Annotated in this window: 49 protein-coding genes and 1 riboswitch (2 of these 50 cut by a window edge); of the genes, 36 read left to right on the top strand and 13 right to left on the bottom strand. The window is 49.0% G+C overall.

Translation table 11 applies throughout. The annotated features are described in order from the left end of the window. A protein-coding gene (pflB, locus tag KJS69_RS16575; protein ID WP_213584893.1) for a formate C-acetyltransferase crosses the window boundary here: on the bottom strand, positions 1–1,892 show its 5' portion. It extends 337 nt beyond the left edge of the window; 1,892 of the gene's 2,229 nt are visible here — the first part of the coding sequence; the start codon lies at positions 1,890–1,892; the stop codon falls past the left edge of the window. Positions 1,893–2,290: 398 nt separating this feature from the next. Between pflB and KJS69_RS16570 the strand changes: the two genes are divergently transcribed. Next, positions 2,291–3,157: a formate/nitrite transporter family protein gene (locus KJS69_RS16570; protein ID WP_213584892.1), complete on the top strand. Its 867-nt coding sequence runs from the start codon at positions 2,291–2,293 to the stop codon at positions 3,155–3,157. 287 nt (positions 3,158–3,444) lie between these two features. Further along, entirely contained in the window at positions 3,445–4,704 is a 1,260-nt protein-coding gene (locus tag KJS69_RS16565) for a sensor histidine kinase (RefSeq protein WP_213584891.1), read from the top strand. Positions 4,705–4,767: 63 nt separating this feature from the next. Here KJS69_RS16565 and KJS69_RS16560 read toward each other — a convergent pair whose 3' ends face one another. Together KJS69_RS16560 and KJS69_RS16555 are read right to left on the bottom strand one after the other, a co-directional pair. Beyond that, positions 4,768–5,952: a MalY/PatB family protein gene (locus KJS69_RS16560; RefSeq protein WP_306434414.1), complete on the bottom strand. Its 1,185-nt coding sequence runs from the start codon at positions 5,950–5,952 to the stop codon at positions 4,768–4,770. Positions 5,953–6,136: 184 nt separating this feature from the next. Further along, positions 6,137–7,258 carry a stalk domain-containing protein gene (locus tag KJS69_RS16555; protein WP_213584890.1) on the bottom strand — a complete coding sequence of 374 codons (1,122 nt, stop codon included), beginning with the start codon at positions 7,256–7,258 and terminating at the stop codon, positions 6,137–6,139. 148 nt (positions 7,259–7,406) lie between these two features. Between KJS69_RS16555 and KJS69_RS16550 the strand changes: the two genes are divergently transcribed. After that, positions 7,407–7,889, top strand: a complete 483-nt coding sequence (locus KJS69_RS16550) for a thermonuclease family protein (protein ID WP_213585015.1) — start codon at positions 7,407–7,409, stop codon at positions 7,887–7,889. Positions 7,890–7,977: 88 nt separating this feature from the next. Here the strand turns inward: KJS69_RS16550 and KJS69_RS16545 are convergent, their stop codons facing one another. From KJS69_RS16545 to KJS69_RS16535, 3 genes are all read right to left on the bottom strand, one after another. Further along, positions 7,978–8,754: an HAD-IIB family hydrolase gene (locus KJS69_RS16545; RefSeq protein WP_213584889.1), complete on the bottom strand. Its 777-nt coding sequence runs from the start codon at positions 8,752–8,754 to the stop codon at positions 7,978–7,980. A gap of 229 nt (positions 8,755–8,983) precedes the next feature. After that, positions 8,984–9,136 (bottom strand): hypothetical protein, encoded by a 153-nt coding sequence (locus KJS69_RS16540; protein WP_213584888.1) that lies wholly within the window; start codon positions 9,134–9,136, stop codon positions 8,984–8,986. 2 nt (positions 9,137–9,138) lie between these two features. Then, entirely contained in the window at positions 9,139–9,519 is a 381-nt protein-coding gene (locus tag KJS69_RS16535; protein ID WP_213584887.1) for a GntR family transcriptional regulator, read from the bottom strand. A gap of 1,027 nt (positions 9,520–10,546) precedes the next feature. Between KJS69_RS16535 and KJS69_RS16530 the strand changes: the two genes are divergently transcribed. From KJS69_RS16530 to KJS69_RS16485, 10 genes are all read left to right on the top strand, one after another. Continuing rightward, a complete protein-coding gene (locus tag KJS69_RS16530; protein WP_213584886.1) occupies positions 10,547–11,095 on the top strand; it encodes a helix-turn-helix domain-containing protein in 549 nt (182 codons plus the stop codon). Between the two features lie 211 nt (positions 11,096–11,306). Further along, positions 11,307–13,043 carry a sensor histidine kinase gene (locus KJS69_RS16525; protein ID WP_213584885.1) on the top strand — a complete coding sequence of 579 codons (1,737 nt, stop codon included), beginning with the start codon at positions 11,307–11,309 and terminating at the stop codon, positions 13,041–13,043. 139 nt (positions 13,044–13,182) lie between these two features. Continuing rightward, the gene (locus tag KJS69_RS16520) at positions 13,183–14,802 is read left to right on the top strand and encodes a response regulator transcription factor (protein ID WP_213584884.1); all 1,620 of its coding nucleotides are present in this window, start codon (positions 13,183–13,185) and stop codon (positions 14,800–14,802) included. A 556-nt stretch (positions 14,803–15,358) separates the two neighbouring features. Next, positions 15,359–16,327, top strand: coding sequence for an ABC transporter permease (locus tag KJS69_RS16515; RefSeq protein ID WP_213584883.1), 969 nt, complete (start codon positions 15,359–15,361; stop codon positions 16,325–16,327). 12 nt (positions 16,328–16,339) lie between these two features. Then, the gene (locus KJS69_RS16510) at positions 16,340–17,227 is read left to right on the top strand and encodes a carbohydrate ABC transporter permease (protein WP_213584882.1); all 888 of its coding nucleotides are present in this window, start codon (positions 16,340–16,342) and stop codon (positions 17,225–17,227) included. A gap of 72 nt (positions 17,228–17,299) precedes the next feature. After that, positions 17,300–18,934: an extracellular solute-binding protein gene (locus KJS69_RS16505; protein ID WP_213584881.1), complete on the top strand. Its 1,635-nt coding sequence runs from the start codon at positions 17,300–17,302 to the stop codon at positions 18,932–18,934. 143 nt (positions 18,935–19,077) lie between these two features. Next, positions 19,078–19,179: riboswitch (TPP riboswitch) on the top strand. Between the two features lie 83 nt (positions 19,180–19,262). Continuing rightward, positions 19,263–19,865: a YkoF family thiamine/hydroxymethylpyrimidine-binding protein gene (locus tag KJS69_RS16500; protein WP_213584880.1), complete on the top strand. Its 603-nt coding sequence runs from the start codon at positions 19,263–19,265 to the stop codon at positions 19,863–19,865. 14 nt (positions 19,866–19,879) lie between these two features. Then, on the top strand, positions 19,880–20,470 hold the full coding sequence (locus tag KJS69_RS16495; RefSeq protein ID WP_213584879.1) for an ECF transporter S component: 591 nt from the start codon (positions 19,880–19,882) through the stop codon (positions 20,468–20,470). Then, entirely contained in the window at positions 20,454–22,250 is a 1,797-nt protein-coding gene (locus KJS69_RS16490; protein ID WP_213584878.1) for an ABC transporter ATP-binding protein, read from the top strand. Before KJS69_RS16495 ends, KJS69_RS16490 begins: the two co-directional genes overlap by 17 nt. Next, entirely contained in the window at positions 22,231–23,016 is a 786-nt protein-coding gene (locus KJS69_RS16485) for an energy-coupling factor transporter transmembrane component T family protein (protein ID WP_213584877.1), read from the top strand. The genes KJS69_RS16490 and KJS69_RS16485 overlap by 20 nt, the downstream gene beginning before the upstream one ends. A 12-nt stretch (positions 23,017–23,028) precedes the next feature. Here the strand turns inward: KJS69_RS16485 and KJS69_RS16480 are convergent, their stop codons facing one another. Continuing rightward, positions 23,029–23,613 (bottom strand): GNAT family N-acetyltransferase, encoded by a 585-nt coding sequence (locus KJS69_RS16480; RefSeq protein ID WP_213584876.1) that lies wholly within the window; start codon positions 23,611–23,613, stop codon positions 23,029–23,031. Between the two features lie 188 nt (positions 23,614–23,801). Between KJS69_RS16480 and KJS69_RS16475 the strand changes: the two genes are divergently transcribed. From KJS69_RS16475 to KJS69_RS16465, 3 genes are all read left to right on the top strand, one after another. Then, entirely contained in the window at positions 23,802–26,372 is a 2,571-nt protein-coding gene (locus KJS69_RS16475; RefSeq protein ID WP_249730573.1) for a TPM domain-containing protein, read from the top strand. Between the two features lie 281 nt (positions 26,373–26,653). Continuing rightward, complete coding sequence (locus tag KJS69_RS16470) at positions 26,654–27,082, top strand: ferritin family protein (protein WP_213584874.1); 429 nt, start codon at positions 26,654–26,656, stop codon at positions 27,080–27,082. Positions 27,083–27,404: 322 nt separating this feature from the next. Beyond that, entirely contained in the window at positions 27,405–28,079 is a 675-nt protein-coding gene (locus KJS69_RS16465) for a hypothetical protein (RefSeq protein WP_213584873.1), read from the top strand. A 111-nt stretch (positions 28,080–28,190) separates the two neighbouring features. Here KJS69_RS16465 and msrA read toward each other — a convergent pair whose 3' ends face one another. Both msrA and KJS69_RS16455 read right to left on the bottom strand, forming a co-directional pair. Then, positions 28,191–29,171, bottom strand: a complete 981-nt coding sequence (gene msrA / locus KJS69_RS16460; RefSeq protein ID WP_213584872.1) for a peptide-methionine (S)-S-oxide reductase MsrA — start codon at positions 29,169–29,171, stop codon at positions 28,191–28,193. A 165-nt stretch (positions 29,172–29,336) separates the two neighbouring features. Continuing rightward, positions 29,337–30,047 (bottom strand): gamma-glutamyl-gamma-aminobutyrate hydrolase family protein, encoded by a 711-nt coding sequence (locus KJS69_RS16455; RefSeq protein ID WP_283777468.1) that lies wholly within the window; start codon positions 30,045–30,047, stop codon positions 29,337–29,339. A gap of 503 nt (positions 30,048–30,550) precedes the next feature. Between KJS69_RS16455 and KJS69_RS16450 the strand changes: the two genes are divergently transcribed. The 13 genes from KJS69_RS16450 (at position 30,551) to KJS69_RS16390 (ending at position 47,758) form a co-directional block, all read left to right on the top strand. Next, positions 30,551–31,318, top strand: a complete 768-nt coding sequence (locus KJS69_RS16450) for a YwmB family TATA-box binding protein (protein WP_213584871.1) — start codon at positions 30,551–30,553, stop codon at positions 31,316–31,318. Between the two features lie 181 nt (positions 31,319–31,499). After that, entirely contained in the window at positions 31,500–32,330 is an 831-nt protein-coding gene (locus tag KJS69_RS16445) for a DUF4097 family beta strand repeat-containing protein (RefSeq protein WP_213584870.1), read from the top strand. Between the two features lie 98 nt (positions 32,331–32,428). Next, positions 32,429–32,731: a hypothetical protein gene (locus KJS69_RS16440; protein WP_213584869.1), complete on the top strand. Its 303-nt coding sequence runs from the start codon at positions 32,429–32,431 to the stop codon at positions 32,729–32,731. Positions 32,732–32,977: 246 nt separating this feature from the next. Then, positions 32,978–33,571: a uracil-DNA glycosylase gene (locus KJS69_RS16435; RefSeq protein ID WP_213584868.1), complete on the top strand. Its 594-nt coding sequence runs from the start codon at positions 32,978–32,980 to the stop codon at positions 33,569–33,571. Positions 33,572–33,705: 134 nt separating this feature from the next. Beyond that, complete coding sequence (locus KJS69_RS16430) at positions 33,706–34,809, top strand: PRK06851 family protein (RefSeq protein WP_213584867.1); 1,104 nt, start codon at positions 33,706–33,708, stop codon at positions 34,807–34,809. A 173-nt stretch (positions 34,810–34,982) separates the two neighbouring features. Beyond that, on the top strand, positions 34,983–35,999 hold the full coding sequence (locus tag KJS69_RS16425) for a globin-coupled sensor protein (RefSeq protein ID WP_213584866.1): 1,017 nt from the start codon (positions 34,983–34,985) through the stop codon (positions 35,997–35,999). 410 nt (positions 36,000–36,409) lie between these two features. After that, positions 36,410–38,071, top strand: a complete 1,662-nt coding sequence (locus KJS69_RS16420) for an extracellular solute-binding protein (RefSeq protein WP_213584865.1) — start codon at positions 36,410–36,412, stop codon at positions 38,069–38,071. Between the two features lie 87 nt (positions 38,072–38,158). Continuing rightward, positions 38,159–39,043 (top strand): ABC transporter permease, encoded by an 885-nt coding sequence (locus tag KJS69_RS16415; RefSeq protein WP_213585013.1) that lies wholly within the window; start codon positions 38,159–38,161, stop codon positions 39,041–39,043. 15 nt (positions 39,044–39,058) lie between these two features. Beyond that, a complete protein-coding gene (locus KJS69_RS16410) occupies positions 39,059–39,949 on the top strand; it encodes a carbohydrate ABC transporter permease (protein ID WP_374706651.1) in 891 nt (296 codons plus the stop codon). A 30-nt stretch (positions 39,950–39,979) separates the two neighbouring features. Further along, entirely contained in the window at positions 39,980–42,961 is a 2,982-nt protein-coding gene (locus tag KJS69_RS16405) for a family 78 glycoside hydrolase catalytic domain (RefSeq protein WP_213584864.1), read from the top strand. Positions 42,962–43,049: 88 nt separating this feature from the next. Continuing rightward, positions 43,050–44,789 carry a sensor histidine kinase gene (locus tag KJS69_RS16400; protein ID WP_213584863.1) on the top strand — a complete coding sequence of 580 codons (1,740 nt, stop codon included), beginning with the start codon at positions 43,050–43,052 and terminating at the stop codon, positions 44,787–44,789. Between the two features lie 9 nt (positions 44,790–44,798). Next, positions 44,799–46,502 carry a response regulator transcription factor gene (locus tag KJS69_RS16395; protein WP_213584862.1) on the top strand — a complete coding sequence of 568 codons (1,704 nt, stop codon included), beginning with the start codon at positions 44,799–44,801 and terminating at the stop codon, positions 46,500–46,502. A 278-nt stretch (positions 46,503–46,780) separates the two neighbouring features. Next, positions 46,781–47,758, top strand: coding sequence for a diaminopimelate dehydrogenase (locus tag KJS69_RS16390; RefSeq protein ID WP_213584861.1), 978 nt, complete (start codon positions 46,781–46,783; stop codon positions 47,756–47,758). Between the two features lie 33 nt (positions 47,759–47,791). Here the strand turns inward: KJS69_RS16390 and KJS69_RS16385 are convergent, their stop codons facing one another. Next, positions 47,792–48,136: a hypothetical protein gene (locus KJS69_RS16385; protein WP_213584860.1), complete on the bottom strand. Its 345-nt coding sequence runs from the start codon at positions 48,134–48,136 to the stop codon at positions 47,792–47,794. Between the two features lie 272 nt (positions 48,137–48,408). On the opposite strand from KJS69_RS16385, the gene KJS69_RS16380 reads away from it, so the two are divergent. Together KJS69_RS16380 and KJS69_RS16375 are read left to right on the top strand one after the other, a co-directional pair. Continuing rightward, complete coding sequence (locus KJS69_RS16380) at positions 48,409–48,552, top strand: hypothetical protein (protein WP_213584859.1); 144 nt, start codon at positions 48,409–48,411, stop codon at positions 48,550–48,552. Between the two features lie 681 nt (positions 48,553–49,233). Beyond that, the gene (locus tag KJS69_RS16375) at positions 49,234–49,908 is read left to right on the top strand and encodes a uracil-DNA glycosylase (RefSeq protein WP_213584858.1); all 675 of its coding nucleotides are present in this window, start codon (positions 49,234–49,236) and stop codon (positions 49,906–49,908) included. A gap of 51 nt (positions 49,909–49,959) precedes the next feature. Here the strand turns inward: KJS69_RS16375 and KJS69_RS16370 are convergent, their stop codons facing one another. Continuing rightward, entirely contained in the window at positions 49,960–50,916 is a 957-nt protein-coding gene (locus KJS69_RS16370; protein WP_213584857.1) for an SPL family radical SAM protein, read from the bottom strand. A 481-nt stretch (positions 50,917–51,397) separates the two neighbouring features. Continuing rightward, a complete protein-coding gene (locus KJS69_RS16365) occupies positions 51,398–52,642 on the bottom strand; it encodes a hypothetical protein (protein ID WP_213584856.1) in 1,245 nt (414 codons plus the stop codon). 397 nt (positions 52,643–53,039) lie between these two features. Between KJS69_RS16365 and KJS69_RS16360 the strand changes: the two genes are divergently transcribed. The 4 genes from KJS69_RS16360 (at position 53,040) to KJS69_RS16345 (ending at position 56,854) form a co-directional block, all read left to right on the top strand. Then, a complete protein-coding gene (locus KJS69_RS16360; RefSeq protein WP_213584855.1) occupies positions 53,040–53,351 on the top strand; it encodes a putative signal transducing protein in 312 nt (103 codons plus the stop codon). Positions 53,352–53,722: 371 nt separating this feature from the next. Then, positions 53,723–54,889, top strand: a complete 1,167-nt coding sequence (locus tag KJS69_RS16355; protein WP_213584854.1) for an HD-GYP domain-containing protein — start codon at positions 53,723–53,725, stop codon at positions 54,887–54,889. Positions 54,890–55,074: 185 nt separating this feature from the next. Next, the gene (locus KJS69_RS16350; protein ID WP_213584853.1) at positions 55,075–56,292 is read left to right on the top strand and encodes a hypothetical protein; all 1,218 of its coding nucleotides are present in this window, start codon (positions 55,075–55,077) and stop codon (positions 56,290–56,292) included. A 154-nt stretch (positions 56,293–56,446) separates the two neighbouring features. Continuing rightward, positions 56,447–56,854, top strand: a complete 408-nt coding sequence (locus KJS69_RS16345; protein ID WP_213584852.1) for a hypothetical protein — start codon at positions 56,447–56,449, stop codon at positions 56,852–56,854. A gap of 178 nt (positions 56,855–57,032) precedes the next feature. Here KJS69_RS16345 and KJS69_RS16340 read toward each other — a convergent pair whose 3' ends face one another. Continuing rightward, positions 57,033–57,254, bottom strand: a complete 222-nt coding sequence (locus KJS69_RS16340) for a DUF378 domain-containing protein (RefSeq protein ID WP_213584851.1) — start codon at positions 57,252–57,254, stop codon at positions 57,033–57,035. Positions 57,255–57,652: 398 nt separating this feature from the next. Here KJS69_RS16340 and KJS69_RS16335 point away from each other — a divergent pair, with 398 nt between their 5' ends. Beyond that, positions 57,653–57,671, top strand: partial view of an ABC transporter ATP-binding protein gene (locus tag KJS69_RS16335; RefSeq protein ID WP_213584850.1) — the beginning only. The gene runs 1,748 nt beyond the window's last position; only the first 19 of its 1,767 coding nucleotides appear in the window; the start codon lies at positions 57,653–57,655; the stop codon falls past the right edge of the window.

Genomic DNA, 57,671 nt, shown 5'->3' with positions numbered 1-57,671 from the left:
CCTTTGGAATCCCGGCCGTGCATAGGGTTGGCGCCTGGAGCGAACGGTTCGCCGGCCCGTCTGCCATCGGGAGTGTTTCCTGTTTTTTGTCCGTAGACGACGTTCGATGTAATCGTCAGGATAGACATCGTCTGGACGGAGTCGCGGTAGGGCTTATGCTTTTTCAGCTTAGTCATGAACGCTTTGACGATTTGAACGGCGATCTGGTCAACCCGGTCGTCGTTATTCCCGTATTTAGGGAAATCACCTTCGATGGCAAAGTCTACGACCAGCCCGCTTTCATCGCGAATCGTCGTTACTTTCGCATATTTGATCGCACTGAGCGAGTCGGCTACGACGGATAAACCGGCAATTCCGGTCGCCATCGTTCTCAGAATCTGCGTATCGTGAAGCGCCATTTCAATTCGTTCGTAGCAATATTTATCATGCATATAATGAATGACGTTAAGCGTATTGAGATACAGCTCCGCCAGCCATTCCATGACCTGATCGAATTTGCGGGTGACTTCTTCATAGTCCAGCACTTCCGACGTGATCGGTGCGAACTCCGGTCCGACCTGCATCTTGGATTTCTCGTCTATCCCGCCGTTAATAGCGTAGAGCAGCGCCTTAGCCAGGTTGGCCCTCGCTCCGAAGAATTGCATCTGCTTGCCGATTCGCATAGCGGATACACAGCAAGCGATGCCGTAATCGTCTCCGAATTCGGGGCGCATCAAGTCGTCGTTCTCATATTGAATGGAGCTCGACTTGATCGACATGGCGGCGCAATAACGCTTGAACGCCACCGGCAGCTGCTCAGACCATAGCACCGTCAGGTTAGGCTCGGGGGCCGGTCCCAAATTGTCCAGCGTGTGGAGAAAGCGGAAGGAGTTTTTGGTGACCAGCGGTCTGCCGTCCAAAGCGATGCCGCCGATCGATTCCGTCACCCAGGTTGGGTCGCCGCTGAATAGCTCGTTATAATCCGGCGTTCTGGCGAATTTCACCAGACGAAGCTTCATAACGAAATGGTCGACCAACTCTTGAGCTTGCTGCTCGGTCAGCACTCCTTGCTGTAAATCCCGTTCCACGTAAATATCCAAGAAGGTGGAGGTGCGCCCGAGGCTCATCGCCGCGCCGTTCTGTTCTTTAATGGCCGCCAGGAAGCCGAAATAGAGCCATTGGAAGGCTTCCCGCGCATTGGCCGCCGGTTCGGAAAGGTCAAATCCGTGAGCCGCCGCCATTTGCTTCAGCTCCTGCAAGGCCCGAATCTGCTCGGACACCTCTTCCCGCAGGCGAATGATGTCTTCGGACATCGTTCTGGCGCCAGTTTGCGACAGGTCCTTCTTCTTGTCGGCAATGAGCCGGTGGACTCCATACAAGGCCACACGGCGGTAGTCGCCAATAATCCTTCCGCGGCCGTAGGCATCGGGCAGCCCGGTAATAATTCCCGCTCTACGGGCGGCCATCATCTCTTCGGTATAGGCATCGAAGACTCCCTGGTTATGGGTTTTCCGGTAATCTCTAAAAATAGCAGAGAGCTCCGGACGGACCTTGTAACCATAGGATTCACAGGCCTGCTCTGCCATCCGGATGCCGCCGAACGGCTGCAAGGAACGCTTGAAAGGCTTATCGGTTTGGAAGCCGACAATCGTTTCCAGCTCTGCATTCAAATATCCGGGTTCGTGAGACGTAATGGTGGAGACGATCTCGGTGTCCATATCGAGGATGCCGCCTTGCTCTCTTTCCTGCTTGGAAAGCTCCATGACCTGATCCCACAACTTCCCCGTATTTTCGGTGGCCGGGGCCAAAAAGGATTCATCTCCCGTATAGACCGTCACATTGCGCAAAATAAAATCTCTCACATCGATTTCCTGCTGCCAATTGCCGTTATGAAATCCCATCCATTGCTTCATGATAGAACCCTCCTTAAATGAAACATAATAATTACTTGGATATATAACAGTTCTTAATTTAACCATAATATGTTTTCTGCAAGAAGAAAAGGGGGTGTCGGTGAAGAATTTGTGAAAAAAATAACAATGTGCCCAGGGACATTGAAAGTATTGGGTTTTAGTGCTTATTCGATAAATGTTTCGCTCATAGAATGGCTTCTTTGACAACGGAAATGCAGCTTTCTATTTCTGATTAGTACAGTTAATTCATAATTATGTAACAGTAAAGTCGCAGCAGAATGGAGAGCCGTATAAAATTTTGAAAAATGTCCACTTTGAAAACGTCCGAATGCTAAGTATAATGAGATCAAGCTATGTTGTTCCTTTTTTCACAATAAGGTGGGGTGGAGGGGATTCATATGACGCATCGGACGCCCCGGGAAATCGCGGAATATGCCGTGCAAAGCGGTGTGGCCAAAGCCAGGCTGCCTCTATTAAGCCTGCTTGCTCTAGGATTCGGAGCAGGGGCTTTTATCGCCTTAGGATATTTATTGAGTATTCGGGTGACGGCATCGGTTCCGGCGGAGTGGGGGAGCTTTGCATCGCTGTTGGGGGCTTCCGTATTTCCGCTTGGTTTGATCCTCGTAATAATTGGCGGAGGAGAGCTTCTCACCGGAAACATGATGACGCTGGCTATCGCCAGAATGAGCCGGCAAATAACAACTTGGCAAGTGGCTGGTAACTGGTTATGGATAACGATCAGCAATTTTGCCGGGGCTTTATTCGTCGCCTATTTCTTCGGCCATGTCGTCGGTTTGACGGAAAGCGGTCCGTATTTGGAGAAGACGATCGGTGCCGCCGCCCAGAAGCTGGACGAATCTTTCCTGCAGGCCTTCATATCGGGGATCGGCTGCAACTGGCTCGTCTCGCTGGCGGTATGGCTTGCTTATGCTTCCAACAGCACGGGCGGAAAAATTGCCGGCATATGGTTTCCTACGATGGCCTTCGTCGCTATCGGATTCCAGCACGTAGTCGCCAACATGTTCGTCATTCCGGCGGCGATCTTTGCCGGACAGTTTACATGGATGGAGTATGCAGCTAATTTTGTGCCTGTATTTCTCGGTAATGCAGTGGGAGGCTCTCTCTTTGTGGGAGGCATCTATTGGATGGCTTATCTAAGAAATGAGCCGCAGCGGGCGGTGCCCGGGATGAGGGCGGGGCATCAGACCGTTGGACCAAAGCCGAAGACTGGAAATCGGGAAGAGTACGAGCTTCAAGTGAAATGACTTTATTGTTGTATTTTCTATACCGTTTTGTAAAACGCTTCTTCCTCCGACAGGGAACAGATCGGGAAAGAGGCGTTTTTGGATGGATTGACAGCAGCGGACCCTCTTCATGCCTAAGCACCCAATTGGATTTAGCCACATCAACCTTTACTTAGCCTTCGCTTATCGTCGAAATCCGTTTTTCTTTGTCCCTAGGAAGACAGAATCAGTGCGCTGAGGGATAATATTGGTAAAATGGAGATAATCTCCATATTGGCTAAACTGGATAAGGGAGGCAGATTAATAGGATGAAGGATTTGCTGTTGGACGTCCTGGTCTTGTTATTTCCGATGTTGATCTATCAGATACTGGGACTTAGCATTGCCGGAAGCAGCCGGGAGAAATGGTTGAAGCCGTGCCTGGGGATTTTGTGCGGAATCTCGATCGTGTGCTCCTTAAACCTGCCCTTCCTCATTGAGGATGAATTGTTTGGCGATATGCGCTTTATTCCTCTTATTATTGCTGTCTTATATGGTGGATACCGGGCGGGCTGGATCGCTTCTGCCTTTTATCTGATCTGTCTCATTTTTATGGGTTGGGGGGGACTGTTTTTGGCTTATGTCTCCTTCTTTCTTATGTTTTTACTCTCTTGGGTTTGCAGCTTGTCCATTCAGGGGCGGAGTCCACGGATACGTATAGCGATAGCATCAGGCCTGGCTTTGGTAGGTTTCTTTGCCACCTTGGCTGCTCACATGTTTCATCATCAGGTCGGAATAACCTGGATATATGGGCTTGGGGTCTATATAGGAGTGGCTGGCGTTCATCTTGCTTCCGCGGCCGGGATTGCTTTCCTGATAGAGCTCAGCAACGGTTTCTCCAGAATGAGGGAACAGCTTCACCGTACCGAAAAATTGAACTTGCTAGGTCAACTGGCAGCAAGCGTAGCGCATGAAATCCGTTCGCCATTAACGGTTATTCGGGGATTTACGCAGTTAATGGAACGGAATCTCGATTATCGGAACGGAGCCTACATGAAGCAGGTGAAGCTTGAGCTGAACCGAATGGAGTTTATTATCAACGATTTTTTGAACTATGCCAAACCCCAGTTAGGCCGGATAGAAATATTGCAACTGTCCCGACTGGTCAGGGAGATCGGTGAAGAGCTATGCTCGGTTGAGGAGAATGGCCGGGTTCCGCTTATCGTTAATCCGATCCGGGAAGATCTGTATGTTCGGGGGGACGGATTCAAGCTGAAGCAGGCTTGTATTCATCTGATTCACAACGGGCTGGAGGCGCTTCACTTGAAAGGCGGAACGGTATCCGTATCAGTCACCAGAGCGAATGATGGCATTATGATCCGCATTGCGGACACGGGCAAGGGGATGACCCAAGAAGAGTTGGGGCGACTGGGGCAACCGTTCTATACGACGAAAAGCAAAGGGACTGGACTCGGCCTGATGATTACTTTTCGAATTGTGGAAGCGATGGATGGACAATTGGAGTTTACCAGCAAGGAAGGACAAGGGACGGAAGCCGTCATTCGCTTGCCGGCGCATGAAGGAGCTTGAAACAGGAAGGTTGGGCGCACCAGATATTGCAGGCCAAAGCAGAAGGGGGCCGAAGCCCCCTGCTTAGCTTGTACGCCCACGCACGGCGCGGGTAAATCGCTCCAGACCTTCGAGCATTAGTGAGCGGGGACAAGCGATATTGACCCGCAAATATCCTTCCCCTTCCGCTCCGAACACGGAGCCTTCGCTGAAAGCGACCCGGGCTTGCCGGTACATGATATCCTTCAAGACGGAGGCATCCGTTGAAATGCCCCGGCAATCGAGCCAGACCAGATAAGTTCCCTCTGGCCGGGTGACCTTCACCTCGGGCAATTCCTTCTCTACATACCGCAGCAAAGTCTCCACGTTCTCCTCCAAATACTCGAGCAGTTGATCAAGCCAGGCTTCACCGTAGTTATAGCAGCTTTCGACGGCTGCCTCGGCAAAGTAATTTTCCGATTGGAGCGCCAGAGCTCTTTGTTTGCGCTTATACAGACGCCGCCATTCCGGATTCGGAATAATCGCGCTGGAGGTTTGCAGCCCAGCGATGTTAAAGGTTTTGCTCGGGGCGATGCAGGTGACGGATTGCTGGGCGAACGTCTCGGAAAGCGAGGCAAAAGGAACATGTCGGTGTCCTTTATAGATAATGTCGCCATGGATTTCATCTGACAGTACAATGACATTATATTTCTGACACAACTGCCCTAATGTGACAAGCTCTTCTTCGGTCCAGACGCGGCCGACCGGATTATGGGGGTTGCACAGCAGCAGCATTCTGACCTGTTCCTCAGCCATCTGGCGCTCTATAAGCTCGAAATCCATCTTGTAGCTTCCGTGCTCAATCCGCAGCGGGTTGCGGACGATCTCACGGTCAGCGAGCGAGATAATGTCGTAGAACGGATGATAGACGGGAACCTGCAGCATGATGCGGTCACCGGGACGGGTCAACACATCGATCAGAATGCCCAAAGTAGTTACCACTCCCGGACTGCTGCAAATCCAGCCCTGCTCTATCTTCCAGCCATGCCTTCTCTGCTGCCATCCGATAATAGAGTCATAAAAGGATTGGGGGCGTGTCGTATACCCATAGATGCCATGCTCGGCACGGCGTATGAGCGCTTCCTTCACTTCGGGAGGAGATTCGAAATCCATATCCGCCACCCACATCGGGAGAATGTCCGGGTATCCGAACAGCGTCTCCGCTTCATCCCATTTGCTGCAAGCAGTGCCAATCCGGTCGATGACTCGATCAAAGTCGTATTTCATCATTATACGGCCTCCTTATTTGACCACTTATCGAATTATAAGCTTCTGTTTCCTTAATCCCGTCGACTTCTATTTGGCTAAACAACACCCTTTAAAAGCGGTCATTCCTAAGACTTATTAGTATTCACGACCATTATAAAGGAACAAGCCCTTTATTCAAAGGACTTGTTCCGGGGTACCTTCTTACTTATTTGTTTGCATCGAGCGAAATGTGAATAGCGCCTGTTGTTTCCTCCGTCGATACCTCTGCCCTAATGATCTTGGAGAAAAAGTCGAGCGGCACATACATCTTCTGATCCTCCAGAATTACCGGAGCGGCTCCCAGCGTAACCGGCGCCATTTTATTATAGAAATAGCGGTCGTTCCCTAGCTGCACGGCCGTCCACTGAGCCCCCTGGGACAATTCGGCCTGCCGCTGCTCATTATTCCACTCCACCGTGTAGCCCAGGTTCTCGGCGATCACCCGCAGAGGAACCATCGTTATTCCATTATTATCGGTGTAAGCCTGATCGGGCTCCAAAGTGAATTCCTTCTGCTTGACTTCAGGCTGGGGAGCAGTAGCATTCCGATCCATTGGAATGCGGAATTCCGGCGTACCGGCAGCTCCCGGGGCAATCTCATATTTACCAAAAACGACAACGACATGCCCGTCTTCAATATAGAAGGTCTGATTATCGGAAATGCCGGTAAATTCATCCTCGAAATACATATCCGGATCTTGGGCAATCTCTTGTCGGATAAACGTATCGGCTTTCTCTTTATAGCCGCTGCCCAGCAAATCCTCCAGCTCTATCCGGGAAGCCTGCTCCTTGTCCATAACATTGTATGTGTCTACCCGGGGCATTCCGTTGGCGCCCCCCGTATAGATGTAAGTATCGACCTTGAGTGAGACGATGTCGGAGTTGGCGGGCCCGCCGCTCGATTTAAGCTCGTATGTAACCTTCAGCTCGAACGGCCTGAATTCATACCCCTTCTCCTTGGCGAAGTCTGCGGCTTCTTTGGCTTCCTTCTCCAAGGCAGCCTGATCTTCCATGATCTGCTGGTAAATGGTGTCATTCAGCTGCTCTTGATATTTCTTATCCTTTAATCCTTCCAGAACTGGAATGGTCACATCTATTACCATCTCGTCTGTCTTCGATTGAACTGTTTTTGAGGTCAACTGGACCGAATTCGGATGGACGTTAACTGTAGCGGGAACGGGCTGTGCGGCAGGGGATTTTTGTTGCGATTCATTTGCAAAGGCCTGGGATCCGGAGATTAGTAAACAACTGGCTATTCCTAGGGACAACAGTTTAATGGATGACTTCATGTTGGATAACCTCCCAGTGGTTTAATGTGTTTCATTATATTTGGAGCAAAGCGGCAGTGGGTTACAAATAGGTTACCGAATTTAGGCAGCAGTGAAACCGGAAGAGGGAAAGTTTTTTAATTTATATTGGTCGGGCGATTGGTTGAAAATGAAAGTCTGCAGCTCATTAATGGACGTGTCGGAAAGAGATAAATATGGAAGGCTGCTGGCTTATCTTTGGGTGGACGATCGCATGTTCAACGAGATGCTGTTGGAGCGAGGGCTGGCCCGCGTTGCTTACGTCTATCCGCCCAACATTAAGCATGTGGATCGGTTTAGAGGCATTCAGAAGGAGGCGCAGCAGCAAGGCATCGGGATTTGGTCGATTGAAGACTATGCCCGGGAGGACGGATTCAATCCGGAGGCCGTAGCGACAATAGATTCTGCCCAAGCGTCTTCGGAGCCCGCTGTCCCTTCCGGCGAATCGTCCGGAGCCTGTTCTGAGCCGACCATCAAAGGAAATCATAGCTCCAGCGGGGAGTGGATCTACCATGTTCCCGGAGGGCAATTTTACGATAAGACCCAGGCTGAGGAAATGTTCTGCACAGAGGAAGAAGCGGAGGCGGCCGGTTATAGAAAATCCAAAAGATAACAACAAAGGACACCGTCATGGGTGTCCTTTGTTGGGCAAGGGGGAGCCGGCAGCCTGTTTCCGAATCACTTTCGGAGCGGGGACTGTATTAATAATCGATGCTTACCTCTTTTAACTTCGCGATTTCCATAAGCTTGTCAATTAGTTTCTGATCAAACTGCTCATCGACTTCGATTTGGTCCGTGGCCAGCTCGCGGAGCAACGGATGATTTCCGATCAAGACGGAACGGGCCGCTTGACGGAATAGGGGAAGATCGTTCGTGTCGTTGCCGAAGCATACCGAGTCTTCGCCGGATAATCCAAAATCGTGCACGGCGTTCCATTTATCCACCCCACCTGCAGTGATATCCAACACCTCTTCCAAGGAATGATGATGAATGTCGATGCCGAGTGTTTCCATTTCTTTCTTAAGTCGTTGGGGGTCAGAGCTTTCTGTCACTAATATTTTGACAGGCTGATCTATTTCTTCCAGGCGGATCCGATGGGCCAGCTTCAGATTATCTACCTTGGCAAGGAAGGGGTGATCATCCGCACCTTGGTAGTAATAATCCCACGCAGTATCGATCAAATAGGAGGCATGGCAGCGATCCAGCCGTACAACGGCTTCTCGGAATACCTTCTCCGGGATAGGGCGAATTCCGGCCACCCTACCTTCGTAATAAGTGACCGCTCCATTTCCTCCAATTAACAGATGATTATGGAATCGGCTATCCAGCACCGGGAGGATGTCTCGACAATGCCGCGCCGAGGCGAAGGCTACCAGGTGTCCCTGATTTTGCAGCTCGCACAGAACATCCAGAATGTCCGAGGAAACCGGCTTTCCATGAAAGCAAAGGGTGCCGTCAATATCGAAAATAAAGTTCATGCTTACGAAGCTCCTTAATCAAGTTATTGCTTTAACATGTATTCTAACCACTGATGTTGATCATTGAACTGGGGATAAGCCAATCTTATCGTTTACCTTGTTAGCTGAAAAGGGACAGTTCTTCCTAAAGTGGCCGGGTCAGGGCGGAGATGAGAGTCCATGCCCGCCCCGCTGCGTATGCCGTGAGCGTCATTTAGCCCAAAGATCAGCTAACACCCGTTGACTGTGCTTATTCCATCGAAGCATTCGGCTGCGGGAACCAGGCTCTGGCCAGCAATTCGACGCCTCTGGTCATGTGATCCTCCTCCATTGCTCCGTAGCCAAGCAGGACCGTTGGATAGGATTCCTGTTTTCCGATCCAGTAGCGAGAGGTCGGGTACACTCTTACTCCTGCTTGCTCCAATATACAAAAGGGAAATCGGTTAGCCTGCCGCTCCCATATCTGAAATCATACAGAATCGGGTTCGTGTGCCTCTCATTCTTATCTGGAAGGGGGGAGGCTGCAGGTCTGTCTCCCGTGGCTGTCTTCAGCACCCGATAACCTCTCCGGGGAATACTCTCAATATAACCTTCAGATAGAAGAAGCTGATAAGTGATTTCGACTGTATTTTTGCTTACCTTGAGCGAACGGGCACATTTTCTAATGACGGGCAGATAAGTGCCGGGAGCAAGACGCTTGCCTCGGATCTCTTCTTTAAAGTAGTCATATATTTGGTGAAAAAGAGGCCCTTTCTCAGGAAGCAGATTAATTGACACATCATCCACAGTCTTACCTCCCTTGGTCATTCAAATTAATATATTATCTCCATAACGTCTTGATGGATCTCCTTGCAGTGATTGGAGCGCGAATAGATCAGGTTCCGTACTTTTTTCGCCTGGGAGAAGGGTGGCGTCTAACTGTTTCTCCGCCTAGCTGTCATTTTTCGCACCTAGGAAAAGTGTGAGTAGAAGGGTAGCATCTAACTGTATTTTATGTAGGTAAGTGGAAGCAAATGGCGTAAATGGACTGGGCTAGATGGAAAAACTGCATTTAAAATGGAGGATTATCCCTGGTATCCCTCTTTTGGCTCAAAACAGATGGAGGTTTTCCATTTAGTTTTCGTTTAAAACCTTAAACGGAGCAAACTAGCTGCATGAAATCCATTTAGATCCCTATGCCGTGCGAGTAGACCGCTAATGCGGCTTGCGGGAAGCCACTTGACCTTAACCGCGATCGTTTGGGACAGGAGGCCTCACCTCCTAAATTCATCCAAAATACGGACAAGGTTTGATGATGGTAGCGCACCACAAAACATGCGTTCGTACATATCCATATTATATACGTTTGACTGATACACTACAACGATTGTTAGTAAATGGATATAATAAGTTTCAGATGCTTAAAGAACCACAAACATTACGGTTCGAATGGCGCTCTGTCCGACCTCACTTGCATCCCATGCCTCAAGGCGGGCTCGCGCCCTTCATGAGCTTTCCCATCCGGAGTATCTGTAAAAATAGCCAATCTCTCTGATTCAGTACAATAAATAATAATATTATCGATGTCGATAATGATTGTAAAATTTAGTGGATAAAGAATGATGCTTTCAGGGCAAGCTTTGGCATTATATTCCTTCGCTCCAAGGGCTTGTGAAGCTTCGGAGGCCCTTTCCCTCGGAATGGAACGACAGCTTTCTTTAGCGCCGCCTATCATAGAAGGTTGTTAACGATGAAGAATAAATGGTAATATCCATAGTGAGTTTAAACAAAACCCATTGCATTAAGATCAAAAACAAAAGAGAGAGGGAAAGCAATGCCGGAGAACAAAGCGGAAGTGATTCTTCATCCCATCCGTATTAGAATCATCCAATGTCTGGCTGATGGAGAGCAGTTAACCGCCCAGCAAGTGAATGACAAATTGCCGGACGTCCCTCCAGCCACTCTATACCGGCATTTAAAGAAGCTGGTCGATGCGGGAGCATTGGTCATCACCGATGAGCGGCCTAATCGGGGAACCCTGGAACGGGTATATATGCTGCCGGAACATGCAGAAGAGCTGTCAGTGGAAGAGCTTCAACAGGCCAGTCCGGAAGACCATTTATCATTCTTCGTTAAATTTATGGCACAGATCCTTGGGGACTATGGACGCTATGTACATCATCCTTCCTTCGATTTGATCCGGGACGGGGTCACCTACAGGCAGATGCCTTTATACTTATCCGATCAGGAGAATCTCGAGCTGCTCCACAAAATTCGGGAATTAATGATTCAGGCGTCCCACAACGAGCCCTCGCCGGATCGTCGTCAGCGTCTGGTAACAACGATCGTCTTCCCTGAGCCGGATTCCTCTGCAGAAGATTGAGTAGATGAGCGGCCGCCTTCGATTTTCCAGGCCGCGGTCATCATTCATTCTATAATTTTTACACATAAACTGTAATATGTCCTCTAGAAAATAGACCTCTGGCCCAATATAATTTGGCTATGAATATTCCTATATATTGGTAGGGGTCTCATTTTAAGGCTTAATGGAAGCGTTACCAAACATCCGTTGTCAAGAAAACGAGGCTGCTGTTATGTTTAGAAAAAAACGTCTTTTTACAAGCATTGGCACCAAAATGTTTCTGATTGCTTTTCTATCGGTGCTGTCCGGCTTGATCATGATCGGGGTGTTCGCCTACTCTACCGTCTACGTACTAATCAAGGACAATCAGGAAAAGTCTTTGCAATCTTCGGTCGTTCACGTTGAAGATTATTTGAAGTGGTATATGCTGAATATGCAATCCCAGCTTCTATATTTTTCCAATGTAGACATATTTGAATCCTTAAGCAGTGAAAATTACACATTGTTGATGAACAATTTAATTACATTGTATTCCGATGAAATCAATGCCGCCTATGTCGTCGAGGATGGGAAATTGCTGACCATTTCTCCTGAACTATATAAGCATTCTGTATCGGAGGATTGGTTGGAGGAGGTCGACAAGCAGGCCAAGCAATGGGGCTTTTGGTGGAGCGATCCCTTTGACTCCGGATTCGGGCGGGCGGTAACGGTGGCCAAATCGTTTCGCACTTCTGACAAATCGAGAACGATAACGGTGGCGCTGGAGCTGAACGTTGAGTCCTTTGCCAACCTCGGAGTATCCCAACCGACGGACAAAAACATCTATATATTTTCCCGCAGTGGCAAATTCGTCGCTTCTAACGTGCCCATTGATCATTACGCTCAAAAACAGCAAAGAGATAAGATGGTGCAGACACTGGGTGAGACGCTAATGGAGAAAGGGAGTGATTTTAACACCATCCACACACCGGAAGGCCGATATAAAATTATGAGAAGCAATAACAACCGCTGGGACTGGATCATCTTTGCGGTCGTTAACGAAGCCAAAGCCTATCCGCTGTTGACTTCCCTGCAGCAGCAGTTTCTGCTTATCCTGCTTATTTGGGTTACGATTTCACTCATCATATCCTACCGGCTGGCCGCCTATATCAAGAAACCAATTCGAACGATTATTCGTCAGATGAACGCCAGCTCTCACGGACGTCTGGATACCCGCATCGAAATTCGGCGCAATGACGAGTTTGGCTTGATCGCTACCCATTTTAATAAAATGATGCTCAACTTGAAGGAACTGTTCCAAAATTTAAAAGAAGCGGAAGAAAGAAAGCGTGTTCAGGAAATGAAGGTGCTGCAGTCGCAAATTCAGCCGCATTTTTTATATAACACCTTAAACGCAATCTATTGGCTCAGCGAATCGGAGCGTGCTCGGGAAATCGGGCCGTTGATTCGGGCATTGATGGGGTTGTTAAAATACTCCATTGATAAAGTAGGAGATGTCGTACCGTTGGAGGAAGAGGTCAAGCAGCTGCGCAATTATGCTGAACTGATGCGGCTCCGGTATGGCCCTGTATTTGATCTGGATATCGTGATCCCCGATTCCATTCTGACTCGGATCTCCATTCCCAAGCTGACGCTGATTACTTTGGTGGAGAATAGCATTTTTTATGGCTTGAGCAAAGCCGATCACCGCAATCATATTATTATTTCTGCGGCCGAAATGGCATTCGGTCAGTTGGTGATTGAAGTCAGTGATACCGGTCCGGGGATGCAGGAGGAGGCCATCCGGGAGTTGTTCAGGAAGCAGACGGTGAACGAAACGTTTAAAGGATTAAACAATTTAGGAATTCGCAATATCCAGGAGAGGATTCAACTCTATTACGGGTATGATTACGGACTAAGTATTGCCAACGATCGGGAAGAAGGCTTGATCGTTACGATCCGTTTACCGATTCCTCCAACCGGAAACTAAGCTGCGTCATTGTGGGCCATTCGGCTGAAGAGTTCCGGGAGAAAGGGATGGAGAGTCGCCAATTTCAATAGTTCACTTCCTCAGTGTACAGTGGATTGCTGGAGTATTGTTGATAGATTGCTTTCAGGGGGGATCTTCAATGGAAATGCTGAGAACGATGGTCGTAGATGATGAATATATCGTCAGAGAACATTTTGAACGAAGAATTCCATGGGAAGCTTCCGGGTTCACCTGGTTAGGCGCAGCCCAGAACGGACGGGAAGCCATCGAGATGATGGAGAAGGAATTGCCTCACATCGTACTGACGGACATTACGATGCCGGTGATGGACGGCTTGGAATTCGCCAAATATGTCCGGGATAGATGGCCCAAGGTGAGGGTTATTTTTTTAACGGCTCATGATGAATTCGCTTATGCCCAAAAGGCGCTGGTGCTCGGAGCCAAAAACTATTTGCTTAAGATGGGCTTGTCCAAAGAACAAATCATTCAAGCCTGTCAGCAAGTGGCCGAAGAAATTAGACAGGAATGGAACGAAGAGGAACGAAGCCGAATACGCACGGAGCAGCACGAGGAAGAGGAACGGGCGCTTAAACACCATATTATTCATCGGCTGCTGGAGGGGACGGGAGGCTCTACCGCTGAAAGTATGCGGTTTCTCAATGAGATGCTGGACTGGAATGGCCGGGATTTCGCCGTCGTATCGGTAGCGTGGGATGGATACTCGCTTATTAATCCATTGAATAACGGGCCGTTTTCCGAAGAGGGAGAGCTGCAAAAAATGCAGTGGCAGGCCGGCAAAGCGCTCGAGCAATGGGAAGAGCTATCCCGATCGTCGGGGATTCAGGCGGTTGTCTTTCCCTACAAGCGCTGTCGATTATCCGTAGTGCTGACTTGTCCTTCACATCGGGGGTATGCCTTTTTTCAGACGAAATTAAACGAATTCATCCATTGGGCTTTATCCACAGTCCGGGAATCGTTAGGTACCGAATGCTTCTTGTATGCGGGTCAGATCACTTCGCAAAGGGAGCGGCTGCCCGGAATGCTTCGGGAGGGTCAGCATAAGCTGCTTGATTATTTTTATTCCGGTCAGTCCGTTATCTTGGGACAAGACGGAAGTTCCTATCTTAACCCGGAGAAGATGAAACGGCTAGAGCTGGCTGCCAAGCTAAGCCAGTCTCTGCTTACCCGGGATTGGCCGTCGTTCATGGAAGGGGTCAAGACATTGACGCAGCGGCAAAATCCTCCCTACAGCCCCCAGTTCTTGCTCGGTGTGGCGGAAGCGGTTCTCGATAACGGCATGGAGGGAACAGAGGCGGCTGATCTGGATAAATTAAGACTCCGGTTGGACTTGATCGTTACTTGGGAGCAATATGGCCAATGGTGGGAACGGATTGCGCAGCAAATGGCCGTGCTGCCAGAGAGTCGAAGAGAGAATAAACGAATACGCAAGGAAATCCAAAAGATCTGTCAGTTGGTATCCGATCAGTATGGGGAGAACTGGAGCATTGCCAATTTGGCCGAAGCGGTACAGATGAATCCGGCGTATGTCGGGCAGCTGTTCAAGCAAGAGACAGGTGAATATTTAACCGATTACATTAGCCGGGTCCGGCTTCATAAAGCGAAGGAATTGCTGGAGCGGACGGATATGAAAATTTATGAGGTTGCCCAGAAGGTGGGGATTACCGATTACCGTTATTTTTGTAAAATGTTCAAAAGCACGATCGGAGTGACACCGACAGAATATAAGAAGTCGATATAAAAGATAGTTATCGAAGCCTCCAGATCAGACAGGGGGCTTCTAGTATTTCGTTCTTTTGTTTAATATCCCCTTGGATCAGGAGTCATCGCGCACAGTTACCGGTGGGATGGTGACATGGCTGAGTCGGGTCGGGCCAGCGAGATGGTAATTGGGCAGATTTCAGCTGGTGAACGAGCGGGTTGCTAATGAAGAGTCGATCATATGGGTAGCGGCAAGTAGCCACTTTTAGCTGAAGCTGCTGTGGTCCTGAGTCAAGGGGATAGAAGTCAAAAGGACGAGAATAGCGTTAGATGGGGTGAAGATCCAAGCATTTTATTCACACTTGCAACGTGTAACTTTAGAATAAGGAGAAGGATCTCAGACCGGGAGAGCGGTCCTTAGGGGAAGCCCAGAGGACTGCTTTTTGCTATGGCAAGGCCAAGAACGTGTCACTCACCGCAATCTATAAATTTTACACAGGTTATGAAATTTACGCTATATTATGGCCGGGCAGGCGGGGCTATAATTTAATCATACTCTTTTTGAAAGCGCTTTATAAAAAGGTAGGAGTGAGAGAATGGCGGATATTACAGTGGAAAAAGACAGGTCAGCGCCAACATTAGGACAGAAAAAAACATGGTGGACGAGAGCCGTCAAAACGGTAAAAGAATACAAATGGATGTATTTAATGCTGATTCCGGGCATGCTGTATTACCTTTGCTTCAAATATTTGCCCATGTTCGGTTTGGTCATCGCTTTCAAGGACTACAACATTATGAAGGGCGTTTTTGACAGCCCGTGGGTAGGGTTCAAGCATTTCAACGAAATCTTTCAAAGCTACGATTTTTATATTCTGCTGCGCAACACTTTAGTCATCAGCGTATTCAAAATCATTCTCGGCATGGTGCCCGATATTATGCTGGCCCTCATTCTTAATGAGATTGGCTCCAGATGGTTTAAACGGACGATTCAGACGATTTCCTATATGCCGCACTTTTTATCGTGGGTTATCATTTATGGGCTCGCGCTGGCGTTCTTGGCTCCGGGGGACGGCCTGATCAACGAAGTGATCAAGTTTTTCGGTAAGGAACCGGTTGATTTCTTAACGTCCAAAAGCTGGTTTCGGCCCATCCTGTATATAACCGAGATTTGGAAGGAGATTGGCTTTGGAGCGATCATTTATTTGGCATCGCTATCCTCCATCGATCCGAGTTTGTATGAGGCGGCGGTCGTCGACGGGGCCGGCCGCTGGCGCAAAATATGGCACGTCACCTTGCCTGGAATACGAAGCGTCATTGTGCTGCTTCTCATTATCCGCTTAGGCGGAATTCTCGACGCCGGCTTCGGTCAGATTTATATTTTCCTGAATGCCAGAGTTTACGAGGTGGGGGATATTATTGACACCTGGGTGTTCCGGCGGGGGCTGGAGGAAATGCAGTTCAGCTTTGCCGCGGCTGTCGGATTCTTTAAATCCTTTGTCGGGCTCATTCTCGTCGTCAGCGCCAATAAACTAGCCAAGAAGTTCGGCGATTCCGGCATTTGGTAAGGGGGATTATCCATGAACACACAAATTAAAACGACAGGGGACCGGCTCATTGATGCATTATTCTATACGCTTCTCACCTTGATCGGGCTGGCAACTCTGTTTCCGATGTATTATGTGGTCATCATGTCCATTACTCCGCTTAAAGAAACGATACGCAACGGGGGGTTTGTTCTCTTTCCTTCCGAGGTTACTTTCAGCGCATACCGTGCTATCTTTGAGAGCCCCCGACTGCCGCAGTCGCTTAAAATAACAACACTGATTACTGTAGTCGGAACGTTTCTCAATCTCGTGTTTACTCTGCTGCTTGCCTATCCGTTGTCACGCAAGCAAATGCCGGGCCGCAAGCTCTGCCTCTTTTTGATCGTGTTTACGATGGTCTTTAGTGGGGGCCTTATTCCGAACTATCTGGTAGTGAAGGAATTCGGTCTGCTGGACTCAATTTGGGCGTTAATTGTACCGAGCCTGATTGTCACCTTTAACCTTCTGATTGCGAAAACCTTCTTTGAAAATATGTCTATTGAAATTCAAGAAGCGGCCAAAATCGATGGCTGCAACGATTTGCAAACGTTATTCTGGGTCGTGCTGCCGCTGTCCAAAGCGATTATTGCAACTATTGGGTTATTCTATGCGGTGTCTCATTGGAACGAGTTTTTTGCCGGTATCATGTTTATTACTAACGAAAAGCTGTATCCTCTTCAGGTCATCTTGCGGGATATGCTGCAGCAGCCCAATATGAGCGTGGAGATGATGAGCCAGGTTCAGGGGCTCGAAGCCGAGCTTCCGCCCTTTTCTATTCGGATGGCTATGGTCGTAGCTACGACGTTGCCTATATTATTTGTCTATCCATTTGTGCAGAAATATTTTACGAAGGGGGTTATGCTGGGAGCGATCAAAGGATAGCAGCACGCCGCCATGCGGCAATCGGTTTCGAGTAAGGCAAATTAAACACACAATGGGGAAAGGGGAAGTCCAATGCGCGTAAAACAATTAGCAGGTGGATCTATATCGGTAATTATGGGGGCCATGCTCATACTTACCGGTTGTGGAAAATCAGAGCCGGCTCCGGCGGCTAACCCGACACCGGAATCATCCGCGTCCGTTCAGCCCTCAGAGGCGCCTAAGCCGGATGATATGGGTAAAAAGTATGACATCGAGTTCTTCGTCCCTACAGGATCGGGCGGTTCCATTCCAAGTCCGGATAAGGATTTTGTCAAAAAAGCGATTGACGAGAAATTTAATGTCAATCTTAAAGTGACCCATATGGCTGCCGGTCCCGATTCAACCAATAAAGTGAATGTGCGGTTTGCCTCCAATACTCCGCCTGATTTAGCGGTAGTCACCGGACGCGACTCCCAGACTTACGCTAAAGATGGATTGGTTGCCGATCTGCGTCCCTTTATGACTAAAGAGGCCATGCCTAATTATTATAAGTGGATCAGTGACAGCGAATTCACAGGCTATTATACGATAGAAGGGGTGGACGATGGTCTTCGCGCGCCGGTTCCGTTCGATCTGCAGCCTTACAGCTCCTGGTATATTCGTAAAGACTGGCTGGATAAATTAGGCCTGGCGGTACCGACCAATTATGAAGAGACGCTGGAGGTTATGCGCCAGTTCACATTCAATGATCCGGATGGAAATGGCAAGGATGACACTTATGGATTCAGCACTTCCGGCAACGGAGCCAATGTCGGATTCGACTGGCCTCAATGGGTGAAGAACGGATTCTATTCTTCGATGTATATTGATGAGGGGAAGCTCATTGATGCCGGATCTAACCCGGACACCGTCAAGGTGCTGCTGGAAATCAAAGATATGATCGAAGAAGGGATCGTTGATCCTAACTGGTTCTTGAATAAGGGAACAGAACACTTCAATAAGATCATCGAGGGCAAGGCAGGAATCGTTAAAGCCGGCGGTCGCGACTTTGCACTGGAGGGAGTGGAGACGAGTGCGGTCAATCGGGCAAGGCAAATCAATCCGGAGGCCGATATCGTTCCGTTCAATCCTTTCCCGGATGCCAAAGGAATCACTTCTGCACCCCAGGGCTCTAATGGCTTCGTCGTTCCTAAAACGTTAGCCGAGCAAGATCCGGACAAAGTGCACAGAATGATGGCCATTCTCGATTTCCTGGCCAGTCCGGAAGGCTTCCTCCTGACACATTACGGTTTGGAGAATGAGTCCTATACAATAGAAGGCAACAAGGTGACCTTGAAGCCGGATGTCATCCAGAAAATCAATACCGAGAATGGAAAGTTCCTGCAAATTTACGATTTCTTCACCCGAGTTTCCAATCCGGCGCCTATTGGGCTCGAAATTATCAATCCTAACGAGACGGATCGAGACCGGGCTATCGTTGAGCAATTGCTCAGCTATAAATACGTACCATATACCGGAGGGCCTTACGTGACTCCGCCGGCCGGCATCAATATTGCCGATTACCGGAAGGAAATGAACTCGACCCATGCCAAAATTGTATTCGGTGATTTGCCAGCCGACAAGTGGCCTGATTATTTGGAAGAATTAATGACCAAGCATAAGGGCAGAGAAATATTCGACAATTACACGAGACAAATTCGCGAGGGCGGCGGATTCGACGCAAAATAGATCGAGCGGAGCGAGCTGACATTCCCTTTGCCAAAGTCAGAGGGGATGTCAGCCATTCGGTGAAATGGACCCGATCGCTCATTGACAAATGACAGGTACTCTACTACGATAAGATTCAAGCAATGAAAAAACTGCATATTCATTCAATGCACTAGGGGTGCCGTAAACGGCTGAGACGGATGCTATCCGATCCCTTTGAACCCGATCTAGGTAATGCTAGCGTGGGGAAGTGTAGCTGCACAATGTCTTTATTGCCTTGTGTTTAAACTGCATCTTACCCGGGTGCAGTTTTTTTATTTGCTAAAAAATTTTTATGGAGGGTGTTAGAATGTCACCATTAGATTGTGGAAGCAGTCGAATCGTTGGCTGCCGCTTCTCGCTTTATCCGATGTCGGACCGGTTTGTAGACATCATACTGGGAGTGCTGGAGCGGGTTGACCGGTCCAAGGTATGGATGAGCACAGATGATATCAGCACCTGTATTCGAGGCAAGGCTGTTCATGTGTTCGATGTTGCCAAGGCGGTATACGTCTATGCCGCCGCCACTGGAAATCATGTCGTATGGAACGGGACGTTCTCTGTCGGCTGTCCGGGGGACGGGGAAGGAGATGTCTACTTGTCCGAGGATGAGGAGAGGATGAATGAGTCCGATTTACAGCAGCATTCCATCGAGACGGCTTGCCAGTTCGCCCTGTATCCGCTGGGGAAACCGGATTATATGCAGATCATTTATGAGCAGATCGAACGGGCTAAAGCGCGTGGAACCTTTAGCGGCGGCGCTCATTACGCGAGCCGGCTGGATGGGGATGCACATGTAGTGTTTGCGACTTTGGAGGAGGCGTTTGTTCAGGCAAGCGAGAGGGCTTCCCATGTAACGATGACCGCGGCCATCTCGGCGAACAGCCCTTCCAGGAAGCCGGACAGAGGGTGAAGGAGGCTGCTGCAATGAAACGATGGAAGCTGCGTGAGGTGGTTGTGCTTGCGGCCTTATCGGTCGTTTTTGCCGTAGTCTACCTGGCCTTTCTCCAGTTCGGCAACGTTCTCGTCGGTCTGATGGGCCCGATCGGCTACGAGTTTATCTTCGGCATCTGGTTCATCGTCTCTATCATATCCGCGTATATTATTCGCAAGCCGGGAGCGGCCTTCTTATCGGAAACGATGGCAGCAGCGATCGAACTGCTGATGGGCAATGTTGCCGGCCCGAGATTGCTGCTGTCGGCAATGATTCAGGGGCTGGGGGCGGAGGCGGTCTTTGCTGCTACCGGCTGGAAGCGTTATTCGACCTGGGTGCTGGTCTGCGCGGGAATGGGCTCGGCGGTATTCAGCTTCGTATGGGGCTTCTTCGTCTCCGGTTATGCGGCTCTTAATCCGGGATATGTCACCGCTATGTTCGTCATTCGCCTCATCAGCGGCGCCTTGCTTGCCGGCCTGTTGGGCCAATGGGTGGCCGATGGATTGGCGAAGACCGGGGTGCTGCGAGGCTTTGCCATTGCCAAATCCGCAAGGAAGAAAGAGCGCCATGATCTTGCCGGCTAATTCGGACCTGCTGAAGGTTCGTCATTGGACATTCGCTTACGACGAGGAGTCCTCTCCGATCATTGACCATGTCAGCTTCGGGATAGCCGAGCAGGATGCAGTTCTGCTGCTGGGACCCAGCGGATCGGGCAAAAGTACGCTCGCCTACTGCATGAACGGTCTCTATCCGGAAGCGGTGGACGGACAGGCTAGCGGAACGATTCAACTGCAAGGTCGGGAAATAAGCTCATACAGCCGGTCGGAAATCAGCAGCCGCGTCGGAATGGTCTTTCAGGATCCGGAAAGCCAATTTTGCATGGTGACCGTCGAGGATGAGTTGGCTTTTGGCCTGGAAAATATAGCGGTCCCTCCGGCGGAAATGGATGCGCGAATGGAACGGGTGCTGAATTGGACGGGGCTGACCGAATACAAAAAGTCCAGGCTCCATCAGCTCTCGGGAGGCATGAAGCAAAAGCTGGCCTTGGCCTGCGTTCTGGCGATGGAGCCCAAGCTCCTCATTCTGGACGAGCCGACGGCTAATTTGGACCCGCTATCGACGCGGGAATTTGTCCGCTTGATCGATCGTTTGCGGAAGAGCCGCTCCCTGACGCTTCTGATTATCGAGCATAAGCTGGATGAATGGATGGCGGTGGCTAACCGGGCTTTGGCGATAGACCGCCGAGGAAAGCTCGTGTACCAAGGAGGAGTGAGAGATTTCTTCCATCGACACGAGGAATGGAACCGGGAGGAAGGGCTATGGATTCCGACCGCCTATACGATGGGGGTGGATTGGCGGGCCAAAGGGATTTATGCCGGCAGTCAGAATCCGCTGACGGAGCAGGATCTGTTGGCGGGAGTTCAGGAGCCCATCCGGGGGCTCGCTGATTTGCAGGCCGCGCTTCGCTTCCCGGACAGTGGATGTGAGGGGGACTTGGCGGCAAGCGGGTCTGCCACGACCCGATCCCATTCCCATCGGGAGCAGCTCCATACGAAGCCGCCTGTTATGACGCTAAACCGGCTTTCGTATTCGCGCAAGGATAAGCCGATTCTGCAAGAACTCAGCCTCGAGGTTTATCCGGGGGAGCTGCTCGCCATCGTCGGGCCTAATGGGGCAGGGAAGACGACGCTGTCCCATGCACTGGCCGGGATTCTATCCGGCCCCAGCGAAGGAGAGGTAAGGCTCTACGGCCGCCCCCTACCCACCTGGAGTGAAAGAGAGCTGCGCAGGCAGGTCGGTCTTGTATTCCAGAATCCCGAGCATCAGTTCGTCACTGCCTCGGTATACGAGGAGGTGGCTCTGGGGCTGCGGATTCAAGGCAAGCCGGAGCGGGAGATAAGCGAGCGGGTAGAGGAGACGCTTAGAGTTTTTCGCTTGGCGGAGCTGGCTGCGGAGAATCCGTTTACCCTCAGCCAAGGGCAAAAAAGAAGGCTGAGCGTGGCCTCCATGCTGGCCGATGAACAGAGCCTTCTCGTGCTGGACGAGCCAACCTTCGGCCAGGATGCATACACGGCGGGGCAGCTTATGAGTCTGTTGGTCCAGTTGAAGGAAGGGGGCAAAGCGGTCGTTATGATCACGCATGATATGGAGCTGGTACGGCAGTATGCCGACCGGGTGATGGTCCTGATCGCCGGCCAACTCCGCTTTGCAGGCTCTCCTTTTCAATTATGGGATTCATCCAGTGAGCTTTTGGACGAGGCCCGGCTCTTGCCGCCTATGTCGGTTTCTGTATGGAAGAAGCTCGGGGAGAATGCCAATCCTATAGATCGAGAGGGGTTGCCTCATGTTATTGCAGAGCATTAATCCGAGTATCAAAGTGGCCGTCGTGCTCGTTTGCGTCTTTTTACTCGCCCTCGTGTTCGATCCGCTCACTCCGCTACTCTTTTTAATATGGACGGTCGGAGTCACCTTTCTGTTTGGTAAAGTTCCAGTCAAGAAGTGGCTGTTGTTTTTCTCTCCTTTCCTAATAGTTGCTTTTGGCTATGTATGGACGGCGGTGTTGTTTGCTAAAGTGCCGGAGGGAGGCGTGGAAACGATACTCTTCCGGTGGGGATGGCTGGAGGTGACCCGGGAAGCATTGGTCCGTGGCGGATCGTTGGCTTTGCGGATGCTCAGCTTCGCGGCCCTGTCCCTTATGTTCGTCTTCACGACGGATCCTACCCGCTTAATGCTCAGCTTGATGCAGCAGTGCAAGCTGTCCCCTAAGCTTGCTTACAGCATTATGGCGGGGTATCGCTTCCTTCCGTTATTCAAGGAGGAGCTGCAAATATTACAAAATGCGCACCGGGTGAGAGGACTCGCCCGGAGAGGGGGATGGCGGGAGAAGCTGAAGCAGATCGGGCGTTACGTCATCCCTTTATTGGCGAGTGCTATTCGTAAGGCGGAAAGAACCGCTATAGCGATGGAATCCAAAGGTTTTACCGGCGCTCGGGAGCGGACCTTCTATCTGACCGTTACGGTCCAGATCCGGGACTGGATATTCCTCGGGAGTATGCTCGCGGCTCTGATGCTTTCTTTCTATATCTCCTGGAAGCTCGGCTTGCTGCAGTGGTATGCCGGGCAATTGTAACGAAGCTTGCGGCTATTGCTTGATGTGCGCCTCCTCTAATTGTATGGGCTTCACCATCCGGATGAAATGGTAGCCGCTAACGGTCAAGGCGCCGTCGGGCCTGTAGCCTAAACGTTCGTAGAGGCGAGCTGCGTTCGGGTTATTGATGTCGCATAGAAGCGAAAGCTTCTCAAATCCCTTCTCCCGTCCATTCTGTTCAAAGGCCTGGATGAGCTCGGTCCCGATTCCCTTTCCTTGATAAGCAGGGTTCACCGCTAGCGAGTCCAAATAATATTCGTCCTCTTTCGCTTCCTTCTTGAGAGATACAGGGGAATCTCCATTCAACGCCCGCAGCCTCTCCATATAAGGAAGATCCAACTGCTCGCTGAGGCTTCCATGATACGCGGTGAGCAAGCCGACCGCTTTGCCGTCCAGTTCTTTGACGATGATGTTCTCATAGCTATAGCGGTTGCCTTCCTGCTGATAAAATTGCCCCAGCACGTCCAATGCTTCTTCGAGATCTGACGTTCCCGCTATCGTGTTGGCGATCCGGCCGATGGCGGAATGGATAAGGGGCACCGCTTCCTGGACGTCGTTTTTTTGGGCTGGGCGAATCATGATTATACCCTCCTCCTGAATGATTTTATGGTGTTAGTCGAGTCTTGTCTTTATTATTCGACAGGATACGACCCTTACTGACATTATAATGTTGAAAAGGAGGGTGTTATATCTACTCAATACCCTCTAATTTAAGTATACTAAAATCAGGAGCTTTTTTACAAAAAGGGGGTTGAGCTGTGAAGAGAATGGCCTGCTTTCTACTCTTGTGTTGTTTGTTTGTAAGTCCGCTTATTGCCTTGGCTGCGGATATACCCGGTAAGAATGGAACGGTGCAGGATTTGGCAGGAATGTTTCGTGATGAGGCGTTGGCCTCGCTGGAACAATCGGCGCAAGGCCCTCTTTATTCGTTCTACATATTAACGATTAACAGCTTGAACGGTGAGGATCCATCCGAGTATGCAACCCAGGTATTTAATGGATGGGAGCTGGAAGATAAAGAGATCTTGCTTCTTATAGCAAGCCAGGAGCAGCGGATCGAGATGAACTTTGTAAATGACGATCTGCTGCGAGCCATACGGTCCGTGTATGGGGAGGACGGGGAGAGTGGAGAAGTCGTCGGACAGTTGACGATGGAGCATTTTATTCCCGCTGCCAAAGAGGGGGATTTCGCGCAGGCGAGTCTAGACTTGATGGAGGCGGTCCATCAATTGCCACAACCCGAACTGGGTGGCAGTACGTCTGTTCCTCCTGATTCCGCACGGACAGAGGTCCCTGTCCAAGAACCATCGTCCGCTAATACTGGCGATCCGGAGCCTGTTGAGAGTCGTTGGCATTGGCAGATACAGTGGAGTTGGACGGAATTATTCCTCTATTTCTCACTGGCCGTTATCGCATTCATTGTTCTCTATGGGACCCTGTTAAAATTCCAATGGTTCAGATTGCGTACTCAGGTGAGACGGTTGCTTGTGGAGGTCAGTCACGGGAACGATGCACTGAGACCATTTGTCGGCCTTGTTCAAGGTCAAACCGAAAAGGTTGTTAACCAGCTTAATGATCAGTTGACTCAATTGTTGATTGATCTCGGCAAACTGCAAACGGATTTGGAGCCGCGTATATTTTTACTCAAGCTGAAAACTCTTCGTCAGGGCGTTAGAAAGGGGCAGCAGCAGCTTAAGCAATCATCGGCATCCTTTGCAGAGGTTCACCCGGGTGTAACCAGGGTCGTGGAAGTTGACCGTTCAGTAACGAACACGGTACAAGAGCTGTCCGGGCAATTAGATGCCTTGGAATCGGAGGTTAAACAGCTAGCAGAGAAGCATTCGTTCCCCTTAACTAGAATGTTCGAGGAGAAGGGCGAACTGGAAGCGGATTTGAATCAGGTCCGGGATCTTAAAGTGTTCGATCCTTTGGAAGCGAACGAGGCGGCTTCTCGACTGCTGATTAATATGGGCAAAGCGGTTCAGGGGGCCAAGGAGTTTCCTCAAATGTTGGAGAAATACAGTACTTTCCCCCAGACCGTATCTGATTGCCGAAGAGAAATCGAGCAAATTGTAGCCAGCAACAGCTTGAAATTGCTCCGGATGAATCCTTATTTCATGCTGGAAGAGGCGAAACAATGCACAGCGCCTCTATTCGCGGAGCTGCAAATCGGGAGTATGGAGAAGGTTCGGAAAATAGTCGAGCAAATGGATAGTTTGCTTGCTAAGGCGCTGGAAATGACGAAGAGACAGGCGTTTCTGAGGCATAAAAATAAAAAGGATATCGAATATATAGAACAAAAGCTCGCCCAGTTTGCTGCAGAGGGGCCGGCTCTCGACGATCTTCTCGCAGATATGCAGAAGCGATTCGTCCAGGAGCATTGGGCGGATCTGGCCGTAGGCCTGCAGGCCGCGAAGGGGTCGCTGCGAGACACTACGGTAAAGCTTCCCGAGGTAATAAGATTAACCGATGACGATCATCAAGAATTCGAGGAGGCAAGAGAATCGATAGATGTCATGCTTCGCTGCCTGGCTGAGATGGATCAGACGGCCCAAGGCTGCAGAACCACTTCGAGGCAATTGAACGAAGCGATTGAATACCAGCGAAGGGATGCGGACCTTAACTGGAAGCATTATATGGATGCGGTGCAATTAGTAAAAAGAAAAGGACTGCGATTTTCTGATGGAATGGGGGCTGAACAAGCCCAAGCGATAATTCACGATCTGTTCCAAAAGCTTAACTTCGTGCTTAACACGCCTCCTTATTCGATGGATGAAATTGAACGTCACGCTAAGCAAATTTCATCCCAGTCAAGCGCTTTTATTACGAGAGTCAGACGGGCGTTGGAGGAGAAGGATGAAGCACTTAGAAGTTTGAGTCAGATGCAATCCCGCTACCGTTCGATAGTTAGCAAGACACGGAAGAAAATTAGCATTAAAAGCTATGATAGAAGGTATAACTCGATTATTAATCAAGTGGAAAATTTAATCACCGCCGGACACTACTTTAGTGCGGTGGAGCAAGTAAATACGATTAGAGGAATTACGAACGAAATGGAGAGAGAGTACTCACGCAAGCTCTCGGCTGAACGAGCCGCAGCATCTTCCTCCTCTTGGGGATCGTCCTCCTCTGGCTCATCCTCAGGGTCATTTTGGGGTTCGAGTTCCAGCTCTTCACGGAATTCCTCTGGCGGCTCGTCATGGGGTTCGGGATCTTCAGGGAACTCCTCCGGTGGTTCATCCTGGCGTTCCTCCAGTTCTTCACGGAACCACTCTGGCGGTTCCTCTTGGGGCTCCGGCTCGAATAAAAATAATAAATCCGGCGGTTCTAACTGGTAGTTGGTTCTGTTTTTCGGATTTACCCAAATAGGCTAGCCTTCCGGCTAGCCGTGATTAATTTGAATATCATTAGGTGGCGGATTTCCATAAGGTGCAGATAGGACTTAACCGACAGAAGCGAAAAACCATCACCTGATAGGCTGGAGTCACATATGTTGATAAAAAACAAGGAAAGGAAGAAGACGAAGGTGAATGGTTCAATTTATGGGCCGGTCAGTTATCCTTGGAATGGAAGCTTGTGGGGTTACCCTTCTTTAAATACCGGATATGGGTTTAGCCCAGTGTCTTGGACTAGATCGGATGGGCAAACAGATAGCTCTCTGGCGAAAAGCCTGGAGAAGGCCATTAATGGAGAGCATAATGCGATTCGGACCTATGCGTGGCTGGCTAAAAAAGCGCCTAATGAACAATTTCGTAACATCATTACGGATATTCAGAAAGATGAGGAACGGCATTATCGGGCTTTTTCCGAATTTTATTCACAGCTGACAGGAGGCCAAAAGCCGCATATAGAAGAGGCCCCGCTGCCGACCTCTTTCAAGGAAGGGGTAGAAGAGTCCATTAAGGATGAGTTGGAGGATTCCAAATTTTATTTGGAATTATCGGAATCAGCTCCGCCGCAAATTCAAAAAGTGCTGCTGAGGGCCTCTCAGGATGAGCAGCGCCACGCGACGTGGTTCTCTTACATCTGGAACAAGCTGAGGAAATAAGCCCAAAATATTCGATAGGGAAAGGCGGCTTTTCCGCCCCTGCTCTTGGACGAGAGCGGGGGCTTTTTTTATAAGGGTAAAGAGTGATGAGAAGGTAAGAAATAGTCCTTTGGACCTGACGGATAAGGCCTTCTATTTATTCGATAGACGGTCTTTTTTTGATAAGATGAAGCTTGTCTGTACAGTGGTGGAAAATGCTGCCCTAAAAGGATGGCTGACAGAGCTTCATAGGATGGAGGGGCGGTTGGAGAGCGATGGAAAAAGGGGCGGGCAGTCGGAGACGCGCCAGAAGGAGAAGTAATCGGTGCAGGGAGGAGAAGTTATGGGGAAGCATGCGAATGTTGTTTTATATAGTGTGCTAATAATTTTGTTGCTGATGTTGACGGCATGCGGTCATAAGGACGAATCTTCTGATCCATTGCCAAGTGAGACGCCCGGAGATAGGCTCGATCAGGAAAAGGGTCCGGAAGGAGATACATCGATTCCAGAAGATCGTAAAAACGCTGATTATGAAGTAGAACCGGGAAGTAAAGCGGAGGACGCCTCTAAATCCAAAAACGCCCCTGCCGATCAGGGTGAAGTTAATGTATGGATTACAGGGGAAGCGACGGTTAACGAGAAGACTATTACGGTGTCGGGCCAAACCAATCTGCTTCCGGGCTCGTCCATTAATGGAGATATAAGTGCCAAAGGATACACGGTATTCGGATACAACGATAAAAGCACGGTGGAACCGGACGGCCATTTTGCCATGGAAATTAAGAAGCCGAAGGTGCAGGGAAGGGCAGACATTATGATTTATTTCCGTCCAAGCGCGGAAAGCGAATCAGTGCAGGAGGTTTATGGGGCGGCAGGGGAGCAGCTGGAAGGGCCCTATGTGTATCGTTACGAAGAGGCCGGAGAAATCCGCCGGCAGAAGGGGGAGAAGCTTCAAGGGGAATATGTCACTACGGAACAGACTAACGAAGGAGCACTTAATAAATTGAGGTCAAGATGAAAATTAATAGTAAAGAATAAAAAATATATGCCTGCTAAACGGAAAAGAACCGGAGATCATGCCCGGTTCTTTTATTTATCCAGCAGTTATAGAATGAACGGCCCGACGGATTTATTTCCCTTCGTGTTCAAATAGATGGAGATACTCCCCATAGCCTTCCTCTTTCAGTTTATCTTTCGGAATAAAGCGCAGCGAGGCGGAATTAATGCAATACCGCAATCCGGTTGGAGCTGGACCATCCTCAAATACATGACCGAGGTGGGAGTCCGCTACCCGGCTTCGGATTTCGGTGCGAACCATGGAATGCTTCAAATCCAGCTTTTCTTTTACGCTGTGGGCTTGCAAGGGCTTCGTGAAGCTTGGCCAGCCACAACCGGAATCGAACTTATCGAGCGAGCTGAACAGCGGTTCTCCCGACACGACATCGACGTAAATGCCTTCCTCCTTGAAGTCCCAGAATTCGTTGCGAAAAGGAGGCTCTGTGGCATCGTTCTGCGTCACTTCATATTGTACCGGGGTTAACAGCTTTCTTAAATTCTCTCGGTCGATCTTCCGACCCCAATGCTGCTCGATAAAATCGTCCCGACCGGATCCCTGACGGTAACGGCGGTAATGCGCCGGGTTTTTGTGATGGTATTGCTGGTGGTGCTCCTCTGCGGGATAAAATACAGCCGCCGGAAGAATAGGCGTGACGACAGGCTTCTCGAAGCGGCCGCTTTCCTCCAGCTCTTTCTTGGACTGCTCTGCCTCTTTCCGCTGGTTTTCGTTATGATAGAAGATTGCCGTACGGTAAGAGGTTCCCCGGTCGAAGAATTGTCCTCCGGAATCCGTTGGATCGATCTGCATCCAGAAAATTTCCAGCAGCTTTCGGTAGGGGAAGATGGAGGGATCATAGGTAATCTGCACCGCTTCGTAATGTCCCGTCGTGTCGGAACAGACCTGTTCATAAGTTGGATTTTCGGTCTGCCCTCCGGTATAGCCAGACACGATTCCGATGATACCGGGAAGCTCCTCGAAAGGGGAAACCATGCACCAGAAGCATCCTCCAGCGAATGTGGCAAGCTCGTATTCACGTTCCTTTTGTAGGACCATATCGAATCCTCCTCTATATTTAATGGCTGCTTCATTTGTTAAACATCAATTGTCTTCATTTTAATTTTACTTCATCCAATTAGCAAATGAGGAAGAATCCGCCGTGTATTCTCCACTTGTTAATGGTACATTCTAGCCTAATTTTGGCTGCCGAATTAGAGGATATTATGAATGCTCACAGGCCTGGACGAAAGCTTCAAACAGCTTGGCGGACAGGCTGTCGGTCAGGGCGGTATGCTCGGGATGCCATTGGACGCCAAGGACAAAGCTTGCATCGGGGTGTTCAATCGATTCAATGACGCCATCGGCTGCCCGGGAGGAGATTCGGAAGCCCGGGGCGGGCTTTTTGACTGCTTGATGATGGAAGCTGTTGACCTTGACTTGCTCTGTACGGGCAATGCGGTGGAGGAGAGTGTCTTCCAGGATGGTAATATTATGGCTCCTATGCGACCGCGGAGCTTTCTGGGAATGTTGAATGGCCTCGTGTTGTGAATTTAAATCTTGATACAGACTTCCTCCGCAGGCAGCATTCAGCAGCTGGCAGCCTCTGCATATGGCGAATATCGGTTTATCCGCAGCTATAAAACGCCGGGTCAGCATCATTTCCAGCGAATCGCGAGCAGGGGTCACCGTGCCGAGTTGGGGAATAGGGTCCTCCCCGTACCATTCCGGGTCGATGTCTTCTCCTCCGGATAATAGCAAGCCATCTAAAGTATCGGTTAATTGCTCGATATCGCTCTGTTCCTTGATGATGGGAATAGCGATTGGTAATCCCCCTGCTCTGAGAATCGCATCGGTATACACATGCCCCAGATAAATCTGTTCTTCATTCATATAAGAGGTGACTCCAATTAGAGGCTTGATCTGAATGACCACCTTTCTCCATGAGTTAGTTTCAATTTAGTTTCATTGTACTCCTCCCTGATCGCAGTTAGAAGTGGTGAGAAGCAGGGAATAGGGAGGCTTTTTTTCTGGGCAGGCAAGTATTTTCAATGAGAGCTTTAATTGTTTGATTATATGTAATTTTATACTATTTTGCAGGTGGTTAGGGGATTTTGTCTGACCAAAATAGGAAGGATTTTGCCTGGTTTAGTCGAATTTCGGTCGTTCTTTGTAATATTTTATAATACTAAGTAATGCTGAATGTCGTATGCATACCTCTAGCTCCTTAATTTTTCTATAGGGGTTATCGGAGATAGCGGATTTAGGCAAGAGTCGGATGACTAATACGCAGGAAGTTCTATCCGTTCATCTCTTTTAGTAGTTTAGATAATGATAGATTGGGAAAGCTAGATAGTAGATGAGATCTCGATCATCTCTATGAAATGGCTTCAGTAGAAGCTTTTCTTATCGCCAAATAGAAAGGTGGAGGGAATAGGATGAACAAGAACGCTCCAGTATCGATATCTGTTGGCCGGGTTGCAATGATCGTTGTTATTCTTGTTGCTGTTATGGGTTGGAACCAGTTTCGAGCGGTGGCAGACGCAGGCCAGACAGAGAAGGGTTGGAGTGAGTTGCTGCGTTTGGCGGACACTTTATATGATGAGGCGAAGCTAGTAATCTATCAAGAGCAGCCCTATCTTGCGTTCGAAGATATCAGCCACTTTGAAAGTTTGGGGCGGGACTTGGCCCGCCAGCTTGAGCTGCCGGCGGGTCATCTGAAGCAATCTTCAGACGGACGTCCTTCCTATGACACGAGAGCCCCCGGGTATGGGGGGATGGTATTGATGAGATTAGCGGCGCTGGACGATGGTCAGACATCTTACCTGACGATTCGTTGGGAAGGTTCCTTGGAGGAAGCCCGTTTGGCACAAGAGTGGCAGGAGCGGGTGACTCACGCGCAGCCAGGGGAAGATCATAAGGCAGGCTGGAGAATAAACATTCAGGGCGGAATGAATAGCACATGGAAGGAGCTTGCGGACAAAGAGGCCGTAATCGAGTACATTCAAGAAGAGCTTAAGGCCAGTCGTGTAGACCGATATGAAGACTCCGGCAGCCTGAGTGTTTCCTTGACTTCTCCGCTGTTGCAGGAATATGTTCTTAGCGGCAGTGATCCAATTCATGCACAAGCTGCGGTACATCGCGTGACGGAAACCGGAGCCTGGAGATTGACGTTAGGATCTCCAATGATTACTACGGAATACTGATGATTCATGATCTGCGTAAAGGATACTCGTGACTTGAGTCATGAGTTGTTGACAGAATTGGTGATAGTACAGTCCGTTTGATGAGCGGACTGTTTGTTTTTCTAGCCGGGCTCCCGTTATAATGACAAATGAGAATAAAATCAGTAATCACTTTATCGCAAGGGGGAGAAGGGTCTTCACTATGAAGGGGTTTATGAAATTGGTCCTGGCCGCGTTGTTTTTTGTGGCGGTTATCATTTTTGTATGGATTTCGAACGGCGGGCTTTCCGGAATAATGAATACACAAGTGATGACAGAACATTTGGAGGATGCGGACAAGGTTGAGAGATTGGTCATTCAAACCGGCAGCATGGATGTGGATCTGGTTCCGACGGCTGCGGATCAAATAAAAATTACACTAGAGGGAAAGGCAAGCCGGAGCTTTCAGAAGAAAATCGATCTGAACATAAAAGAGTCTGAAGGGACATTAGATGTCAAGGTGCTTCTTTCGAACCAGGTGGGCTTCCGATTTTCTGTCCCTAATGTCACCCTCAGGATTGAACTGCCTGAGAAGGCCTATAAAGAGTTGCAAATAGAAACATCAAGCGGGGATATGACCCTTCATTCGGTGAACTCTGCCTATATTTCTCTAAAAAGCTCTTCAGGAGATATTACCGCAAGAGGCTATTCGGCCGACCTGTTAAAATTTAAAGCATCTAGTGGAGATATCCATCTATCCGAAGGCGGAGCCGAGCTTCAGGGGGAAACCAGCTCCGGAGATATGAGAATTAGCCTGGCGTCTCTTCAATCGAATATCAATCTGGTCTCCTCTAGCGGAGATATTGACATCAAGCTGGGAGAGGCTCCTTCCGCGCTGAATTTGGATTTTCGCTCCGCTTCCGGGGATGGCCGAGTAGGGCTGGAAGGCTTCGAATATGAAACGGATAAATCGAATCGGATTATCGGAAAAATAGGTAGTGGGGACATAAATATTAAAGTAAAAACAAGCTCAGGCGATTTCTCCATGGATTGATCTTGTAAAAATAGGCGCTGGTTTCTAGTCCCTGTTTCGGGCGAATGCATATGCTATAGGAGCCTAATGATTATTCATGTAAAGGAGACAGTTTTGCAATGAGTTATTTTAATCCGCAAACCCCTGGTGTTTTGCCCTATTCCTACTCTCCTTCGGGCTTTCCTTCTCATTCTGCGGGACCTTGGTCTGCATCTCCCCAGCATGCAGTCAATCCTCGTGTATTATTAGACAGGGTTCGTCCTTTAGTGAATTATGGACTGCGAGAAGCCCATAAAACGGGAGTCCGGCATGCAATGACAGAAGTCGCTTTGATCGCGTATTTAATGGGAATGGGATATTCTCCCCAACAGGCTCATAAACTTGTGGAGTCTTGGGAGATTGACGAGACGTTTCCAAGATAAATTAGAACGCAACCGATAGCTGAAGTACTGAACCGGCAGAGTTTTTCTGCCGGTTTTTGTTTATCGGTCGCACATCCTCGAAAGACTCCGATAAGAGTTTTTCTCATTGATAACGCAAAATTGGACAAGCTAGAGAGGGAATAAGCTAGAGACGGACAACATGGATGAGGCAGATATGCCAGAGGAAAAGACGTGAAACTAACGGAAGAGAGTTAGAAATGAAATATTAAGGGAGTTGAGCAGAAGATGTTTAAAGCTGTCAGTTGGAGGGAAGAGCCCGCCCCTGAGCATGCCAGGGACTGCCGAAACTGCGAGCTGGCTGACCAGCGAACCCGAGTCATTTGGGGGGAAGGCCACCCTGAGGCGTCTGTGCTCGTTTTGTTGGACAATCCTGGCGAGAGGGAAGACCGGGAAGGGCAGCCCTACGTTTGCGGAACCCGGCAAACGTTGCAGAAGGCGGCAGGGGAGGTCGGATTTACAGAAGACGATCTGTACGTCACCTACCTGCTGAAATGCCGGCCGCGGAGAGCCTATGACAAAGAGAAGGCACGGGCCGCTTGCCGAGGACATTTGATGCTGCAGCTGGAGCAGAAGCTGCCCCGGTTTATTTTCTGCTTAGGGAATACGGCGGTCCAGTCCTTTCTCGGAGATCCGGAGGCCGAAGTTAAGCAGATGCGAGGCCGTTGGTTGGAAGTCGATGGCCGTCATCTTCTTGTTTCCTATCATCCGTTAGCGGTTCGTCGCAGGCCAAACCTATACTCCCTTTTTGTCGAGGACTGGAGAAGGCTGTACGAACGTTATCATCTAGAACTAGCTAAGACCAATTCGGCATTGCGATGAGTTGCGTGATGAGTACGGGGCTGGATCGGCCGTTAGCCTATATAAGCATATAGGCAAACACACATCATAAGCTAATGCATATACTGATCTACGTAGAAGCGAGAGTGATGAGGCAATGAAAGGAGTGGTAGTTGATGTCAGGCAAAGCGAAATCTTATTTTATCGTTGGGAATACGGCTCAGGGAACCTATAGCTTATTTGATTCGGCTTATCGGAACATTAAAACTCTATATAGTATTACGGGAGGACCGGGAACGGGCAAGTCCGCCATTATCCGGAGCATTGCGGACAACCTGATATCTCAGGGCCGGGATGTGGAGCTGTACCATTCTTCTCTCGATAGCAACGATCTGGATGGGCTGATTGTAACGGATTTGCAGGTGGGGTTAATTGATGGGACGGTCTGTCCGGAAGCCTTCCGGATAAACGAAATCAGCGGAGGGGAATTACAGCAAAATTATGATCTCGATGAGGCCGTCGATCGGAACGCCTTGCAAGCGAATGAGAGCCGGATGGCTGAACTGCAGGCGGAAATAGACCGTTGGTATGCCAATGCGATTGAGCATTACCGGAATGGGCTGCGAATTCATGACGAATGGGAGAAGTTTTATATAGAAAGCATGGATCATGCCAAGGCCGATGAAATAACTAAACAGCTGGCCGCTTCTTTGTTCGCTGAGCGGACACTGATCAAACCGGCCGAGGTGAGCCACCGGTTTCTCGGCGCAGCCACTTCCAAAGGCTCCGTCGATTACATCATGCCTTTGACGGAGGGGCTCGCGAGGCGGATTTTTGTCAAGGGGCGTCCGGGATCGGGAAAATCGACGATGATGAAGAAGCTGGCCGCTGAGGCGGAAAGACAAGGGTACGACGTGGAAGTGTTCCATTGCGGCTTCGACCCCAACAGTCTCGATATGCTGATTTTCCCCGAGATTGATCTGGCCATCTTCGACAGTACGGCTCCCCATGAGCACTTTCCTTCCCGTGAGGGAGATGAAATATTGGATATGTATGAACAAACGATCCCACAAGGAACGGATGAAAAATACGCAGAGCCTATCGCCTTTATATCATCGCGGTATAAATCGGCGATGAGCGAAGCCAATGCGTGTTTGGCAAAGGTAAAAAGCTTGCGCGACGAATGGAAGCAACTGTACAGAACCGGGGTGGATCCAGTCCGGGTGGAAGAGATCGCCAGCCAGATCCGCCGGGAATTCGCGGAGCAGGTGCAAGCATAAGATAGACGATGCAAGAGTGTCATGGAATCTATTGCTGCCAGGGACTATCCTGCAGGAGGGTCCCTGAAGCGAGTTTTCTCAAATAAAGGAGGATTCTTAACGATGTTAATACTATAATAGATTAAGAGTAAGAATAGACAATAGGTTGAGGACCAGCGGGAAGGAGTCGGAACATGATCAGTCTGACAGAGGAACGCAGGCAACAAGTTGATTTTATAGGGATCACGGAAGAAGATTTGAACTTATTGAAGGGGAAAAAGGAAGAATTTCAGCAGATTGTCGATACTTTGGTGGACGAGCTTTATGACCACATCATGAAGCAGCCGCATTTAAAGGAAATTATTGAACGGCACAGCACGGTGGAGCGGCTTAAAGAAACCCAGAGATGGTATTTTATGTCCATGACCGAGGGGGCCATTGACGAGGAGTATATCCAGAAGCGGATGTTCGTAGGCTCCGTTCATTCGCGGATCGGGCTTACAACAAATTGGTATTTAGGAACCTACATAGTCTATTTGGACATAGCCTCAGCCCGTTTTCAGAGAATCATGCCTCATGGCTGGATGAAGGTGATCCATTCCTTAACGAAGATGTTTAATCTGGATTCCCAGCTGGTACTGGAAGCTTATGAAACAATGGAAAAGAAGAAGCTGGAGACTCTCAGTCAGGAGCAGAGTAATTTGCTGCAAGGAGTAAGCGCTTCTGTGCAAGATCTGGTAGCCATGATGGTGGAGTTGGGCAGCAGCAGTCAATCCGTGGCGGACATGGCGGAGAATACGGTCCGTTCGCAGGAGAAGGCCAATCGGCTCATTCAAGAGCTGGACAATGAAATTCAGGATATTTACAAAATGGGGGCGTTGATGCAAGAGGTTTCGGATCAGACTCATTTGCTTGGGCTGAATGCAGCCATTGAAGCGGCACGCGCAGGGGAAGAGGGGCGCGGCTTCGAAGTCGTAGCTAACGAGGTCCGCAAGCTGGCCTCCCGTTCTCATGAAGCGATGGATCAAATTCACCACAAGCTTAGGTCGATTCACAGTTATTTGCGCCAAGTAGAGAAGGAATCAGAGCAAACATCGATCTATGCCAAAACCCAATCGTCGAGCTCCCAGGAGTTGGCTTCCTTCGCCAATATGATTGAAAAAGTGACAGCGGAGCTGGAAAGCCTGAAAACGGCAAAATCGGCGAATTAGTATAAAGAGGAGCGTCTTCACGTGGGGAGGCGCTCTTATCTTCCCGGCAGCAGGCATCTGACGATGCTTTTTTTAAATATAAGAAAGTATAAGTTTTCACCCTATACCTGTTCTTATATTTCATCAGTAAACGCGCCTGTCCCGAGGACGGCGATAGCCGTTTATCCTTGGGCTATATGCCTTACTTAATAATGAATGAATCCCAAATACCGGTTGCTGGCTCTTTTCTGATTAAGGATGCCTCAGCCGGTTTCTTTTATTTCTTCCAGACCTATTCTGTATAACTCCAGTTCTGCGGGCAGGTAAAGATTATACTGCGATTGTAAAGATGTTGTTCTATTATCGAACCTAGCGTCGTTGTTACAATAAAAATGAAGCGGTTACAAATAAGTTGTTAGGGGGAATGTCAGTTGAAGAAGAAGCCTATAGCCGTCCTATTGGCCGCAACTATGGCGTTTGGTGCGGTATTAAGCGGATGTACCGGAGGGGGAGGCGGGGAAAGGCCGGAGGGAAGTGCTCCTGAGGGAAGCGCTCCTGAAGAGATTATGGACCCTCAAGCCAAATATGATCCGCCCATTGATGTTCGAATGGTAATCTCCCAAGCGGCCAATACGACGTTTCCGGAAGGCGACTCCATGAGTAATAATCTTTGGACCCGAACCTTGCTTGAAGAGTACGGCATCCAAATCAAGAGCGATTGGACTGTGGATGAGTCGCAATATAACGAGAAACTGAACGTGGCGATCGCTTCCGGTGAATTGCCCGACGTGTTCCAGGTTCGGCCGACTCAGCTTCAGCAGCTAATCGAAGCCGATATGCTGGCGGACTTGACGGATGTTTACGACAAGTACATATCCCCGTTGGCTAATGAGAAATTACGGGAGGATAATAGCGTGGGCATCAAATCCGCCACCTTCGACGGCAAATTAATGGCGATTCCTTACACGACCGCCGCAATGGATGGAGCGCCCATGCTCTGGGTGCGGAAGGATTGGCTGGATAATCTCGGTCTTCCAGAGCCGAAGACGATGGAGGATGTATTTGCGATTTCCAAGGCGTTCAAAAACGACGATCCGGATCAGAATGGTAAAGACGATACGATCGGCATTGGATTCCGCAAAGAGATATTCAGTGGCTTCGGCGGTATGACCGGCTTCTTTAACGCTTTCCACGCATACAAGAATCAATGGGTTGTCGATCCGGAGACAGGGAAGCTTGTTTACGGCAGCATTCAGCCGGAAATGAAAGAGGCCTTGGCGAAACTTCAGGAATTGTACCAGACGGGAGAGATTGAGAAGGAATTTTCCGTTAAAGGCACGGCACAACTTCAGGAGGATATTGCTACAGGGCGGGTGGGGATGATCTTTGGAGTTATGGCCGATCCTTTATTAAACCTCAACAAGTCGGTTTTGAACGATTCCAAGGCCGTTTGGGAAAGCTATCCGCTTCCTTCTATCGATGACAAGCCGGCTCGACCGCAAGTTTCTGCCGCGCCGCCTGTTTACTTCGTTGTGAATAAGGACAGCGAGCATCCCGAAGCGATCATCAAAATGTTAAACCTGTGGGTGGAGAAATGGTTTGGCGAAACGGCGGATGCCAAGTACGATTACGACGGCAGCTACCCGGCTCATAAATATTTCATAGTCCGCACATATGGAGCGAGGAAAAATCTCGATAATTATTTAAAGATTAAGGAAGCCCTGAAATCGGAAGACACAAGCCAGCTTAATCCCGGGCAGCTTGGCAATTACAATCAAGTGAAGCAATACCTTGACGGTGACAGGGAGATGTGGAATTATGCCAAAATCTTCGGACCTGAAGGGTCCCTGGGCATCGTGAACCATTACGTAAATGAGAATTTGCTGCTGCCGGACGCTTTCTACGGTATTCCGACAGACGCCATGGTGCAGCACGGAAGTACTGTAGGGGATTTGGCGGAACAAACTTTTATTAAAATTATTATAGGCGATCCGCTGGATACGTTTGATACCTTCGTTGAAAATTGGACCAAACTTGGCGGGGCCGAGATGACAAAAGAAGCCAATGAATGGTATGCAAACGAGAATAAATAGATTCATGAGGTGAGGACTATCCATACTTCTGTTAACGATACCCGCAAAATCGAACAAGGCGGCCCCCGGTTGGTCAAACGCCGTTCCATGTATTCCAGATGGCCTCTCCATTTGATGTTCTTGCCGGGAGCGATACTGCTCCTGGTCTATCATTACGTGCCGACCTTCGGGTTTATCATCGCATTTCAGAAATTTATACCGGCCAAGGGCATCCTGCGATCAGAATGGATAGGCTGGGATAACTTTCTATATCTATTACAGCTTCCCAATTTCCGCCAAGTGTTATGGAATACGATCTTTATTTCGTTCATGAAAGTCGTGGCGGGCCAGATCTTTCCGATTATTATCGCTCTTCTGCTTAACGAGATGAGAGTTAAATTTATTAAACGAAGTGTTCAAACTTTAATCTATCTGCCTCACTTTTTGTCCTGGGTCATTCTCGGAGGAATTCTAATCGATATTCTTTCCCCGACGAAGGGAATCGTGAATCAAATTCTCGTATTTTTCGGTATGGAGCCTATTTTCTTTCTCGGCAGCCCCGGTCTCTTTCCCTACGTGCTCGTTGGCACTGATTTATGGAAGGATTTCGGGTTCAGCACGATTGTCTACTTGGCCGCTTTGACCGCCATCAACCCGAGCTTATACGAAGCTGCGGTTATGGACGGGGCGAGCCGCTGGAAGCAGACATGGCATATAACATTGCCAGGGATGGCCCCTGTCATCATTCTGCTGGCCACGCTAAGTATGGGCCAGATTCTCAATGCGGGATTCGAACAGGTGTTCAATTTGTACAGCCCGGCCGTTTATGAGACCGGCGATATTATTGATACTTTAGTATACCGGATGGGATTGGTTCAAGCGCAGTACGGCCTTGCTACGGCAGTGGGGCTTTTCAAATCGATCGTCTCCTTGCTCCTTATTTCAGTCTCTTATTTTTTGGCCTATCGATTTGCCAACTACCGAATCTTTTAGAAAGGCGTGTTGTTCTTGGTTGAGGATAAAGCTTGGACAGCAAGGACCATGATCACTGTCAACTATGTGTTTATGATTTCGTTATCCTTGCTGTGCATTCTTCCGGTTATTCATATTTGGGCGATATCATTCAGCTCGAATCAAGCTGCTTCCTCCGGTTTGGTTACTATATGGCCTGTGGATTTCACATGGGACGCTTACAAATTCGTACTGGGCAAGCCGGATTTTCTCCGTTCGTTGGGTGTCACCTTGAGCAGGGTGCTGATCGGGGTTCCAATAAATCTTCTGCTCACGATGCTCATGGCCTATCCATTGTCCAAGGAGCAGAGAGTATTTCCGTGGCGCACGGCCTATGCCTGGTTTGTCGTCTTTACGATGCTGTTTCACGGAGGCTTGATTCCTCTGTATATGACGGTTAGGGAAACCGGAATTATGAATACGATATGGGCCCTGATTCTGCCGGGGGCTGTACCGGTATTCAATGTCGTTCTGCTGCTGAACTTTTTTCGCCAGCTGCCTAAGGAACTGGAAGAAGCTGCGTTTATCGATGGAGCGGGTCATATGACGATGCTGACCCGGATTTTCCTTCCGCTCTCCCTTCCCGCTCTGGCGACCATTACGTTATTTTCCACAGTGGGTCACTGGAATGCCTGGTTCGATGGAATGATTTTTATGAAATCCCCTGAACATTATCCGCTGCAGACTTATTTAAGGACCATCATTATCGATCTTGATTTTACCGCTCTCGGATCATCGGAGGACGCCCTTCGGCAGGCGGAGAATATATCGGAGCGGACGACGCGAGCCGCGCAAATCTTTCTTGGATCCTTGCCCATTTTGCTCGTATATCCGTTCCTGCAAAAATATTTCATGAAGGGAATCATCCTCGGAAGCGTCAAAGAGTAGACATGGATAAAAATATTAAAGGGGCGATGAATGGTGTTAAGTCATATCGCAATGGATTGGAAAGCCAAATGGATTTGGGGAGGTTTACAAGATAGTCCGCGCAACGAGTGGCGCTGTTTCCGCAATACGTTTATCGTCCCAGCGGAAGGGTGGGATACGGGAACGGTCTCGATTACAGCGGATTCGAGATATGTTCTTTACATTAACGGCAAGCGGGTAGGCAGAGGGCCGAACAGAAGCTGGCCGGAAGAGCAGTCGTATGACACTTATACGGTCGGCCATTTGCTTAAGCCCGGTCTACCCAATACGATAGCCGTACTGGTGCAGCACTTCGGCGTATCGACTTTTTATTACATTCGGGGGCGCGGAGGGCTGCTTGCTCAGCTTGATCTTGTGAAAGAAGGAGAATCGATCCAGCGGATCCTAACGGATGGAACTTGGAAAACTTCCCGTCATTGGGGTCAGGATGGACAGGCACAGAGAATGTCGAGTCAGAACGCGTTTGCCGAGCGGATAGATGCCCGGTTATGGGACGAGGAATGGATGGGGACAAGTTTCAACGATACGGGCTGGGAGCAAGCCCGAGTTATAGGAGAAGCAGGGATGGCTCCATGGGATCGGCTGGTGCCGCGGTCGATTCCTCCGCTAACGGAAGAGGTCGTCTATCCTTCCCGTGTGGAATCGTTAAGCAAGGTCGTCCCCATTCCATGGTCCGCTAACATAGAACTGCGTAACCAGATGATACCGGGCAGCGAAGATGATGCCAACGCTTATCCTTATGCAGGGTTCATTGCCACGGTCATTCGGACCGCCGGAGAGGCGAAAGCGGTTATCGGCTTTACCTATGCGACGCCGCACTTCCAAGGAGTAATTGTAAATGGTGTCCATTATTCGAAATCTGACATGACCGCCGTACGGTCGCAAAAATATTTGGAGACCGAATTGAAAGCCGGGGACAATCTAATCATGATTATATTGGCCGGCAACGATCACGGCAGAGGCCTGTTTATGGGGATAGACTGTGAAGAACCGTTTGAATTGCATTCGCCGCTGGAGGTTGCCACAGCAACAGATGATGATCTGTCTCCGTTTATCTCTATCGGCCCGTTTATAAGCTATGAATACATTGATCACCAGTTTAGCGGGGAAGATCGGGCGAAACAACAAATCATTGATGCCTGTGCCCGATTCGACTCCGCCACTCCGGATAACGATGCTGCGAGGGAGGTCATCTCGTCTTTTATTGCGGTCGGGAAAATTGGCGCCAAAGAAGAGCTTGCCGCTTGGATGCAATGGATACGCCCGATCCCGAATAAGTTTGTAAGCAAAGAATCCGTAGCCGTCCTTTCGACCTGGAAGAAGGAATCCCGGATGCTCCCGGTTCCCGCTTCCCTTCAGCAAGCTGTGGCCGCGAACTTTATGCCTGGACCGATTCCGGTCTATCCTCGTGAGGACACGGAAATCATTGTCGATTTCGGACGTCAGGTGGCCGGCTACTTGACCTTTCAAGTGGAGGCGGAGGAAGGAGTTATTCTCGACTTTCACGGTTTCGAGCATATGCGCGATGGCTGGGTTCAGGATACGAACTACTTGGAGAACACATTGCGATACATTTGTCGTGAAGGGTATCAGGAGCATTCTTCACCTATCAAACGCGGATTCAGGTATGTCATGATAACCGTTCGGGGAGCGCGGAAGCCGGTCAAGCTGTACGGAATTCAACAGGTGCAAAGCCATTATCCGATTGCGGAAGTTGGCCAGTTTCACAGTTCGGATCCGCTGCTTAACGAGATTTGGCGGATCAGTCAACGGACGACCCGGTTGTGTATGGAAGATACGTTCGTCGATTGTCCGGCTTACGAGCAGACGTTCTGGGTTGGCGACGCCCGTAATGAAGCTCTTATTAGCTATTATTTGTTCGGCGGAGAAGAAATGGTGAAGCGGTGTCTCGAACTGGTGCCGGGATCGAGAAGCCAGACCCCTTTATATTCCGACCAGGTGCCGAGCGGTTGGAGCAGTGTTATTCCGAATTGGACTTTCTTATGGGTGAACGCTTGTGAGGAGTATTATGAACGAACCGGGGATACTGCCTTCGCGGCCCGCCTGTGGCCACATGTCGCTTTTACGCTCGATCATTACTTGAAGCTGTTGGATTCGCGCGGGCTGCTTTCGATGGACGCATGGAACTTTCTCGATTGGGCCCCGATCGATTCACCGCGGGAAGGCATCGTCACCCATCAAAACATGTTCTTGGTCAAAGCACTGCGCAGTGCTGCAGTTCTCGGCCGATTGGCGGGGGATGAAGGCAGGGCGGAATTTTTTCGGGATGCGGAGGACCAGCTTGCGGCTGCCATCGACAGGCATCTCTGGTCGGAGGAGAAGCAGGCCTATCTGGACTGTATTCATTCGGACGGGCGGATTTCCCCGATCTACAGCATGCAAACACAGGTCGTATCGATCGTGTGCAATATACCGAAGGGCGAGCGGAAGGAGAAACTGCTGCAATATTTGACTTCACCACCCGAAGATTTCGTTCCGATCGGCAGTCCGTTCATGTCCTTCTTCTATTATGAAGCGCTGGTCCAAGCCGGACGGTATTCCGAAATGGTCGATGATATCCGTAAGCAATTCGGCCAAATGCTCGAATACGGCGCAACGACCTGCTGGGAGATGTACCCCAAATTGAAGGGGGGACGAATAGATCCCGAGAATCTGACGCGGAGCCATTGTCACGCCTGGTCCGCTGCTCCCGGGTATTTCCTGGGAGCCCACGTGCTCGGGGTGCAATACGCGAAAACCGGCTGGCGAAAAATAAAAGTACAGCCGCAAATATGCGGCTTGACATGGGCGCGGGGGAGTGTGCCGCTGCCTGGGGAAGGACGAATCGACGTCGCCTGGGGGATGGATCGCGAAGGGCTCCTGCAGCTTCAACTATGGTTGCCTGATCATGTCGAAGCCGAGGTAAGTTTACCGGAAGGGATAGATGGAACGATCAATATTTGCCGTTTCTAAAAAGAAACGGCGCCACCTTAAAGGAATGTCCTTGAAAAAAAAGGGCGTTCCTCTTTTCTGTAGAATGCTTTAAAAAAGGGGGGAGCAGATGAATTTGCACGTAAAACTAACGAGCCTTTATTCGAAGCTTTTTTTGGCTTTTCTCATTGTTATCGTTCCGATATATGTGATCAGCTTGACAATGAACGAGTATGGTGAAAAAACCATCCGGAAGGAAGTCAAAAATTCGATGCAATCCAGAGTTAATTTCTACATTCGGCTGCTTGAGAACGAATTTAACCGGATCATTCATATGCAGAAGGCGTTCGTCAATGACAGGGAGCTTCGCATGCTGAGTACGGCCGCCGCCATCATGGGGGATATTGAGTATCGGGATACGGTCTATACGATCAATTCGAGATTAAAAGCTATGATGAATTCAAGCGTATATATTGCGGATGCCGACGTATTTCTCCCGAAAGAGGACCGGATCATCACCGCCGTGTCGTTCTACGAAAAGATGCCTCACGATAAATTCAAAGCACTGAAGGCGGTAAGCAGCAGGCCGCGGAATCCGTTTGTTTTCTGGGACGGGCGTCTGTTTGTCAGCTTCCCGTATTCCGATCTGGCCTTAATCAATAAAGAGGAGCCGGTCTTTCTCCTAAGCGCGGAAATATCGCAGACCGAGATTGCGGAAGTCCTCGAACGAATGAAGATCGGGAGCAGCGGAGGCGCCATGATTATCGGGCAGCAAGGGGAGTGGGCCATTGCAAGCGAGGATGACAAGGATACACAGCAAGTGATGCTGAAGCTTCTATCGTCGCATAGTGGGGTACAGTCGGCGGGCGACTTCGATATCGTCGAAATTGACGGGAAGCGGAACTGGGTTTCTTTCGATTATTCGCCTTCGTTAGGCATCGCTCTTTTCATGCATATACCCGAAGAGGAAATGCTGGGCTCGCAAGCAAGATACCGGTTATGGTTCTGGATGCTGTCGGGGATTTCCTTGCTGGTCGTTGCCGTCTTCTCGTTCTGGATCTTCCGCCAGGTTCATCTGCCGATGAAAAGATTGGTCCGGGCGTTCCATCGGGTCGAGGATGGGAACTTGGTCGTTACAATCCGGGAGGATCGCTCCGATGAATTCTCCTATTTATATAAACAATTCAATACGATGGTGAAAAGAATCAATGAGCTGATCCACGAAGTGTATGAGCAGAAATATCGGGCGAATTTATCCGAGCTGCGCCAACTTCAATCGCAAATCAGTCCGCATTTTCTGTATAACAGTTTCTTTATTTTGTCCCGCATGGCCAAATATGAAAATTACGAGAGCATTACTAAACTTTCCAATTATCTAGGTTCCTATTTCCGCTATGTAACCCGAACGAATATGGAAGAGGTTCCTCTGAAAGAGGAGGTGAGCTTCGCCAGGACATACGTGCAAATTCAGACTTTTCGGTTTGAAGACAGAATTCGGGTAGAATACAGCGAGCTTCCGAAGGAGTTCGAGATGATTTCGATCCCGCGACTCATCCTGCAGCCGATCGTAGAGAACGTGTATGAGCACGGTCTTAAAAATAAAGTCAAGGACGGGCTTCTGCGGGTGACTTTTATGAAATCGGGGGAGCAGTTGATTATTGCCGTGGAGGATAACGGGGAAGGAATGCAGGAGGCGGAATTCCTGCAATTACTGCGAAAGCTTGATCAGTTGGATGGTGATATGGAAACGACCGGGTTGGTCAATGTACACCGCAGGTTGAAACTGCGCTACGGACCGGCTAGCGGTTTAAGGCTGAGCCGAACGGCGGCAGGAGGATTCAAGGTGGAAATCTGCCTTCCCATCAAATAGGAGGAGCTAATGTATAATATTTTGATCGTGGATGATGAACCTAAGATCGTCAATATGCTCTATGAACAGCTGCGGGAATGGGATAAGGTCGATTGGGAGGTATACCGTGCTTATTCGGCTGCAGAAGCTTTGCAAACGATTGTGGCAACGAAAATTGATATCGTGCTGACGGACATCCATATGCCGGGAATGAGCGGTTTGGAGCTTCAGGCCCGAATATGTAAGCAGTGGCCGCGCTGTAAGGTGATTTTTCTGACCGGATATAACGATTTCGATTATATTCAGACCGCCATGCGAAACGGGGCTGTGGATTATATTCTCAAAATCGACGATGATGACGCGATTATCGCCTCTATTGATAAAGCCATTCGTAGTTTGCAGAATGATGTGGCGATCGAGCAGTATATGCGCCGTGCGGAACTGCAACTGAAGGAAGCCAGGCCTGCGCTTCAAAAGGAATATTTGTGGGGCTTGCTTCAAGGAGAACTTGCTGCCAATCAGATTACGGCGGAGAGATTCAATGAACTTGCAATGCCGCTGGATGCGGCTGCCGGAGTGCTGCTGGTTGCCGGCCGCATTGACCGTTGGCCCGATAAGATCGAACCGTCGGACAAATCTTTGTTAACTTTCGCACTTGATAATATCGCCACCGAGTATTTATCGAAGACCCGGCATATTTTTTTCTCTCATCAATATTGTAATTTGGTTTGGTTTATCCAGCCGGGTTTCTTGGGAGAGGACCCCGAAGAGGATTGGGAAGAATGTCTGACCTTCGTTATCGGAATGATGTCGGACATTCAAGCCGCCTATGAACAATTGATCAAGATCCCGGTTTCCTTGGCTGTTAGCCAATCGCCGTGCAACTGGACTGAAATTCCGATTCAATATTTAAAGCTGCAGCAGCTGCTATGGCAGGGATTCGGAATTGGCGGGGAAATCATCTTGCAGGAAAATTACGCCTGTGTACATGTAGGAAACTCCGAGATCGGGGAGGATCAAATCAAACAGGAAAGTGTAATGATCCTAAGGAAAATTAAAAAGCTGCAAGATCATTTGGAGAGTGGGCAAAAAGAAGAATTTTTTGAAATATATAGAGAAGCCGCAGCATTTACCCGCCGTCTTGTCGCTGCCCCCGAGCTTCATTCTTATCGCGTTGAAATTCAGTTCGCGCTTACATCGGTATATCTGTCCTATATCAATCAATCCGAACTCCTTCCAGTCATGTCCCCGGGAATCGACCTCAATCCGTTGCTTGGACAAGCGGCATTCCGGTCTTGGGAAGAGGCAGAGTTGTATTTTTACAGGTTGTCCGAGCACTTATTCTCAATAAGAAGGAACGATCAGAAAGATCGAACGGGCAGGATGATTGCCATCATCAACCGATACATTGAGCAGCATTTAAATCAGGCTCTGTCGCTGGATTGCCTTGCGGATCAGGTAGGTCTTCATCCGGCATACTTGTCCAGAATATACAAGCAAGCGACAGGACGGCGGCTATCGGATTATATTAAGGAAATCCGAATCGGCAAGGCCAAAGAGCTGTTGGCTGACGATAGATTGAGGATTCATGAGGTCGCCGCGAGAGTTGGCTTCGAAACGTCCTATTACTTCTCTAAAGTATTTAAAAAGGAAATGAGCTGTACTCCCCAGGAATTCCGGGATCGTTGCGCGAAATCACCTTCGTTCAGGCAGATACACAGAGGAGAAGGGTGATTAAGCATCGGCCGGGGGAGGGGAGCTCATCCCCTTTCTATATGGAGTCAAAGATGAAAGGCATCATCAAGCGGTTAGACAATCGCTTGTTCGAAAGATAGGAGTGAATGCGCGGAATGAATCAAACTCCAAGGAATAAAAATGTTTTCCGACAGATATAAAAGATTTCTATTGTGCTATTCGTTGTTTAGACATTTATTTTATTGCTATAATGGTCAGAGTATAGACATACTTCGATGGAGTATGAGACTTTGGCTAGCCAGAAATGAGGGAGATTCATGAACGGAAAAATAACGGTCGGTATTGTAGGCTATGGGAATCTCGGGAGGGGCGTGGAATTGGCTCTGAGACAAAACCCGGATTTCGAGCTGGAAGCGATATTCACGAGGAGACAACCGGAGGACGTTACGGCTGGCTCCAAGCTCGTGCATATTTCGGAAGCAGAGGCTTACCAAGATAAGATTGATGTAATGATTCTATGCGGTGGCTCGGCCACGGATTTGCCGAAGCAGGGGCCGGAATTGGCCGCTATGTTCAGTACGGTGGACAGCTTCGACACGCATGCCCGCATTCCGGAATATTACGCCCAGATCGATGCTGTGGCCAAGCAGGCCGGGCATATCAGCGTTATTTCGACTGGCTGGGACCCGGGGCTGTTCTCGTTGAACCGATTGCTGGGTGAAGCGATCCTCCCTGAGGGTAATCAGTACACCTTCTGGGGTAAAGGGGTCAGCCAAGGCCATTCCGATGCGATTCGCCGGGTGGCCGGAGTGAAGAGGGGAGTTCAATATACCATTCCAAGCGAGGCCGCTGTATCCCAAGTCCGCGAAGGGAAGAATCCCGACCTGACGACCAGAGACAAGCATATCCGGGAATGCTTCATCGTAGCGGAGGAAGGGGCGGACAAGGCTAAAATTGAGCAGGAAATTAAAACGATGCCCAATTATTTCGCCGATTATGACACGATCGTTCACTTTATCTCGGATGAGGAAATGGACGCTAATCATTCGGCCATGCCGCATGGCGGCCACGTCCTTCGTTCCGGGAAGACCGGGGAAGACAGCACTCAAATCATGGAATTCGGCTTGAAGCTGGGAAGCAATCCTGAATTCACCGCGAGTGTGCTCGTTGCTTATGCCAGAGCGGCTTACAAGCTCGCCAAGGAAGGACAGACCGGAGCCAGGACGGTGTTGGACATTCCATTCGGCTATCTGTCACCGAAGTCACCTGAGCAGCTGCGCAAAGAATTACTGTAACGGGCTAAGGCTGTTGGCTATTGTCCTTGGATTCTAAAAGCCAAGAAGCTTCCGGCCTAACAAACGTGGGTAACGGCAAATTTGAGGCGCTTCCGAAGTAGTTACTGAAGGGCGCTTAAGAAACCGTCGAAGCAACAGCTGAGGAGGGCCGTGAAGAATGGCGAAGAACTTGACTGAAGAAGGCGTAAAGGCGGCGTAGGTGATGCCTCTGGAGAAATCGCGAAGAAGCCGTTCGGGAACAGCCGCTGAAGAAGCCGCGAAGAACACACCGGTGAACATAACGGGATGCTGACTTTTTAACCGAAGAACCTGCAGATCGATTCCGAGAGGAGGCTTCTGCAGGTTTTTTTCCGAACTTAGGCGCTCTGTGAAGGACATTCGATATGAATCTGGAAGCAGTCGATAGGATCAGGAAATGGATTGAATTAGTTTCCAGGGGCGATGAAGCAATCGATGGAACTATGCTACAATTCTATTAAGGCTCAAATCTCAAGGTTAGTGCTTGACCGGATACAGACCGATCTAACGAACTCCGAGAGACCGTCGATTCATAGTGGAAATGGCGAAGGATAGGATGAAAAGATGTGCGAAAAAAATCCAACGGTGTACAGTATCCAAAGGTTGTACAGCCAAAATGAACGGTAACGGTCATGACCGATCACTATTCGCCAAATGAAACGGTAACGGTCATGACCGATCACTATTCGCCAAATGAAACGGTAACGGTCATGACCGATCACTATTCGCCAAATGAAACGGTAACGGTCATGACCGATCACTGTTCGCCAAAATGAACGGTAACGGTCATGACCGATCACTGTTCGTCAAATGAAACGGTAACGGTCATGACCGACCATTATCCGCCAAATGAGACGGTTTCTTTATTCTGACGGACATGAATGTCCTTTATCCGAGAAACTCTCCTCATTTCGCATCATTTTCTCGGCTAAGGGTCACTGGTGTCCATTACGTTTCCGAAAAGCCCCTTTGGGGACGGCTAATGGTCACGGATGTCCGTTATAATGGTAGATGCACATGGTACTCTACATCGAAGTTCCGCAAGGGAGCCCGCATGAGAACGCCACATGGTAGCCGCACATGGTACTCTACTTCGAAGCGCCTATGAGTCGTTACATGGGCCGACATCGCGCATGGGATTTGATATTATTGCACAAAAGTCGCGAGGGGGATGGCCGCAAGCGTTCTAGCGAACTGTGTATCCTTATTTGTGCAAAAAATAGGAGCGGCGGGATGGTAACGAAACTGGGTAACTCTATCGGCGGAAAAGTCGATAAAAAGAGGCGAAAAAGGGAAGATAGCGATATGCAGTTTCGTTAAAATTTGAAACAAGGTAAAAATAGCGATTTAACGATATGTAGTTTCGTTACAATTCATGATACCTTTTCTTCGAGGGCTTATTTCTTTTTTGAGACTCTATTAATCGGATCATACCATATACAAGGAAGGTTAGGAGAATGGCTATTTTAAACAATGACTGGGCTCCGCTGCTCGAGCCGGAGTTCCATAAACCTTATTATCTTCGTCTTAGAGAACTGCTGGTCCATGAATACAATACATATACCGTTTATCCGGATATGCGTGAAATCTACTCCGCCCTTCATTTGACGCCTTACGAGAAAACGAAAGTAGTTATTATCGGCCAGGACCCTTATCACGGTCCGGGGCAAGCCCACGGGCTTAGCTTCTCGGTCAAGCCGGGCATTCAACCTCCTCCATCGTTGAAAAACATCTTTAAAGAGCTTCAGCAGGATCTGGGCTGCAGCATTCCCAATAACGGCTATCTGGAGAGCTGGGCGGAACAAGGTGTCCTCATGCTGAATTCCGTGCTAACGGTAAGGAGAGGGCTGGCCAATTCACATCAAGGACAAGGCTGGGAAACCTTCACGGATCGAGTCATCGAGCTGTTGAATGAAAGAGAGGAGCCCCTGGTCTTCTTGTTGTGGGGAAAATATGCTCAAGAGAAGGCATCGAGAATTACGTCGGGGAGACATTATATCATAAGGTCGCCCCATCCGAGTCCGTTCTCGGCGAATCGGGGTTTTTTTGGGAGTCGGCCGTTCTCCAAGGCGAATCACTTCCTGCGTGAAAGCGGGATGGCCGAAATCGACTGGCAAATCCCTGATATATAATAAAGGCCGCCGCGGATCAATTGCCAGCGGATCAAAGCTCAGCGCCGCGGATCAATTGCCAAAGGAAAAGCTGAGCTGAACCGGCTCATTGGCCGAAGAGGGGCCATTAGGAATACCCTCCGGCTCGCTACGCTTAACAGGCTGCTTAGTCCCGAGCTTATACTTGGCAAGCAGTCTTTTAATCTCCGTCATCTTCTCCTCGCGATAATCGGAAGGGGCATAGCCGGAATACCGGTATAGCTGCGCATATCGCCGGACAAGCTCCGGGAACGATTGCTCCAGCATTCCAAAGAACCATACCTTTACTTCCGCTGTGCTTAAACGTAAGTAGGATGGAATCATGAAACGGGGGCGGTACTGGGAGGCGGTCTCGATTAGCTCCTGCAAATCCTCTGCAGCGTCGGTTAAATAAGGAAGGACAGGCGCCATAAAAATTCCGGCCTCTATACCTGCCCCGACTAGCTGTCCGACGGTCTCCAGTCGTTTAATCGGAGAAGGGGTGGACGGTTCCAGCTTTCTCCATACGGTCCGGTTAAGAGTATTCACACTGAGATTAACCGATACGTGAGGCAGCTTGAGCAGCAGATCCATATCTCTGAGGATGAGCGGAGAACGGGTGGTTATGCTGGCAGGAACCCGATATTTAGCCAGCAGTTCCAAGCATTGTCGGGTTAGCCGGGCATTGCCTTCGATCGGCTGGTAAGGATCGGTGGCTGTGCCGATAGCAATGCTGCCCAGCCCCTTCAGCCCCTTCCTGGACCGGGCGGCGGAATGGAGCTGGCGCTCCAACGCCTCCGCGGCATTTTCCTTTAAATAGATGTGATTCTGAAACGCATCATCGGCTCTTTCTCCCAAGAAGGAATGAGTACTGCGAGCATAGCAGAAGCTGCACCCGTGCTGACATCCTCTATATGGATTAAGGGACCAGTCGAAAGGCATCGAGGGGGCTTTGACCGGATTGAGCATCGTCTTGGCCTGCATGAGCTCATATTGGATTGGGCGGGTCATGGTCATCATCCCTTCCTTAAGAGAACTATTCTGAACTGGCCAGCCTCTTAACATTGTCGATTAGTGTTATGCTGCTATTCTTCCTCAATGATTGACGAACATATATTCGTAATTATTAGAGATTATAGCACGTTATAACCAGCCTGTGCAATTACTATTGGAGGGGAATCAGCGGGTAAACTTTGGCAGGGAATTATAGTTTATTTAAGCGTATATTGCTTCAAACCTCCCTGTGGCATTCACACCACAGTTATACCAATCAGAACGGATTAACCGGTAAGAGCCAGTAGGATAAAAGGGTACCTTACCTTAGTGCCATCTGACGGAAGCGAATCCATGGGCCAACCCGGCCCTGCCCACCCTTAAACGGTAAACGCGGCCACAGGAAATACCCGGCTAAGTTAGCCGGGTATTTAACGAAGTATAGGTTTAACTTGCCCGACGATTGACTTGTCGAGCTACCGTCCATTTATGTTTGAATCTACTTTGAATCTGTTGAACCTTCTGTTGAATCTTCCGTTGAACCTTCTTCCAGGTCTTCGTCTTCCTCCGAATCTTCCTCCGGTTCGCCACTCGGCTCGGATGCATCCTTCAGAAGAAGAGCCTTAAGCAGCCATTCCCGCTTTAATCCTGACCCGCCCTGTAATTCGGGGAGCGGGAATTTCCAAGGCTCCTCCCAATTCTGGGAGAAAGCACTCAATATATTAAGCAAGGCCGCACCCCATTCATCTATTTCATTAACGATCGGGGCGATCCGCGGGTAGTAATGAAGATAAGTTTCCCTCATAATCGATTCGGCCGCGGCAGGAATGTTCGGATTGATTTGGGACTCAATCACCTGCCGCTGCTCCTTGCCGAGCTCGAGCTTGCCTGAGGGCGAGGTCTCTAATTGTTGGTCGCCTTCGATAACTCCGTTGGCTTTCCCCCACCATAGAAGGACCCAATCTACCAAGGCTGAGTAGGCATCAGGCAGGTGATGGCCTAGTTTGGGCTCGGGCTTCTGAAGGTTGACGACGAACGAGTCGCCGAATTTAATCAATTTGGCGTTCCCGGTTGCTCCATGCCAATGAAGAGCGATTAAAGCTCTCGTCTTACTCTTGTTCGACGTCTCCTCGCTGCGGCATATCCTCCTTAGCATTTTTTCTGCGCGCAGGCCGGGGAAATAGGTCAGCATACGGATGGCCATGTCAACGGACTGCGGGAGATCCAGCAGAGGCTCGATCAAATCATAGATTTCCTCCGGCTTTTTTTCCGGAATCCAGTCCAGATAAATTTTATGCTCGGCTATTTCATCCAAAGAAGGAGGCTCGGACGATTCTTTATCCGGATTATTCCCCGCATGGATCCTCTCCGCATTCTTTGCCATCATTTGCCCTATATCGGCAATGATGTGCCCCAGCATCTCACGGTCCTTCTCCTCGGCTCTTTCGGAATAAAGGCGGAGCCATTCCATGAGCGCTTTAGGATTATGTTTATAGGCGCTGAGTGCGGAGCCGATAAGCTCTTTTACATAAGGGAGCTCACGCTTGGCGTACCGGGCCAACAAAATTTGTTGATCGCCCGTTTCTTTCATAATGCCAAGACCGAATATAAGGCTCACCCAGGACTGATAATGGTTGGGATCCAGCATAATTGTACGGTAAAACAAGTTAGAGGCGGCTCCCAGAGCCCCGCGGTTTATATAATCAACAGCCAAATTAAAATGAAAGCTGATCGGATTTTCCATCGTTGTTTCCCCTCCATAAACAAATAAACTGTGCATGTCTACTTTACCAGATGAGCCGGGAGAACAAAAGCAAAAAGATCAAGAAACGTTTCTGAATCGCTTGTCCCAGGATAAGGGTTGCAGCCATCAATGAAAATTTTTCCCTCGGGAATCATTTTGTTTAGATTGCTTCTGCAGGACCCGACCAACGAGGAGGATGGACTTTGCATAAAAGAGAACAATGGTCAACCCGCTGCGGCGATAGCCGTCCGGAAATCAAGATAGAAGAGATGAATTGGGAAATTAAGGGTTAAGATAAATTTTTTACAAATAGGAATGGACAATGTGATTCACCGCATATGATTTGGGGTAACTTCTTATTGGAAGTAATAACTCCTTATAAAGGGCGGTGTTAAAAATGACGTGGGTATGGATACTGGTCATTGCGGCTATTATCGCAGTAGTCATTTGGAGATCGCGGACCAGTTGGACGACGGTGTTTGTCGGGACTGGCAACCAGATGGAGGAAGCGGAGTACAAGTACAATCTGTTGAAGGAACAAGGAATTCGCTGTAAGCTGAAATCAACCGATCCGCAAGGAGCGGCGGTTGGCATGGCGGGGCCGATCGATACGGTCCACAGCCAAGGACAGTATAAAATAGTAGTTCATCAGGATGATGTGGAGAAAGCCAAGGAACTGCTGCAAAGGCATAGCAGTGCTATTGTTTAATGGTTTTCACCTAATGGAATCCGAAACGCCTGCGTGACAGCCTCAGGCATATGCGGGCGTTCCGGATTAAATTTTTTTCAGTATCCAAACCAGTTAAGATGGAGGACCTCCTCTTCTAAAGTAACGGAGATTTTTCCAATGGGGAAATAAAATAGTAAAAGGTATAGCATTTTTCCATAATAATAGTATAATAGGAAAAAAAGGTATTAATATCGGTGCGTTCGACATCATTTGACTTGGCCCGATACGATCCGATATTATAACGATATTTCTCCCCTGGCGATAGAAGGAAATGGTCGTTCCGTGACGAAATAAGGTAAGGGAAAGAGCATTCGACACAGACTAATCCGTAGCTATGGGGTAATCACTATATGCGTATAGATCTATTGAACGACACGCTTAAACAACAAGAACGCCGAGCGGTTAAGTTATTTCTGTTCTTATTCTACTTAATTAATATTTCTTATGACGCATTCTATTATTACTTATTTCCTCTATTTATCCAGGACCCTAAATTCGGTTTTGAGAACAGCCTGGTCGGATGGGGTGAATATTTCGTTCAACTGCTGCTTTTGTTTACGGCGTTTTTTTTACTTAAGCGCAACGAGCCGCAGAAGATCAAATATATATTTTTTATCGTTTACACCTTGACGACTATAGTAGGGGAACTGATAGTTTACTCCAATTCGGAGGTAGAATATACAAGCGGCAACATTGTCGAGCTGTTTCTAGTTCTGTTTTCTCCGATTTTTATCAATAAAACCTTTTGCTGGGTCGTCTCTGGCGGCACTGTGCTGAAATATTTGCTGGTCGGACTTGTTCTGCAGAACCCGGAGGTTCTACTCCCGATTTTATTGGTGCTCTGCCTGACGGTCGTCGCGTTTATTCTGCTTAACCGATTTGAGGGATACGTGCGGGCCATCGGCCAGTCCTACAGCAGTCAGCTTGAGGGGATCGTCAGAGGAGTTATTGCGGCTCTGGAGCTTAAGGATCCCTATACGCGAGGACACAGCGAGCGGGTGGCTCAATATGCGAGTTTGTTCGCCCGGCATCTGGAGAGCTTCAGTGAAGAAGAACTGAAGAGCTTTTACTATGCTTGCCTGCTTCATGATGTAGGGAAAGTACATATACCGGATGAGATTCTAATGAAGCCATCGAATCTCACTAATGAAGAATACGAGATTATTAAGGAGCACCCTGTCGTAGGGGCGGATGCAATTAAAGATATCGAAGGCTTGGAGGACTGTATAGACGTCATTCGCTATCACCATGAGAGATGGGATGGCAAAGGGTATCCGGATCGTCTGCAAGGGGAGGAAATTCCTTTGTTGGCACGGATTACATCGATTGCAGACGCTTTCGACGCAATGACGACCCACCGCTCCTATCGTCCGGCGCTTCCTCTGGATGTGGCCTATCAAAGAATACTGCAGGGAAAAGGCACCCAATTCGATCCGCAGCTTGTGGAAATATTTGTCAAGGTTTATCCTTCCTGGGTCGCTCATTATTACGCCCAGACGAAGATGAACATAGAATAAACTTACGTAAATGTAACTTCCAAGATGAAACTATTCGAGGAGGTGAGACAAAGTGAAAATTCGTAAATTGTCCAGAATCAAATTAACTTGTTGGTGGTGTGGTTGGAGAAGATAAGCAATGGTGGAAAGAGGATGCTTCCCTAATAGTGGCATCCTTTTTTCTATTTAAATAAGGAGACGGAGATATGGAATTAACCCTGGACAGCCGAATGAAGCTGCGCGGACTAACGATTCATGAAAAACGAAAAAATTATATCGTCGAAGAGTCGGAGAGTGGAGACTTCTACGAAATGCCCGCCATTTGTATCGATGCCATTCAACTGCTGCAGGTCGATGCACCTCTGGCGGAAATTGAAGAGCAGTTGAAGAATAAATACCCGTCAGAGGATGTCGACGTGCTGGAGTTTGCCAACCAACTGATCGAGTTGGGGCTGGTCGATGAAGTCGATGGGCAGCCGATAGCCGGGGACAAAGAGAAGGGCGAGAAAGCAGGCCGGCTTCTCGTTTCACCTGCGACCGGCCGATTTTTTTTCAACAGGCTTTCGTTGATTGTCTATGCAGTTCTACTCGGTGCCATTGTAACGGTGTTTGCCGTCCGGCCGGATTTATTTCCGCATTATCGGGATTTTTTTATAACGGATTGGATGCTCGTCAACTCCGGTGTCTGGCTGGTTATGTCTCTGCTCGTCGTCCTGTTTCATGAGCTCGGTCATTTTTTGGCGGTGCGGGCGGAGGGGCTCTCGTCTCGTCTGGGCATCGGGCACCGTTTATTTCTCGTTGTCTTCGAGACGGATATGAATGGGGTCTGGAGGCTGCCCGCTAATCGAAGATATGTTCCTTATCTTGGTGGGATATGCTTCGACATAGTGCTTTTGTTCACCGCTTTAATGATCCGGATGCTGGCGGGAGACACGCTGGTGTGGCTATCCGGCGTTGCGGGCATGGTTGTCTTTTATATTTTCATTACGCTAATCTATCAGTGCTTGTTTTTTATGAAGACGGATTTGTATTACGTCATCGAGAATGCATTGGGGACCTATAATTTAATGGAAAATAGCCGCTCCTTGCTGAGCCGTCAGTTGTCGCGCGCCGGCCTTGGGAATCTGCCGGGGTTCAAAGCAAAGGAGTCCATTGTGTACGAAGGGGAGGAGAAGCTGGTTAAAGGCTACGCGGTATTTTACCTGGCGGGTCTGGCGGTTAGTCTGGCCTTGTTTCTCGTTTATTTTTTTCCTCAATTTGTTTATGCTTTCTCCATTAGTGTTCCTAAGCTCACGGAGCCGGTTACAACCGTTGCCTACTGGGACGGTCTTTTCTTTATGATCGAGGCGGCTTTGATGATCGGCTTGCTTGTTTATTCCTGGATCCGTAAGTATACACCTGCAAGACTGCCTCGGGACAACTAAAGGAGGGCTTGTCAATCTGATTGTGACTGCACGGCATTACATGGTACCGTACTGTAACCTGTGGGCAAGAAAGATCCGGTTAGAAACAGATAAATTAGGGTAAGACAAAGTATAGAGAGCAGATAAAAAACTTCTAATTGGAGGAGTATGAACAATGCCCAGAACAATTCAGGCGTATTTTAGAACGGAAGACGATGCCGAAAGCGCAAGGACGAAGCTGCAAACCTATGCTGTCACCGATATGGAAGTAGGCGAGTTGCAGGATAAGCTTTCCGAGGATGTCCGCTTGTTAACCCCATTTGTTGCGGGGGCTGCAGGGGCAGACGGTTCGTTGATGGGTTCGGGAGCGGGAGTGACGGGGAGTGATCGTGGGGTCCCGGTTGTGGTGGCCATGGATGTTTGGGACAGGGATTCGGACGAGGCATCCGACTCCGGGGCGGATGACCTTTCCTTGGACGATTTTACCTATGTGCTTTCCTGTCAGGTGGAAGACGAAGATTATGACGAGCTTATAGATGTGATTCGGCGGAACGGAGGCTCTGTAAAAGTATTCCAGGCCTGAGGCCCATGGCTGACTCCGATCATTAGGAGTCAGTGTTTTATTTTTACCAAATAGTCAAGAGAGGGCATGGCAAAAAATCATCCCAACCTGATCTAACAGCGGGTTGGGATGGTTTTTGATTATGGATGTTTCGTTCGTAATCGTTCGGATCATTCTGGCCCATTGATCGCTTTCAGAATTAATCAGCCGTTGCCGGACGACTATCATCGGCTACTTTATTGAACAGAGAGAACGCGTAGATAGCGGCAACTCCGACAATCACATAAATGATTCGGGATACGGGACTGCTCATTCCGCCGAAAATCCCTCCGACCAAATCCCATTGGAAGAGTCCGAATAGCAGCCAATTCAAACCTCCGATAATTAGCAAAACCAGGGATAGTATGTTTAATGTTCTCATTTTTCAGTCCTCCTTTATTTGATAATTCGAACAGGTTGTAAATAATATGTCTTTACATTACTTATATTGGTAATTTACCCGTTTTTTTATTCATGTAAGGAGAGTATATGTTTGATACGGAAGGGCAGCAATCTCTTGTGCATTATTATAACCCGGAAAAAACAATTATAACCAAGTATTCCCAATAGATAGCGAATCGGATATGCTACAATAATAAGCTCCCTTCCCATGCAAAAATTTTGCTTAAGCCAGTTTCGGGTTGAATACAAACGAACATATGTTTGTTATAATGTTTATTGAAGATTAGCCCTATTAAGGAGGTGAGCCTATGATCTGTATCGAATGGCAAAACGTGAAAAGCGATTTTGTGCATTTAATTGGACCAATGAGGTGAGAGAATGTCTTTCGTTATTAAGT

This window comes from Paenibacillus sp. J2TS4 (genome assembly GCF_018403245.1).
Lineage (GTDB): Bacteria > Bacillota > Bacilli > Paenibacillales > NBRC-103111 > Paenibacillus_L.
The sequence above is the reverse complement of the archived record's forward strand: the minus strand, read 5'-3'. Positions and strand labels throughout refer to the sequence as shown.

Excerpts from the sequence above, each read along its gene's own strand:
- KJS69_RS16570 (WP_213584892.1), top strand. The coding sequence starts at position 2,291 with ATGACGCATCGGACGCCCCGGGAAATCGCGGAATATGCCGTGCAAAGC.
- KJS69_RS16565 (WP_213584891.1), top strand. The coding sequence starts at position 3,445 with ATGAAGGATTTGCTGTTGGACGTCCTGGTCTTGTTATTTCCGATGTTG.
- KJS69_RS16560 (WP_306434414.1), bottom strand. The coding sequence starts at position 5,952 with ATGATGAAATACGACTTTGATCGAGTCATCGACCGGATTGGCACTGCT.
- KJS69_RS16555 (WP_213584890.1), bottom strand. The coding sequence starts at position 7,258 with ATGAAGTCATCCATTAAACTGTTGTCCCTAGGAATAGCCAGTTGTTTA.
- KJS69_RS16550 (WP_213585015.1), top strand. The coding sequence starts at position 7,407 with ATGAAAGTCTGCAGCTCATTAATGGACGTGTCGGAAAGAGATAAATAT.
- KJS69_RS16545 (WP_213584889.1), bottom strand. The coding sequence starts at position 8,754 with ATGAACTTTATTTTCGATATTGACGGCACCCTTTGCTTTCATGGAAAG.
- KJS69_RS16530 (WP_213584886.1), top strand. The coding sequence starts at position 10,547 with ATGCCGGAGAACAAAGCGGAAGTGATTCTTCATCCCATCCGTATTAGA.
- KJS69_RS16525 (WP_213584885.1), top strand. The coding sequence starts at position 11,307 with ATGTTTAGAAAAAAACGTCTTTTTACAAGCATTGGCACCAAAATGTTT.
- KJS69_RS16520 (WP_213584884.1), top strand. The coding sequence starts at position 13,183 with ATGGAAATGCTGAGAACGATGGTCGTAGATGATGAATATATCGTCAGA.
- KJS69_RS16515 (WP_213584883.1), top strand. The coding sequence starts at position 15,359 with ATGGCGGATATTACAGTGGAAAAAGACAGGTCAGCGCCAACATTAGGA.
- KJS69_RS16510 (WP_213584882.1), top strand. The coding sequence starts at position 16,340 with ATGAACACACAAATTAAAACGACAGGGGACCGGCTCATTGATGCATTA.
- KJS69_RS16505 (WP_213584881.1), top strand. The coding sequence starts at position 17,300 with ATGCGCGTAAAACAATTAGCAGGTGGATCTATATCGGTAATTATGGGG.
- KJS69_RS16500 (WP_213584880.1), top strand. The coding sequence starts at position 19,263 with ATGTCACCATTAGATTGTGGAAGCAGTCGAATCGTTGGCTGCCGCTTC.
- KJS69_RS16495 (WP_213584879.1), top strand. The coding sequence starts at position 19,880 with ATGAAACGATGGAAGCTGCGTGAGGTGGTTGTGCTTGCGGCCTTATCG.
- KJS69_RS16490 (WP_213584878.1), top strand. The coding sequence starts at position 20,454 with ATGATCTTGCCGGCTAATTCGGACCTGCTGAAGGTTCGTCATTGGACA.
- KJS69_RS16485 (WP_213584877.1), top strand. The coding sequence starts at position 22,231 with ATGTTATTGCAGAGCATTAATCCGAGTATCAAAGTGGCCGTCGTGCTC.
- KJS69_RS16480 (WP_213584876.1), bottom strand. The coding sequence starts at position 23,613 with ATGATTCGCCCAGCCCAAAAAAACGACGTCCAGGAAGCGGTGCCCCTT.
- KJS69_RS16475 (WP_249730573.1), top strand. The coding sequence starts at position 23,802 with ATGGCCTGCTTTCTACTCTTGTGTTGTTTGTTTGTAAGTCCGCTTATT.
- KJS69_RS16465 (WP_213584873.1), top strand. The coding sequence starts at position 27,405 with ATGGGGAAGCATGCGAATGTTGTTTTATATAGTGTGCTAATAATTTTG.
- msrA (WP_213584872.1), bottom strand. The coding sequence starts at position 29,171 with ATGGTCCTACAAAAGGAACGTGAATACGAGCTTGCCACATTCGCTGGA.
- KJS69_RS16450 (WP_213584871.1), top strand. The coding sequence starts at position 30,551 with ATGAACAAGAACGCTCCAGTATCGATATCTGTTGGCCGGGTTGCAATG.
- KJS69_RS16445 (WP_213584870.1), top strand. The coding sequence starts at position 31,500 with ATGAAGGGGTTTATGAAATTGGTCCTGGCCGCGTTGTTTTTTGTGGCG.
- KJS69_RS16440 (WP_213584869.1), top strand. The coding sequence starts at position 32,429 with ATGAGTTATTTTAATCCGCAAACCCCTGGTGTTTTGCCCTATTCCTAC.
- KJS69_RS16435 (WP_213584868.1), top strand. The coding sequence starts at position 32,978 with ATGTTTAAAGCTGTCAGTTGGAGGGAAGAGCCCGCCCCTGAGCATGCC.
- KJS69_RS16430 (WP_213584867.1), top strand. The coding sequence starts at position 33,706 with ATGTCAGGCAAAGCGAAATCTTATTTTATCGTTGGGAATACGGCTCAG.
- KJS69_RS16425 (WP_213584866.1), top strand. The coding sequence starts at position 34,983 with ATGATCAGTCTGACAGAGGAACGCAGGCAACAAGTTGATTTTATAGGG.
- KJS69_RS16415 (WP_213585013.1), top strand. The coding sequence starts at position 38,159 with ATGTATTCCAGATGGCCTCTCCATTTGATGTTCTTGCCGGGAGCGATA.
- KJS69_RS16405 (WP_213584864.1), top strand. The coding sequence starts at position 39,980 with ATGGTGTTAAGTCATATCGCAATGGATTGGAAAGCCAAATGGATTTGG.
- KJS69_RS16400 (WP_213584863.1), top strand. The coding sequence starts at position 43,050 with ATGAATTTGCACGTAAAACTAACGAGCCTTTATTCGAAGCTTTTTTTG.
- KJS69_RS16395 (WP_213584862.1), top strand. The coding sequence starts at position 44,799 with ATGTATAATATTTTGATCGTGGATGATGAACCTAAGATCGTCAATATG.
- KJS69_RS16390 (WP_213584861.1), top strand. The coding sequence starts at position 46,781 with ATGAACGGAAAAATAACGGTCGGTATTGTAGGCTATGGGAATCTCGGG.
- KJS69_RS16385 (WP_213584860.1), bottom strand. The coding sequence starts at position 48,136 with ATGTCCTTCACAGAGCGCCTAAGTTCGGAAAAAAACCTGCAGAAGCCT.
- KJS69_RS16380 (WP_213584859.1), top strand. The coding sequence starts at position 48,409 with ATGACCGATCACTATTCGCCAAATGAAACGGTAACGGTCATGACCGAT.
- KJS69_RS16375 (WP_213584858.1), top strand. The coding sequence starts at position 49,234 with ATGGCTATTTTAAACAATGACTGGGCTCCGCTGCTCGAGCCGGAGTTC.
- KJS69_RS16370 (WP_213584857.1), bottom strand. The coding sequence starts at position 50,916 with ATGACCCGCCCAATCCAATATGAGCTCATGCAGGCCAAGACGATGCTC.
- KJS69_RS16365 (WP_213584856.1), bottom strand. The coding sequence starts at position 52,642 with ATGGAAAATCCGATCAGCTTTCATTTTAATTTGGCTGTTGATTATATA.
- KJS69_RS16360 (WP_213584855.1), top strand. The coding sequence starts at position 53,040 with ATGACGTGGGTATGGATACTGGTCATTGCGGCTATTATCGCAGTAGTC.
- KJS69_RS16355 (WP_213584854.1), top strand. The coding sequence starts at position 53,723 with ATGCGTATAGATCTATTGAACGACACGCTTAAACAACAAGAACGCCGA.
- KJS69_RS16350 (WP_213584853.1), top strand. The coding sequence starts at position 55,075 with ATGGAATTAACCCTGGACAGCCGAATGAAGCTGCGCGGACTAACGATT.
- KJS69_RS16345 (WP_213584852.1), top strand. The coding sequence starts at position 56,447 with ATGCCCAGAACAATTCAGGCGTATTTTAGAACGGAAGACGATGCCGAA.
- KJS69_RS16340 (WP_213584851.1), bottom strand. The coding sequence starts at position 57,254 with ATGAGAACATTAAACATACTATCCCTGGTTTTGCTAATTATCGGAGGT.